This window comes from Chitinophagaceae bacterium, from assembly GCA_016717285.1.
Classification (GTDB): domain Bacteria; phylum Bacteroidota; class Bacteroidia; order Chitinophagales; family UBA10324; genus JACCZZ01.
The window spans coordinates 1-57,671 of the sequence record JADKFU010000001.1 but is presented as its reverse complement, the minus strand read 5'-3'; the positions used below and the strand labels follow the sequence as shown (position 1 = coordinate 57,671).

Sequence of the window (57,671 nt, the reverse complement as noted above, 5' to 3'; positions counted from 1 at the left end):
GTTGATATTCCGGGTGCAGATTTTTCTAACGGGATCTACATCTGTAAACTCACACAAAACGGATTGGTGAAGACGGTGAAGATGCAGGTGGGAAAGTGAGGAGATCGATCCTATAGCGATGTAAAATTTATTGCCGTAGTTACATAAGAGATGATGTGTGAATACTAGTCCTGTGAATTTTATTTTCACGGTGCGGTTCATTTTATGGTAGTACTCATATTTTCAAATCAACCATAAAAAATTGGCAGGTTTTATTTAAATGAACGTCCTTATTGGACGTAAAAAAACTCCGCAATTTTAATTGCTACCAAAAGGAAGTCTCGAACGAGACTTAACTCTTAACTAAACAACAATGTCCTGGCGGGACCTGGCTCTTATATTAAATAACCTTGCATACATGGCTTTCTGAGAGAAAAAACCGTAAGGGTGACAGGGCAATGAAGCATTCAATTTTACCCGCAACAATGATATTTTTATAGACAGGTTTCATTTTGGCAAAAGCAGCTTACCACATAAGCTCAAGTTTATTAGCTTCGTGTAACTTAATACTGTTATATGTACAGTTCATCAAAGTACAGTCGTATTTCCGTGATCGCTTTAATGATTATTTTTTATCTCAGCTCAAGTCTTATTGCACAGCAGCCAATTTTTAAGCATTATACTACAGGCGAAGGACTTCCCAGCCAGGTTGTTTATTGTACAACTCAGGATTCCAAAGGTTACTTATGGTTTGGAACCGATGCAGGTGCCAGCAGATATGATGGCCATACTTTTGAAAATTTCAATATTCAGGATGGGCTCTCTGACAATGAGATTCTAAACATTCATAAAGATTCAAAAGGCCGGTTGTGGTTCTTTACATTAAATGGAAAACTAAGTTATTTTTTGAATGATACTTTCTTCAATGCAGAGAAGGATAGTCGCCTTGAACTTTCTGCAAACAAATTTGAAGCAGTTTCATTCATGGAAGATGCTGACAGCAATATCTGGATAGGTTCCAGAAGAAGTCAACTATTATATTTTGGTAACAATGGAAAATCGCAACTATTCAATCTTGATACCCTGCTTTTTCATCCTGCAAATAGTCTAAATAATTGGGTCTTTACCTATACGCCTTCCAAAGATAAAGTCTGGATCATGATTGGCTTTCACACTTCTATATTATTTGAATACAAAAACAACATTTTCGAAGCATATCCTGATCAATCGGTAATTGAGCCGTTATCCAACCAATTCTATATGCAAAATACAAATCTCAACACAGCATTTTTTAATGGTAGTTCAGGAATCTGCATTATTGAGAACGGCAAAAGCAAGACTATTATTCCTCGTTTATCTATTCCACACTACGAGAAGGATAATAGATTTTTTGTCGACCGCAACATGGATATCTGGACAACAAGTTCCGATAACATGATTTACCATTTCAAGCATGTCGATAGTCGTTTTGTATTTGATCACTCTTATTTTTTGGACGCTAATATTGGAGGCGTGTTTGTTGATTCAGAAAACAATACATGGTTCAGCACTACTACAAATGCAGTTTACAAATTATCACCCAACAGCAATTATTTAAAAATATTTCCAGGCAATTTTAATAATACTGACAACAGTATAGAATGCGTCAAACTTGATAATACAGGACGCGTATGGTTCAGCAGCAGCAAAGGGAATTTATATCAGTTGAATAAGGATTCATTGAAAAAATATACTATCACTCCAGAAGGTAATGGACCAGGAATAAGAAATTTTGTAACAGACATAAACGGAAATGTTTTTTGCATAACCGCAGAAGGCCTGTTTTCATTAAATAAAAATTCTACAGCCCGATATCAATTTATTAGTGTTCCTGCCAGAAACAATGGAAAATCCTATGATTTCCGGGCGGCTAAATATCTTAAAATAGATCGCAAGGGTCGCTTATTCTTCACTTCTTCGTCAGGTTTATTACAATTAAATTCAGAAAACAATTATAACTATGTTAATTACGTTGCCTTCAATTCGTTATTAGCGCATCGAATATATAGCCTTTATTTTGACGCATTAAACAATATGTGGTTTGAAAATTTTGAAGAGCTATGTTGTTATAATAATAAAGAAGTGATTTCATATCCTTTGCTCGATAAAGAGTTTTTGAGTCAAATCACAAGCATTGAAGGTGTTTCAGATTCAGTTTTAGCTATTGCAACTTACGGCAGTGGAATAAAATTTTTCAAGAACGGGAAAGTGATCAACAGATTTTCTCAAAAACAAGGTTTAGCCGGCAACCTCTGCAGACAAATTTTTGTTGAACAGGATACAGTATACGCAGCCACAAATCAGGGATTTACTTACTTCATATATAGCAACAACACTATCTCAGACGTGCACACTTTCTCCATTAATGAAGGAATGCCAAGCAATGATGTCAGATATATAGCTGCTGGTGATGGCAGAATTTATATTGCAACATCATCTGGACTATGCGTGATGAATAAGCGTATTCTCACTCATCAAAAAACCATTAAGGCTCCTCAAACTTATTTTAAGTCGATCAATGTAAATGGCAATAATCAAAATGATACATCTGTATTAGCTTCGTATTATGATGATATAATTGTGAATTTTACAGCTATCACATTTGATCAACCTGATAAAATAGTTTATCAGTATAATTTAACCGGCAAAGAAAACGGATGGATAGAGACTAAAAACACGACCGCTATTCTTTCTTCATTAACACCCGGAAATTACATCTTCAGCCTGCGCGCTAAGAAATATGATTCTGACTGGAGCAATCCGATACATTTTCAACTGAATATAGAACCACCCTATTGGCAACGATGGTGGTTCAGAGCAATATTCATTTCTATTTTAGCCACAGCAGCCTACTACCTCATTAAGTACATTACGGGCAGGAACTATCGCATTAAATTGAGAGAAGTAAAAGCACAGCAAGCGCTAGCTGAAGAAAGGAACAGGATTTCATCAGATATGCACGATGATCTTGGAGCTGATCTCAGCAATATTCTCATGCTTACACGCATCAGTAGTGAAAGTAATAAAAAAGATCCCTTGAAAACCAAACAGCTTTCCGAGATAGAACAATTCACAACACGTGTAATCGGCAAAGTGGATGAAATTATCTGGGCATTAAATCCAAATCAGGATTCATTGCAAGACCTGGTGGCTTACATCAAAGATTATTGCGGACAGTTTTTAGATCACCAATTCTTAAAAGGAAAAATTACTATCCCACATCCTGTACCCGATAAAAATATTACGGCTGCTTTTAGAAGAAATATTTTTTTGGTGATTAAAGAGGGCATGAACAATATCATTAAACATTCCGGTGCTACAACATTCAGTCTCGAACTCAAATTTAAAGACACGCAAGCCGAAATTACGCTTCAGGATGATGGAAAAGGATTTTTGGATAATGATAAATTAGAGCGGGGAAATGGATTGATGAATATGCAAAAACGCATCAGGCAACTGAATGGCGAAATAGATGTTCGCTCTGTTCCGGGAAATGGGACGGTGCTTAAGTTAAGAGTTCCTATAAATTGAGATAAACCAATCACTTGATCCACTCTAACTTTGCTACCTGGCTTTTTCTGAATCAGGACTTAAGAAAAAATATTTATAATTGAAGATCCTGCTGATTTCATTTGAAAACCTAGCTCCTTTAAACATCTCATTACGGGAGTATTGCATAATAACCATCGCCTGGTTACATTTGTATTCAATTCATTTTTTATACTTTAATAAACCTCAGTTCATTTAAAATCTATCTGCAATGAAAACCAAAATGCTTACCGCCGTTCTGCTGATGACCTTCAATGCTTTTGTTCAGCCAGCCATTGGACAAATAACCGGAATTGTTGCTTCCTACACTTTCAATGGAAATGCTAATGATGAAAGTGGGAATGGAAACAATGCTCAATTAATCGGGAATGCAACTGCTAATGGCGTTCTAAAGCTTGCAAACAATAACACCAACTACCTGCTTCTACCGGCTTCAATCATCAATGGGAAAACAGATTTCAGCATTTCCATGAAAATCAAGTTCAAAGGTTTTCACAAATCAGGCAGCTCTCCCACCAATCATATTGTAACCGGTTCTACCTCTTCTCTCGACAGAATTGGATTTTCCTATGAACGGATCAATCAAACCTGGAGATTGGCATTGAATGGTGTAACGTATAGCTTTCCCGATCTATTGGTAACAGATGTCTGGTATTGCGTGATCGTTACCCGCGAGGGCAATCAGGCAAGGTTATATGTTGATGGAGTGCTTGTTGGAAGTGTTACTGTCAATACAACAGCTATTCCCTGCACATCATTGCTCATTGGTCAGGAAGAGGATTGCAGCGGTGGATGCTTTGCAAAAAACCAATGTACAAATGGTCAAATTGATAAGCTCGTATTTTATAATCAAGCTTTGACACTGATAGATGTGCAAACAATTTGCAACAATTCATCAGCGAAAAATGATCTTTTACCACCGTCAGAACCGACCTCTGCATTCTATCCTAATCCTGCTCATGATTTTCTCATTATTTCACACGACGATGCAACTATTGAAACAGTTGAAATCTATAATCTGATGGGTGAAAAAGTAGCAGGCTTTGCGCATTCAAACAGGATAAGCATAGCCGGCCTCCAGCCAGGAATGTACCTCATCAAAGTAACAAGCACAGAAGGAATGATTTTATCAACCGGTAAGTTTATGAAAGAATAAAGTCCATTACATTTTGAATCACATCTAAGACTAAAATTCAAGCCCGGAGAACTTCAAATATTCTCCGGGCTTTTTATTTGGTTATTACTTTGTAAATCCGGATTGCGAATCATAAGTCTTCGAAACCTTGAACTGCTGAATAAATGCAGATGAATAATTGGCTACTGTGGCGAGAATCAAAAAAAATTGTCATCTGTGGAATCGAAAAACGACAATTTTTTTGAGGAATGCTTAAACAAAAACAATGTCGCGATTCGACTACGCTCACGGTGACATTATTTTTGTTCCACTATCATACCTGTTCGGCCGAATAAATCACGAACCTGATCTGCTTTTAATTTTTCAGTAAACCTGAAGGCCAACAAGGTTTAGAAAACCTGTGATTTCAAAGCGAGTCCTTCATGTATGCATTTGTCCCTTGCATGAGGATTCTGACGAATGAATAAGTTGACAAATGAAATCAGGCGGACGCTCCTTTTCATGTTTCCTGATCAACTCTGGTCATTTCGTTGCCAACACTGTATTTGAAAAGTTGAATTTTTATAACCCTTCCTTTTCCTTACTTCGGATAAGCTAAATGCATTGCAACCGATAAAAACATCATCGTTGAAGCAATAAAGAATCAGAAAAATATTTCGATTCCGGGCAATTTATTACACATCCGATATTCCTTTGTTAAATTTGTTTTCTAAACAAATATGATGGGCTCCTCCGCAAACTACCCTGCCTTTAATAAAGAAATGAGTCCGGAAAAGGAAGTTTTTCCGGCTTCAGGATCTGAACTGGAACGGCAACGCTTTCATGAGTTGCAGCTACAATTGCGTCAGCAGTTTGAAAGAGTGTTTCCCGACATGGCTGCGAAGAAAACAGTGATCGTGATTCCTTCCCTCACCATTGATCAGGAGCTGCAATCCCGCGTAACCGGAGCGCTGCATTATGAAGAACGATTACTTTCACTTCTGATGTTGTTGCGAATGCCACGCACGCAAGTGGTGTATGTAACAAGCATGCCTATCGATCATGTGATCATAGACTATTACCTTCATCTTTTGCCCGGTATCACGGGTGACCATGCACGCCAGCGGCTCACCTTGCTCAGTTGCTATGATGCCTCCGCCCGATCATTATCGGAAAAAATTCTGGAGCGAAGCAGATTGATGCAACGTATTAAGGATGCTGTTCCAAATCCGGAAACGGCTCACTTCACCGTCTATAACTCTACCGATCTCGAACGCACATTGTCAGTGCGTCTTAATATCCCGTTGTTTGCATGCGATCCTGATCTTCTTTTTCACGGATCAAAAAGTGGCAGCCGTAAAATTTTCAGAGCATGCGGCATTGACATGGCGCCGGGTTTTGAAGACCTTAAGGATGAAATTGATATTGCGGATGCTTTAACCACGCTTAAAGCAAATAATCCTGCTCTTAAAAAAGCTGTAGTCAAAGTGAATGAGGGATTTTCCGGAGAGGGCAATGCCATCTTCTCTTATGCGGGTTGTCCGGAAAAAGACGGTATCAAAAATTGGGTGCTGAACCATTTAAAGGATCGCCTTACCATTATTGCAAGCGCTTTTACCTATGAAATATTCATGAGTAAATTCAGGGAAATGCAAGGTATTGTGGAAGAATTTATTCCGGGAGAAATTAAAACCTCTCCATCTGTACAATGCCTTATTGATCCCCTGGGCCATGCTGAAGTAATATCAACACATGACCAGGTGCTTGGCGGAGACGATGGCCAGATATTTATCGGTGCCAATTTCCCGGCCAATGAAGCTTATGCGGGCGATATCGGAAAGTACGGACAACGCATTGCCGAAGAAATGAAAAAGTATGGCGTGCTCGGGCGTTTCAGCATTGATTTCATTTCAGTGAAAGAGAATAATGTTTGGAAACACTATGCGGTAGAAATTAATTTACGTAAAGGTGGTACCACGCATCCCAACCTCCTCCTTCAAGGACTTACCGTTGGCAAATACGACGTGGAAAAAGGAATATACCTCACCGCAAACGGGCAACGACGTTATTATTTTAGTTCTGATAATGTGAAGAACGACAATTATAAAGTCCTCACACCGCCAGACCTGATAGACCTCGCGATTTTTAACCGGCTCCAATATGATGGTTCCACGCAACAGGGTGTGATGTTTCATTTAATTGGTGCGCTTTCTCAGTTTGGAAAACTTGGAGTGGTTTGTATCGGTGATTCCCCTTCACGGGCAAATGCCTTTTACAGAAAAACCATCCAGGTTCTCAACAGGGAAACAAAAAATTAACTTTCGGTTTTCTACAAAATGATTGAGTTGCGATTATAAAACTGAATTAAGATGTTGAATCGTGAATTTGCGGTGGGAATATATTGAGCACCCCGATTCTTTACGTATTTTCACTCTATGAAACGCCAGAACGACCAGCCCTTAAAAGAAGTGATTGCGGAGCTTCTTCATTCTTATCATTTAAAGGAAAAAATGAATGAGGTGCGTTTGGTACAGCATTGGGAGCAATTATTCGGTAAAACCATTTCGAAGTACACGGAAAAAATGTTTGTGAACAATAAAAAATTGTATGTCACCGTCAGTTCGGCTCCATTACGCCAGGAAATGATGTACTCCCGCGATAAAATGGTGGAACGAATCAATGAAACCATTGAAAAAGATTTTATCAGGGAAGTGGTGATCCGGTAAGGCACCATCACCATGCAAATCAACAGGAGATTATATGCGCTCTCAAGTCAACCGTTTCCTGCAAATTATTTTGATGACACAACTTCTGAATCTTGCATGTAACAAACCATCAGAAAGATTTATTTCGGAAGAGCAGTTAAGAAACCAACTTGCACAACAGGTTTTAAGCAATGAAAGTAAAGTGCAGCAACTCAGCCAATTCGGTGTGGATGAAAGAAGCGGTATCAGTATTGATTTTTTCTTCATTACTAACGATTCATCCAAAGCAAAGGAGCTGAGCGGGGAACTGGCTTCTATGCAATATCATCTCAATAAAATTCACCCTTCAGCCAATAATCAGGAACTGTGGGTGGTCTCCGGCAGCAGCTCAAGAATGAATATGAAACTCCGGGAACTCAATGATTGGACAAACTCACTAAGCAAGATAGCATTCAGATATGATTGCGCATTCAATGGATGGAATCCTGTAACAGAATAATTCAGGACGCCTGAATTTTATCTTTAAAGAACCTCGATTTTTGCAATAGCCATGCAAGCAGCATGACCGTTATACAGCCAATCAGATTCAGCCAAAGGAATGCAACGGCATCTTGCGAATAAAGCATAATAACCACCAACTCGGTAATAAGCGCTGCAATGAATACAGGAGTGCCTGCCACCTTTTTGAGAAAAAATGCGATCAGAAAGATACCGAGGATGTTTCCATAAAACAACGAGCCCAATACATTCACCGCTTCTATCAGGCTTCCGAGCTTATTGGCAAGTTGTGCTACACAAATAGCGAAAATTCCCCAGCCCAAAGTAGCCCACTTAGACACCCACACATACTGCATCTGAGTGGCAGTAGTGTTAATGGATCTCCGGTAAATATCTATCACCGTGGTAGTTGCCAATGCATTTAATTCTGCGGCTGTTGAATTCCATGATGCACAAAACACCATCGCTATCAGCAATCCGATCAGCCCTTTCGGTAAATAGGTTAACACGAATGTTAAAAAGATATAATTGGTATCGTTGGTGTCTGCGGCAGGATCCACTTCTTTAATCAATGCAATGGCCTCACCACGCACCATTTTACTTTCAGCATCCAATGATTGCAAGGAGCTTTGCGCCGCTTTTATTTTCAATGCATCATTACTTTTTATTCCCGCCACCAATTCAGTTGCAAGCTGCTGCTTGTGTTCACCGATTTCACGGTAGTGCTGATCAACAATGCGGAATGCATCTGACTTTTCTGATTGCATCACCTTGTCTAATTGCTTGGTATTAAAAAAAACAGGCGCCGGATGAAACTGGTAAAAAGAAAATACCAATGCTCCAATCATTAAAATCAGGAATTGCATCGGAATTTTTAAAATTCCGTTCATCAGTAAACCAAGACGGCTTTGTCCGATTGATTTTCCCGAAAGGTAACGCCCAACTTGCGATTGATCGGTACCGAAATAAGAAAGTGAGAGAAAAAATCCACCGATTAATCCGCTCCATATATTATACCGGTCATTCCAACTGAAGTTCGTAGTGATCACATTGGTCTTTCCCATTTTTCCCGCTACCTGCAAGGCATCTATAAAACCAACACCTTCCGGCATGAGTCTCACCACCATTACAGCCGCCAGAAACATTCCCGCAAAAATCACCATCAACTGTTGTAATTGTGTAATGGAAACAGCCCTCGTACCACCCATCATGGTATAAGTAATCACAAGGCCACCCATAAAAATATTGGTCCAGTAAATATTCCAGCCCAGCAAGGAGGAGAGCACGATAGAAGGCGCATAAATGGTAAGTCCTGCTGCAAGTCCGCGTTGCGTAAGAAACAGCATCGCGGTTAATGTGCGCGTTTTTAAATCAAACCGCTGCTCCAGAAATTCATACGCCGTAAATATTTTCAGCTTATGAAAAATGGGCAGGAAGAAGATGCATAAAAAAATCATGGCAAGTGGCAAACCAAAGTAAAACTGCACGAAGCGCATACCATCAGTGTAAGCCTGCCCCGGAGCTGATAAAAAAGTGATGGCGCTTGCTTGTGTAGCCATGATAGAGAAACCTACCTGGTACCATTTGAGTGACTTATTTCCTAATAAATAACCATGTAGATCATCATGGCGCCTGCTCCGATAAATACCATAAGCAAGAATCAGCAACAACGTTCCGCATAAAACAATCCAGTCGGGAGCGCTCATGAAAAATAGCTGGTGAATAAATAAAATGCAACAATCAGAAACACCAGCCATCCGGCCACGAAAAAGTAAAACTGTTTCCAGCTTTTAAAAAAAGGAGGTTGGTCGTTCTTCTCTTTAGACAAAGTGATTGATTTACTTTCTGCAATATAAAAGAGTTTCGAAATAAAGAAGCAAATAGAGGCACTACAGTTGGCACATCAGGAACAAAAAACAATTTTAACCCTGGTTAAACAGTTCGCATCAAGGCCTGTTTATCATTGATTTTTGAAGACGGAATTGCTATCTTCAAGCAAATATTAATCAGAGATTAACCCGTGAAACGCAAACTAATTATCAAAATTTTGGGGGCCATCGTAGGCTTAGTTGTGTTACTTATTATAGTTGCCTATATTCTTGCCATTACGCACAGGAAGGAAATTTTAAACACCATTACCACTGCCTATCATGATAAACTCAATGGCGATTTGACGATCGGTGATCTTGACTTCACGGTGTTCGACGAATTTCCGAGTTTAACGGTACGGCTTGAAAATATTTCTGTCACCGATTCTTCTTCAGCTGTTCTTGGTGATACACTATTGAGGGCCGAAAAGGTTTCGTTCCGGCTTCACCTGATTGAATTGATTACAGGAAACATTCATTTGAATACAGTAACCATCACCAATGCTTCCATTTTAGTAATGAAATACAAAAATGGCGAGATGAATACACCAAAGGCACGCGTGGTAAACACTTCCGCTCCAGCTAAATCAGGGGCACTCCCGAAACTCAATAAGATCTTTTTAAAAAATGTCTCTTTCAAAATGATTGATTCTGTGAAGATGAAATTTTTTGGACTGACGATGAAAGACGTGAAGCTTAAATCCACAGATGGTAATGCACCAATGAATTATGACATGGATGCTGCCATTCATTTTGATGGCCTGATCTTTAATTACCTGAAAGGCGGATACCTCACCAATCAGGATGTACAACTGAATGCCTTTGTTACTTTCGATCCTGATACCAAGCTACTGACGTTGTCAAACGGCGACCTCGTCATTCAGAAACAGAAACTTATGCTGGCCATTAAAATGAACTTCAGCGAAAAGACCATGAGCATGAAGTTCGATACCAAATCCATGATTCCCTCTGTGGCATACAGCATTCTTACGCCGGCTATTTCGAATAAAATCAATATTATTCAACTGGAAAAACCGGTAATAGCAAGTGTGGTCATCAACGGTTCCATCGCTCCGGGCAGCAAACCGGCAGTGGACGTATACTTTAAAACAACCGGCAACACCCTGAATTACAATAATGCTTCCTTCGACAGTTTGCGGATACTCGGTCAGTTTACAAACCACATCGACAGCACAAAAATAAATGATGACCACAATACAAAAGTGATGATACCGGTTTTCAGCGGATCCATTTATGGAATTCCTGTTACGCTGAAAGCAGTGCTTACGGATTTTATTACACCCGACCTGGCACTGAAAGCACAGATAACTTATGACGGGCAGCAACAGGGAGAGATAACGACTGAACGATTCAAATTTTTGAACGGGCTTATCAAAATTGATTTATCATTCCACGGACCATTGACGAATTTTGTGGATACCGTTCATCAACAAATGATTGGCGATGGAAGCGGTGAAATAAGCATTCAAAATGCTTCTTTCAATCAGCTTTCTACAGGTTATGAATTCAGAAACGTAACCGGACATCTCTCTTTCAAGAAGCCGGATGTAATAATTGATTCAATTCAATTATCATTGAATGGGAATAATTTAAAGATGTCGGGTAATGCGCAAAATGTTATTTCATTCATTTTCGTACCAACGATGAAAGCAGTAGTCAATCTTGACATAAAAGCCGGCATAGTAGACTTCAATAAATTCAGCCGGCCGGAAGCCAGTGCAGCTAAGAAAAAAGCAGCAACCAAAAAATCGGATAAGAAATCCCTTTCTTCAACCATGGACTGGCTGGCTCAGAAGTTTGATCTCAATATAAATCTTGTGGCAGATAAACTTATCACTGGAAATTTTGTCGCCACAAACATTCAGAGCAATATCGTCATCGATGATGACTTTATTAAAATTGGCAACGCCGGTATGAGCACCTGCGGCGGCAGCATGACATTGAACGCAGATATAACCGGGACAAATTCTCCCAAGCATTTCTTAAATACCAGCATTTCAGTAAAGAATGTCAGGATTGACGACCTGATGTACTCTTTTAATAATTTCAATCAAAAATCCATCACTAATAAAAATGTTTCCGGAACGGTAAGCGCAACAGCAAGTCTGTCCGCCGCGCTCAATAACAAGTATGGCATTATCGGTTCATCCATGAAGGGAAAAATAAACACTACCGTAAAGAATGGTGAACTTAAAAACATCGAGGGATTGGAGAAGGTCAGTAATTATGTTTTTAAGAATCGCGATTTCAGCAACATTCAGTTTGCCAATCTGTATAACCGCGCCAGCATCACCGGCACGATGATCGATATCGATACCCTGCATATTTTTTCCTCCGTCATCACACTTTTTATCAACGGTGTTTTTGATTTTAACAATGCCAATACCAATTTGCTCATAAGCATTCCAATGAGCAATTTAAAAAAGATGGAAGATGAAGAACGGATGGCACAAAGTGATTCGTCCGCCAGCAAAGGAGGAAAAGTAGTTTTACGGGCAACCAATGGAAAGGATGGTAAATTAAATATTGCCCCTGTAATGTTTGGTAAAAAGGATGGTAAGAAAGAAGACAAAAAGGACGTAAAAAATGAAGTAAAAAAGGATGAAAAGAAGGACAAAGAGAAAAATCCAAAAAAATAGTGTGGCAATCAGTAAAGCGCTTTGATCAATGTTAGCACCTGATCCTTCGACTCCTGGCAGATTTTGCAGAATTTTTTAGATATCGAATATCGATTAACGATTGTGATGGAAGAGTTTTTTCAATCCAAATTCTGACTTTCGTTACATACTTCATGAATGAACAAATGAGAAAGAGCTCCGGGCTAAAAAAATATAAACTGATAACCTATAGATGCCAGGTTGAAATTGTTTCCTGAATTGTGGTGGTCATTAATAAGTTATTTAGTTATTCATCAAAGAGAAATTTTATACAGCAATGTTCTGTCGTCTTCATGCCGCCTTCACTTTTAATTTTTTCTGAACGAGAATTTACGATGATGGGACAGGTTTTTACAATCCTTTCCATAATCAGGAAATCTTATGACAAAAAAAACCGCCCTTTTCCGGGCGGTTTTTTTACCTTCTATCTATTGTAACCGAAACATGAATTAACGATCATGATTCGTTGCGACACCGCATTTATTCTTTGCAGCATGGTGATCATTTGCCTGAAACAAATGGAATATTGTGCAACAACTCATACTGAAGAGCAGCATCAAGATATGCTTCAAATTGCAGCCATTGCAAAGTTGTTTTTGCACCTACTGCCTTTTTAAATTGTCCGGCATATTTCTTCTCGATAGCCGACTCCTTTGCACCAGCTTCAAAGAAGTTGGAAATGAATGTTTCAGCCTGTTCATTGGTGATGGTGGCATACTGCTCGGCATAGCTTTTAATGTTGTTGAAACGTCTGTCCGCCAATTGTGCTCTTTCTGATTCGTACTCACGGTAGATGGGCCAGAATTTAGCTGCGTCAGCTTCGCTGAGTTTCAGATAATTCATCAACAGGGTTTTGCGGTCATTCTTATACTGCGATTTAATATACTCAAATTCATTTTGTTGCGCCATGCTGATGGTGACAAAAGAAATAAGTAGGGTAAGTACTAAAAGTGATTTTTTCATGTTGATTTTGTTTGTTTTTTATTGTTTTAAATTATTTATGATAAAGAAATTAATTACTAAAAGCAAAGCCTACATTGAAAAGAATATGGCTGTCTGAAGGCAGATCATCGGTTTTAAATCCGTACATGTACCTGATGCCAAGATTTATTGCGGGACCCGTGATAGAAGGGTGTATCAGTACTCCAATTTCAGGACTGAGCACAAAAGGCCAGGAATCTTTCTGCGCACTGAAAACTCCAAAATTGACAGTGGCAGAAGCATATTCCACACCTAATCCACCGCCTATGTAAGGGTTAATTTTTTCGTTTACACCCGGTTTAAAAAAATAATCCGCCATTACCAGTATTGGTATACTGTTAAAATAGCGCCACTGATCACCGGTTAAGGTTGCTGTTTCATAAGTAAAACTCGCATCAGGCAAATGCTGATAAAAAACATTCCAGCCTGTATTAAATCCAACTCCTATATTCAACGTTTGCATGTGACGGTATTGAACATCAAACCCGCGGAAGCTATACTGGGAAATAAAATCTCCGGTATTACCCATCCCTAAACTCATGGAATAATTGACCATCGTAATGTTTTGTTGTTGTGCGGAAGCTTTGTTATTCATAAACACACTGCTGACAATCAGCAGGGCAATCAGGAAATTTTTGACACCGGTGAAAGGTGATTTCACGTGAGTGCTTATATTATTATTTGAGTTCGTCATTTTTTCTAACTATTAGTAAATAGGTGAGTGAATTATTTAGCCAAATATGGAGACTGTTCGAATGCCTGGTCGATCGTATTACCAATACGTATGGTAGTAGCAGAATAGTCTCCGGTAAGAAGACCATTTACTAAAAACATCCACCTGACAGGCAACTCATTCGCCGGGGTTACGGCATTCGGATCAACCATCGTTACAAACAGGGTACCTGTAGTATAGCTTGTGTAATAGACAGGATAATATCCCGGATAATACCAGCCGTAGTAGCCACCATAATAACCTCCCCAATAATAGTAATAGTCGTAATAATAAGAGATTGTTGTGTTTTGGAATGCTGAAGGCAGGAGCATCATGTCCGGATCATCATTGGCGCCAACCTCTGTCCATCCCTTAGCACTAAGGTTTTGGGAAATGCTATTCAGAATCTGAGTGTTATAAGGTTCAGATACATAGGTCAAAGGTTTCGTACTGTCGGGTTTATCACCCGTTATTACCACTACCTGGTCAGGTAGTGAAAATGTTTTGCTGTTTGTAAAGTTGAAGCTTGAATCATAGTTTGTTAAAACCAGGTCATATTGCTCTACGTTGGTTGGATCATTCGGATAGCAACCAGCCAGCAATGCCATAGATGCAACTAACAATGCCATTTCCTTAAACTTAAAAATCTTGTGGGAAAACCGGACTCTCATGGATTTGGACAGCTTTTTTGGAAAATTAAATCTATTTAACATACAAAATTATGGATTTAGTAGGTGCAAAATTAAGTCTTTGTTCAATATCTTCCTAAACATTAATGATAAATGAGCATGTGATCCGGTTTATCAAAGCCGCAAGATGATAGAGGAAATAAAATCCAATCATTATAAAAATGCAAAATTGGTTTGGTTATAATTATTTTTTCTTGAATACACATTAACAATTAAATCTGTGATTGTTTCATTTCTAAAACAGATTTATCCACCTTTCTGTTTCTTCAAAACCGGAATCCTACATTCACTGAATATCTGAACCCGGCCGAAAACAAATCGATCCTTCCATTGGTGTTCACCTGTTGCTCATCAGCCAATTCAGCCAGGACAGGAAAACCACTGATTAATTTATCATAAAGTGCCTGCACATATTTGTTTTCTTCGTTCAGATCAAAATCACCGTCAATCTTTGCTCCAAAGCTATATAACGACAATGCAGGTCCAAACAAAACCAGGTCAATGCTCAATCGCTTTTTAACTACAAACTGATAACCCAGGTTAATTCCAACCTGGACTATTCGAAATCTGGTTTCAAAATTAACTGTACCATTGCCAATACTGGTATCATTAATGGAGATGGCTCCTTTCTTGTCAAAATTATAGAAGTCCGAGAAAGGTCCCCAATATAATCCGCGAGGTGCTTCATACTTGTTTTCCTTTTTAAAATAGAAACGATAGTCAGCGCCTAACTTAAATCCGAATTGACTTTTAGAATTAATCAAACTAAGACTATCAAAAATTGCAAGGCTGTCACCCAAGCCACTGAAAAGTTTAGGAGAAGTAATGTAACCAGCCTGCACGGAAAAAGTCTGATGGGGTTTTACAGTTCTTTCATAAGTAAAAATAAATGCGGGTGAATAGAGGATGTTAGCACTTATATTCAGCTTGATATTGTTTGGTAACGGCAATTTTTTCTTTGTTGAATCAGATGATGCAGTTTGCGTTGTTATATTGTCCAGTTTCGCAGTGGAATCAGCCAATTGAGCCATGGATGTAAAACTGAAGAAAAACAGAAATACCAGACAATATTTAAAGTGAAAGTAACGTCGCATACGAGCAGTAATTTGGATAAATGTAAGCAATGGTTCGGCTATATAATAGCCCGTTTGTCAGTTTTATAAATTATCCGCGATCCTGCTTATGATACTAAATGAATCCGCCAGAAAATAAATTTACTGCTGTCTGCAATCACATAAAATGGAAAGCATGGAGCATGACATCAAGCTAACAGAAAGAATTATTTAAAGTAAATTATAATTACACTGCATCATTTGCCAGGGATTATTGCTCAAACATTTCACGTAATTCCACGATGGCATTTTGCCCGATGTCTGAAGTGATCAGTCCCCGCATTGGTCTCCCGATATCAAGCGTCACATAAATAACAGAAGCTGTAAGCAATGCAAATCCGATAATAATAATCCAATCTTTTCTCCTGATAATTTCACTGCCGAATCCGGCAACAAAAGTACAGGTGATTGCAAGAACAAAGAGCAACGCAATAATGATATCCGGAATTCTTGCCCGAAGGTTTGCTTCACGCGTTGTGGTGATATCAATCATGGCATTCAAAGCGGGAATCATTTGGTTCGATGGTATCAGCATTCCCGGTTTCACTGACATATCAGTTGCACGTTTCCAGATCTTCGAGGAATAATAAGCTGAGGTGTCCTTTGCGTCAAAATATCTGGCAGTGTCTGTTCCTACTTCAAAAACAGAGATACGAGCTTCCACATACTGCTTGAAATCTTTTCTGAATTCAGTGCGGATAGAATCCGGATACAAGTCTGACCGCAAAATCGCTGTACCAATGTCATTTGCTTCTTCTACCAGAATATTGCGGTGTGAATCATACTTATTACCCGACATACCAAAAGTAATAGCAAGTATAAACCCGAACAATCCAAACAATCCTGCTTCAAGACTGCCGAATCCTCCTTTGGTTTCCGTTTCTTTTGCGGTATCCTTTGACTTCCTTTTTCGCCAAAAGTTGCCCAGCCGGTTTCCCAACCATGCCAGGAATAACATCACAACAAACAATAGTAATGATAAAAGCCAGGCCTCTGTTTTTATGATGAGGGTTGTAAACATTGTTTTTTTAATTGAATAAGTTGGAAAGGTAATTATTTCAATGGTAGTTAGAAGACGATCCTTTTAAGAAATTCCGGACAGGTTTCGAAACGGCATAAAATAAAATTACCATTCGCTGTAACTTTTTATTCTTATTGAACGACCTATCAGCATTGTTCAAACGGGAAAGGTCAGCCATCTTCCACTTTCCGCTTCCCGCCAAATAAATTCAAACCATGAAAAAACTCTTCTTACTCTTTGGAAGCCTGTGCTTTGCCGGACTACAGCTTATACAAGCCGGAACCATTACGGGCAAAGTGATCGATCAGGAAAGACAACCTGTCGAATTTGCCACCATTACCTTATTAAAAGCCGCTGACAGCTCGCTGGTAAAAGGAGAATTCTCTGATGGCACCGGCACATTCTTCTTTGACCAGATCAGCCAGGGAAGTTACACAGTGGCGATTTCCAATTTAGGATATGAAAAAATTTCGCTCGAAAAAATAACTATCAGCGATGCAAATGCTTCCGTTGACCTTGGGAATATTTCATTGCTTCCCGCATCAAAAGAACTCAGTGGCATTACAGTGACCGCGCAAAAACCAATGATTCAGCATGAACATGACAAGATGATTCTTAATGTGGAAGGCAGTCCAATCGCGTCCGGAGGAAGTGTAATGGATGCATTGGAAAAAGCACCGGGCGTAATAGTTAACCAGGACGGAAAGATCAGTCTTCGTGGTAAACAAGGTGTGCTGGTAATGATTGACGACAAACCTACTTACCTGTCGGAAGAACAATTGGCCAATCAACTGAAAGCAATGCCTGCGGAAAGTGTTTCTAAAATTGAAGTGATCACCAATCCATCTGCGCGTTACGATGCGGAAGGCAATGCAGGTATCATCAATATCATTACCAGGAAAAATAAAAATCTTGGCTTCAATGGTTCAGTAACTGCTGGTATTGAAAGATCGCATGAGTGGAGTCCTGAAGCCGGTATCAACCTTAACTACAGGCTGAAAAAAGTAAATCTTTTTGGCAGTTACAACTATTCTGATTACCGGCAGTACCGGACGCTTGACGTGCTGCGAAACTTTGAAACAGACAGCACCAGTTCGTCTGTTTCTGAACAAATAGCTATGCACAATTCATACCTTGATAACAGCTATAAAGGAGGTATGGATTATTTCATCAACGATCGTAATACCATTGGATTTGTGGCCAGCGGTTATTTTGATTCCTATTCAAGCGACAACAATACTGCTGCGACCATTTATAATAGCAACGGTGTTTATGAACCGTCTTCCAACACGCATGGTGATATTTACAATTCATCAGATAATTTTTCCTTCAATCTGAATTACGACGGAAAACTGGATACTAGCGGAACTACCCTTTCCGCAGATGCCGATTACTCCCACTTCAACAGCAAAGGTGACGATCATTACGAAACCATATACTTTAATCAGGATGGTTCAGAAACAGACAGTCCGCTTTTGTACTATACACAAAGTCCCGGCATCATCGACATTCGTTCAGCAAAAATTGATTTTTCGCACCCGTTCAGTCATGGTTGGAATTTTGAAGCCGGCGCGAAAGTAAGCGCGGTGAAGAATGATAATGAAGAAATATTTTCAGTGGAGCAAAACAGTGAATGGGTGATTGACAGCACCAAAACAAACCATTTTATTTATGAGGAAAATATTTATGCCGGGTATGTGCAGTTAGCCAAAGAATTCAAAAATATCAGCGTGCAGGCCGGATTAAGAAGTGAGCTGACAGCATCAAATGGACATTCAGAAACGTTGAATGAAAGCTTTAAACGAAATTACTTTCAGCTATTCCCATCGTTGAATATAAGCGATAAGATAAATGAAAATCATACTGTTTCTGTTTCTTATAGCCGGAGAATTGACCGTCCGAACTATGATCAGCTCAACCCTTTCCTGTTCTTTCTTGATCCTTACTTATACGAACAGGGAAATCCAAAGCTTAAACCCCAATTGACGAATTCGCTGGAACTTCAGTACCTTTTTAAAGAAAACTACAACCTGACTTTAAGCTATAGTCGTACAACTGATGAGATTCAGGAGCAGTTTTATCAGATAGATTCTACAAAAACCATTGTGCTGTTTTCTGAAAATTTCGGATCGAACACTACCTATGCTGCCACTACCTATGCCCAGTTACAACCGGTAAAATGGTGGAGCCTCACACCTGTAATTACATTATTCTACCAGGATCTTGAAACAAAATATCTTGAAACTGATTTTCACAATACTCAATTCGGTTACCAGGTGAATATTCAAAACAGCTTCTCTTTACCGAAAGGTTTTTCACTTGAATTATCGCTTCAATATCAGTCGCCGGTCATCTTCAGCATTGCATCCATCGAAGCCAATGGGGATGTTTCCATGGGACTTAAAAAATCTTTCTGGGATGGAAAAGCAAGTGTGAAAATCAATGCCCGTGATATCTTCAACACAAATTATAATTCCGGAACTATAATCTACGCCAACATCAATTCTTCATTTACTCAAAACAACGACCGTCAGCGATTCGGTATCAACTTCTCCTATCGTTTTGGTAATTCGCAGGCATCGCAACGGCAAAGACAAAATGCCATTGATGAGGAAGTAAACCGTGTGAAGCGTGGTGGATAATTAAGATGGATGAGCATCAGGATATTAAGTGCGAAAAGGATTATTTATGATAACTGAAATCCTTAAGCTCTGAAGGTGAAATCTCTTTATCCAGATCATCTTCCCAAATAAAAATCTTTGTACTGTTATCACTGAAATAATCAACTCTGAAAAAACCGGTCGCATTGAATTCGCCGTGCATTTCATTGATCGGCGCATTTTTCTCCACCTTGATATTTTTAAATTCCGAACAATCTTTTTCGTTTGTGCATTTACAACCGGCACCACTAACAATTTCAACATAGTTGGGCAATCTGAAATACTGAAGATTGTGATCGTGGCCGGCAGCAAATATTAATTTGTCAATAGCATATTTATTGCAAATGGAATCTAACCTGATTCTAAGATAATGATAAGGCTTACTGTCAATATTTTGGAATTTCCATCTGGCAATAGGTATTATCAGCTTCGTACTGTGCTTTCCAAAAGTATAGATTGGATGATGCTCGGCAATCACTACAAATTCATGGTCGTGCTTTGCTTGTAAGACCATCGAATCAAGCTTGTTCAGAAAGCCGTTTAACTCTTGCTGCTTCCCTTTCCAATTTTTAGATGTCAATCCGTTAATATGGTGGTTGTGTGCATGAAGCCACCATTGGGAATCGATAAATATCAGGCGAATACTGATACCCTTTTCAGCCTTGATTAAAGTATCATTTGGTCCGAATGACGACTTCGGATAAAATCCACCGTGCTTTAATTTTCCTGCACTGAAATATTCATCCACTATTCTTTTCTCATTGATCACAAATTCCTGCCCTCTTCTCTCACCTCTTTGCCAATCATGGTTGCCGGGTACCATAAATACGCTTCCATCATAACCTTCCAGACCTTCCAATTGACTCGATAATTTCCCAGTGTTGGAAAGAGAAGTCATCTCATTCACACTGCCGCAACAAACTTGTGGTGCGATCTGATATTTTACTTTACCATTTTTAAAATTATCCGGCGCCATGCCACATGGATAAACGTTATCACCCAGATATATGACTGCGCTTTTTTCCTGGTACTGACTGGCTGTTAATTCTGATTTAAGTTTTCTAAGAGTTTTTGTATGACTCGTATCTGAAATAGCATGTTCACCTGCATCTCCAATCAAAAAAAGAGAAAAGACCGGCTGATCTGCCTGTGCGAAAAGCAGATGATAACAAAGCATCACCACAGCTAATAGAAAGAGTTTAGACCACTTCATTACTAATTTGTTTAACAACTGTTGAACCGTCAGCTACCATTATCATCAGCACCGTTACATAAAAACAGTCCAAGTTATTCCATTTATTAAATCCAAAATTGTCCATCAAAAAAATGTCGTAATCAATTACTGAAATTGTATGGTGGTGGTTGCCAGGAAAATGAATAGTGGTATAACACATCAAACATGATTGTCGTTGAAATTTAGCTATAAGTCGAAAAAACCATCGTTTTCATCTTGCTTGTTTCGTACATTTCCGATTCCAAAACCAAATCCCCATGTATAAATGTTGTTTGCTTTTTTTAATTGTTGTCACCGCTAATTTAAGATTAACAGTCGCCCAGGATGCTGCTGCGGAAAAAATCTTTCGTTTTCCAACGGTTCATGATAACAGGATTACCTTTTCCTACGCCGGAGATCTTTACACTGTTTTAAAATCCGGAGGTGTAGCAAGAAAAATTACCAGTGACATCGGTTATGAAATGTTTGCCCGTTATTCACCGGATGGAACACACATCGCTTTCACAGGTCAATTTGATGGCAATACTGAAGTCTATGTAATTCCCTCGAATGGAGGTGTTCCGCAGCGCCTGACATACACCGCCACACTTGGTCGTGATGATCTTTCAGACCGAATGGGTCCGAATAACATTGTGATGACCTGGAAAGACAATGAGCACATTGTCTATCGTTCCCGCAAGCAATCGTTCAATGCATTTAAAGGGCAACTCTTCATGGCAAATATGAAGGGTGGCCTTTCTGAAGAGCTTCCTTTTTCCGTAGCCGGTTTCTGTTCCTATTCACCTGATGGAAAAAAGATGGCAATGAATCGCGTATTCCGTGAGTTCAGAACCTGGAAATATTACCAGGGCGGCATGGCAGACGATGTCTGGATCTATAATTTGGAAAACAAAGCATGGGAAAACATTACCAACAATGTTGCACAGGACATGCAACCAATGTGGGCCGGTGATAAAATCTATTTTCTCAGCGACCGCGATCGCACGATGAATCTCTTTACGTATGATGTAACTACTAAACAAACACGCAAAGTCACAAACTACACGGACTACGACATTAAGTTTCCGTCACTGGGCGATAGAGACATCGTTTTTGAAAAAGGCGGATTGTTGTATTTGCTGAATCTTCAGAATGAACAAGTGACACCTGTGAATATCGAAATTGATAACGATCAGAACTGGAGTCGCAATGAATTGGTAGATGCATCAAAATTTATTGAAGGCTGGGACCTTGCGCCTGATGGAAACAGGATGCTCTTTATTGCACGTGGCGATGTATTTACCGTTCCGGCTGAATCAGGCATCACACGTAACCTCACACAATCATCAACTGCACACGATCGTGATGCAGTATGGAGTCCGGATGCAAAATGGATTGCCTATATAAGTGATGCAAGTGGTGAAGATGAGATTTATATCCGTTCACAAAATGGAACAGGAGATCCGGTTCTTGTCACCACAACTGGCGACGTTTACAAGTATCATCTTATGTGGAGCCCTGACAGCAAGAAAATATTGTGGAGCGATAGAAAGCAACAGTTGCAATACGTAGATATTGATTCCAAAATTATTACGCAACTGGAATCGTCCAATACAGGCGAATACAACTTCTACGACTGGTCACCTGATAGCAAATGGATTTGTTTCGTTCGACCGGAATGGCAAACCAACAACAGGGTTTTTCTATATAATCTTTCTACGAAAATTGCTACACCCGTTACTGACAACTGGTATAACTCATACGAACCTACTTTCACCAAAGACGGAAAATATCTGGTGCTGATTTCAGATCGTGATTTCAATCCCACATTCAGCAATATTGAATTTCAGATTTCTTACCAGAACATGAGCAAACTGTACCTCGTTACACTTTCAAAAGAAACTCCTTCTCCCTTTGCTCCTGAAAACAACGAGGTAATAGCGGCAGAAAAACCAAAAGATGAAAATACCGCAACTTCAAAATCTAAATCAGATAAATCTAAAAAAGAACCCGAAGCAAGCACTTCAACTGATGTTAAGATTGATCTTGATGGCATCAGTAACCGGTTGATTGCATTTCCTGTTGAACCTGCACAGTATTTTAATATTCAGTCGGCGGAAGGAAATATCTATTACCTGCATTCAAAATCAGGAGAAGAGGGATCTACACTTTCCATCTTTAAGTTCAAGGATAAGAAAGAAGACGCATTAGGCTCTTATGATATGTACCAGATTTCAGCAGATAAAAAGAAAATGGTAGTTGTTAAAGGACATACTTACTCCATCATCGATTTGCCTATGGGAAAAATACAACCGGATAAAAATGTGAATTTGTCTGGCATGAAAGTCATGGTAAATCACCGGGAAGAATACCAGGAAATTTTTAACGAAACCTGGCGGCAGATGCGTGACTTCTTTTACGTTTCCAACATGCACGGCCTCGACTGGAACGCGATTAAAACAAAATACGGATCGCTGGTTCCTTATGTAAATCATCGCGCTGATCTCACGTATCTTCTTGGTGAAATGGTAGGCGAACTTAGCATCGGTCACTCCTACGTGGGTGGTGGTGATAAACCGGAACCTGAACGCATCAGAACCGGATTGCTTGGAGCAACGCTGGTAAGAGATGCATCCGGATACTATAAGATTTTAAAAATCCTGCAAGGTGCAAACTGGAGTGATGGCCTGCGTTCACCACTTACCGAAGTGGGCGTGAATGTAAAAGCCGGAGATTTTATCGTTGCTGTAAATGGCGCTCCTACCAATGCAATGAATGATATTTATGCATCGCTCATTGATGCGGCAGACAAGCAAGTGGAACTTACCATAAATAGTAAAGCGTCAATGGATGGCAGCAGAAAAGTAATTGTGGTTCCGATTGGCGATGAGAGTCAGCTCTATTATTATAACTGGGTGGAAAAAAATATCCGGTATGTTGATTCTGTTTCTAAAGGAAAAGTCGGGTATCTCCACATTCCAAATATGGGCGCTGATGGATTGAATGAATTCATCAAACATTATTATCCGCAATTGAATAAGAAGGCATTGATTGTCGATGATCGTGGAAACGGTGGAGGCTTTGTATCTTCTTTGGTTGCGCAACGTTTGTCGCTCGACCTGGTTTATTACAATATGTCAAGAAATCAAATCGGTAATCCGGATCCTACAATGCTTTATGGTCCCAAGGTGTTGCTGACAGATGAGTATTCAGCATCTGACGGAGATATTATTTCTTACCGATTCAAAAAATTGAAGATCGGTCCTGTGATTGGAAAGAGAACCTGGGGCGGTGTGGTTGGTATCCGCGGAACATTACCCATCATGGATGGAGGATTTCTCGACCGTCCTGAATTTGCACCTTATGATTCATCAGGTTGGCTGATTGAAGGTCATGGTGTTGATCCGGATATTATTGTTGATCAGGATCCTGCATTGGCTTATGTTGGCATTGATCAACAACTGAATAAAGGTTTGGAAGTGATCATGGAATTGTTGAAGACAGAGGAGAAAACAATCCCTGCTGTGCCTGCGGCGAAGGATAAAACGAAGTAGTGTTGGAAATTGAAAGCAAGGTGAGTTGATGGTTAAATGGTTGAATGGCTAAATGGTTTCGGCAATGCCGGAGCGCAGGCTGATTCCGTAAATCAATAACGTCATTGCCCAAAGGACTCTTCGAGCGATCCCGACATGCACACACTATGATTTGTTGCAATGTTGATGGCGGGAGAAGCAATCTCCAACGGTTAGTAATTATTATTTTAATAGAAATAATTGCAAAGGCCTGATAGTTCGAAGAATCCTTATGGCAAGGACGCTTTAATTGGAACGACTTACTCGCGAAAAGAAAGAAACTCGTGAGCGTTTGTATTACTTTTTCTGACCCTTTTGCATCACCATAGCTTCAGTAACGCCGGAACCATACTTAGTTTTCTTAACAGTGATGGTTGATCTTTCTTCTGTTTAAATCCTGCATTTACCAGGTAAACTCCTGCAATGGTAATCACCATCGCCAGCAGAGTCAGGATTCCGAATTTTTCATGCAACAATAAAAAACCAAGCAGCACTGCCACCACAGGATTTACATAAGCATACAATGAAACAATAGTGGATGGAAGATGGGTTAATGCATAGAGATATGCACCATAACTCACGATTGATCCAATCAAGGCAAGATAGAGCAATGCCATCCAACCATTTACTGTTGGATGGAATGATGCGGCTTCACCGGAAAATAATCCGGCTATAGAAAGCAAGATGCCTGCAATCAACATCTGCAGACCTGCAGCAAACATAAATGGCGTATTCCATTTTATCTTTTTAGAATATACCGTTCCGTAAGACCATGCAATATTTCCAAACAATAAATAAGCAAGACTAAATAACAAAGCAGGATTTGAAAGATCTCCCAGGTTGTCGTAGAAGATCATCACTAATCCGCCAAAGCCAATCACCAAACCGGTTACAATCAAAGAATTCACTTTTTCAGATTTACTCAACAGCAGGTTAATCAGCACCACCCAAATTGGTATGGCTGAACAAATCAATGCTGCCAGTCCGCTGGAGATATGTTGCTCAGCATGCACCACACTGCTGTTTCCTATCACAAAAAACAAGAGACTGATGAGTAAGATATTCTTCCATTCCTGCAGAGAAGGCAATGGTGTTTTTTTCAGCATAAAATATAAGCTCACCAATCCTCCTGCTATCAGAAACCGCACACCGGCAAACAGGAATGGCGGCATGCTGTCCACACCTATCCGGATGGCCAGGTAAGTAGTTCCCCAAAAAAAGCAAACAGAGGCAAGGGCTGCGTATGCTTTTACTAATGTAGCTGAATGCATGTAGTTAAGATTAGTGGATTTAAGAAGGTTAAAACTGCAATGCAAAGGTAACCGGTTGCTTACCCGTCTGTTTACTATTGAACCGGTAAACGATTGTTCAAAGTGCTTTGCAGTTGTTTTACGTTGGTGGTAAGCAACGAAGCATTCAGCATTTCAGTTTCCAACTGCATCAGGTCAAGCATGTGCTTTTCCTTTCCGAGTTTCAAAGTAACATTGGTTCCCAGAGAAGGAATATTTACGCCCACCAACAAAGATTGACATTGCAAGTAGTCCAATTGTTGTTGTGAATTCAATACCGATAACTGAACACTTGTTGTGTCAGGATGGCAGCCTTCATTTCCTGCGCCGTAAGTTAATTGTGTGGTTAACAGGATCACTAAGAACAGAATTGATTTCAGGGTTTTCATAACTAATGATTTAAATTACGATGCAAAGCTATATCTTTGTTGGACTACCTGAGTATACCAGTTTTCATAAACCAAATGGTCCAGTTATGTTTTCATTAAAAGCAGTGATCGACCTGGATAAAGAGTGCAGCACACCTGTTTACCTGCAAATCGCCAATAAGATGATTGTGCAGATTAAGAAAGGTATTCTTAAGCCGGGTTCTAAATTACCGGGCACACGGGAGCTCGCAAAAACGTTGGAGGTTCATAGGCAAACCATCGTCGCGGCACTGGATGAACTGGATGCGCAGGGCTGGATTGAAATTATTCCCTACAGCGGCACCTATGTTAAGGAATCCATGCCTGAAGTACGTGGAAAAAAACTGGTAAGCCGTGATGGTCTGCCGATTGGTTTTCCGAAGCACACCGGATTTCCGGTAGGGAAAAATAAATTTCTTCCGGCACCGCATTTTGTAAAACCTTATTACCTCGAAATCAATGAGGGGTATCCGGATGTGCGTATTGCTCCTGTAGAAGCATTATCCAGAACGTATCGTAACTTATTGCAAAAAGAACATTACAAGAAATACCTGAGCTATGCAGGCACCCATGGCAATAGTGATTTGCGAAAGGCATTGTCAGAACACCTCCGTGAAACAAGAGGCATTCAGGCAGCAGAAGAGAATATACTGCTTACGCGTGGCAGCATGATGGCGTTGTATCTCGCCAGTCAATCAATACTTAAACAAGGTGATGTGGTGGTAGTGGGAGAAACAAGTTATTATTCAGCTACCGCGATGTTCCAAAATATCGGTGCGAAGTTAATTAGAGTGCCCGTTGATGAAAATGGAATGGTGGTGGATGCGCTTGAGAAAGTATGTAATAAAACAAAAATCAGAGCAGTCTTTATTACACCCCACCATCACAATCCAACTACGGTTTCATTAAAGGCAGAACGGCGCATGCAATTACTTTGCCTTGCTGAAGAACACAAATTTGCAGTGCTGGAAGATGATTACGATTTCGATTATCACTACGACAGCGGACCCGTGTTACCGCTCGCCAGCGCGGATACACATGGTATGGTGGTGTATATAGGATCATTGAGTAAAAGTCTTGCACCCGCATTTCGTGTTGGCTTTGTAGTGGCGCCTGAAAACCTGATAGAAGAAATGGCACGTCTCCGGCGGGTGATTGATTTGCAGGGAGATACCGTGTTGGAAAAGGCGATTGCAGAATTATTTGCGGAAGGTGAAATTCAACGCCACCAGAAAAAAGCAACAAAAATTTATCATGCACGTCGTGACTACTTTGCAGCACTGCTGAAAGACCGTTTTGCCGACGTCATCAACTTTCACATGCCGTCTGGAGGCATGGCTATCTGGGCCCGTTTTAATCCTGAATATAACTTACAGGAAATTTCCAAAAAGGTGCGCGAGAAAGAATTGTTCCTTTCTTCAGGCCGGCTTTTTAATCCGGAGCATAAAAATCTGAACGCGACGCGAATGGGTTTTGCATCCCTCACTTTTGATGAAATGGAAGAAGCGCTCGATATCCTGGATAAAGTAATTCGCAATAAAAAATAAGACGGGGAACGTTCTTTGCCATTCTTAGCACAGCGAAGAATATATCCCATCATATTCCTTTTTCATTCTTGGCAGAAAAAGCAGCTTCCCAGCGACGCTGCCATTCTGATCCCGCGAGTCGGGAGAAGAATCCAGCTTCACAATGCCTTCATCCCATTAGACTTTTCCTACCCATTTTGCGATAAATGGCTATCTTTCGCACCTTGACCAATTGAATTATTGCGCTTCATTTTGCAATAATGCATTTCATAAAAAAAACAACCCATTTCAAAATGGATCTAAAAGAAATACAGGAACTCATTAAGCTCCTCAACAAGTCAAACATCTCGGAAATCCGGATCGAGCGCGATAACTTCAAAATCATGCTTCGCACACAGGATCAAAACGGACCTGTGCAGTATGTAAGACAGGAAACGGTTAACCTTCCTCCTGCCACAACAGTTACTGCTCCGCCTGCTACTTCCAATGCACAGGAAACACCGGCTATTTCAAAAACTGAAACAGCAGCAGATACTTCAAACCTTGTCACCATCAAATCGCCGATGATTGGTACGTTTTACCGTTCTTCTACGCCGGATAAACCTGCCTTCGTAAATGTTGGCGACGAAATAAAACCCGGAATGGTGCTCTGCATTGTGGAAGCGATGAAACTGTTCAATGAAATTGAATCGGAATATTCAGGTCGTATCGTGAAGGTTTTGATGGAAAATGCAAAACCGGTGGAATATGATCAACCTTTATTCCTGATTGAACCACTCTGATCTGAAAACCGCGGAATCATTTTTAAACCGGATTTTCATTTCATCAACCTCTCAAAAAAATAGTTTGTGGCCAAAAACAGACCATTAAATAAAGTACTGATAGCAAACCGCGGCGAAATTGCTTTGCGTATTATTCGCACTTGCCGCGAAATGGGAATAAAAACAGTCAGCGTCTATTCTACTGCGGATCGTGAATCATTGCACGTAAAATTTGCAGATGAAGCCGTTTGCATCGGCCCGCCTCCGGGAAAAGAATCGTACCTGAGCATGGCCAAGATCATGGCCGCCGCGGAAATCACCGGCGCCGATGCCATTCATCCCGGCTACGGATTTTTATCAGAAAATGAAAAATTTGCAGAGATCTGCGGTCATTACGGAATTAAATTTATTGGCCCTACACCACATCAGATTGCGATGATGGGTGATAAGATTACGGCCAAGGATACGATGAAGAAAGCCGGTGTTCCTGTAATTCCGGGCTCCGAAGGACTCATTGCAGATGTTAAAGAAGGAAAGAAGACCGCAAAAAAAATTGGTTACCCTGTCATTCTTAAAGCTACTGCAGGTGGTGGTGGAAAAGGAATGCGCATTGTGTGGAACGAAGAAGAATATGAGAATGCATTCAACATGGCGCGGACCGAAGCAGGTGCTTCGTTTGGCAACGATGGTGTTTACCTTGAAAAATATGTGGAAGAACCGCGTCACATAGAAATACAGGTAGCAGGTGATCAGTATGGAAAGGCCTGTCATTTATCTGAACGTGATTGCTCCATTCAGCGCCGTCATCAAAAATTATTGGAGGAAAGTCCTTCACCCTTTGTAACTCAGCAACTGCGTGAAAAAATGGGCGCTGCTGCTATTAAGGCCTGCAAAGCTATCCGTTATGAAGGCGTTGGTACTGTAGAATTTCTGGTAGATAAACACCGCAACTTCTACTTTATGGAAATGAATACACGTATTCAGGTGGAACATCCGGTTACGGAAGAAGTGATCAATTATGATCTGATTAAAGAACAAATAAAAATTGCTGCCGGAGAACCTATTTCCGGGAAAAATTATTTTCCAACGATGCATGCTATCGAGTGCCGCATCAATGCCGAAGATCCGCACAACGATTTTCGTCCGAGCCCTGGAAAAATCACTACGCTGCACACTCCGGGCGGTCATGGAGTTCGAATTGATTCCCACATTTATGACGGCTATACCATCACACCTTACTACGATTCACTGATTGCGAAGATTATTACGGTGGCTCAAACACGTATTGAAGCCATTGCTACTATGGAACGCGCACTGAGTGAATATGTAATTGAAGGTGTTAAAACAACCATTCCATTTCATCTTGCATTGATGAAGGATAAGAATTTCCGTGATGGAAATTTCAATACTTCCTTTTTGCAGAGTTTTAAATTCTGATTGACGAATCTTTTTTTAGTATTGAAAGAATGCTGTTGCTCTTTTTACCCGTTCTTATTTCGCCGGATATAAGACGAACTTCGCAATATCAGCACCTTCAAAATAAGTGTTGGCCAATCGCTTAAATTCACCTGAGGTAAAACTTTCCACCTGAGTTTGAAAGTTTTTCAATTCAAGGATACTTTCTCCATTCATATCGCCTTGAACCAATGCACTCAGCCAAAAATTATTCTGTTTCAGATTCAGTTCTCTTTCTTTAATCAGTTGCTCTTTCACCTTCAACAGATCTACATCATTGCAGCCATTTTTCTTTACTGAATCTATTACGGCCATTGCAGCTTTTACTAATTCGTCAACATGTTCTGGCGCACAGCCGAATGAAAGCGAAAACTGATACCTGCTCTCCGGATAATGTTTTAAGGAAGGCGAAATGCTTACGCCATATACTCCGCTCATATCTTCACGCATCATTTCTCGAAGTTTCATATTCACAAGACGCAGTAAAGCGGTCACTTCATTCCGATGTTCACGTGTGTAATCGAACTTACCACCAAAAATAATCCGCACCGCGCTTTTAGGCTCACTGCCTATCATCACTTTCTTTTCCAGTTTGCCTGCTGGCGGTCTGATGTGAAGATCACGATAGGTTTGTATTTTTTCAGTTTTCGCAATTCCACCCAAATACTTTTCTATAAGTGGACGGATTTTTTCCAATTCAAAATTTCCAACGAATACGAAAGTCCAGCCGGTGGCATTTGCAAACCGTTCTTTATAAATTTCAAAAGCACGGTTAAGATTCACCTGTTGCAATTTTGATGCATCCATAGGTTGAAAACGAAAGTTGTGTTGATTCATCACCAACTGAATGGTATCTCTGAAGGTAGCTTCCGGACTTGCATGTTGATTTTGCAGGAATGCAAGGTCCTGCGCAATGGTGGACTGAAATGCAACACTATCCTTTCGGGGCGAAGTGAAATAAAGATAAACGAGTTGCAACATCGTTTCAAGATCAGCAACCGAGGCACTTCCGCCAATAGCTTGCTGCAATTCGCTGATAGATGGTGAAACAGAAACTACTTTATCGCTCAGGAATTTCTCCAACATTATCGCATCATAATTTCCGATGCCGGAACTGCTGATGATTCCCGGCGCGTAAACAGCAGACAGATAATCCTTGTCATCATACAAAGAGGTGCCTCCCCAACTGTATCCATTCATGGAAACCTCATCATTCTTAAAATCCGTTGGTTTCAAAATTACCTTAACACCATTTCCGAGCATCCATTCAGTGATGTTATATAGCGGTATTTTACTTTCTTTAATTACGATGGAAGATACAGGCTGCACTTCAATCAATGGCTGATCAATTGTTTTATCTACATATGCGGTTACCTGCCGTGAATGACTTGCATCGAAAATTTCGCGGATACGATTTTCTGTAGGAATAATAACACCTTCTTTTTCAGGAGCGGAAATACCAATCACACAATTATCGCCATTGCTGATCCATTTTGCTGCGAGCACATTCACTTCATTCAACTTTACATCAGCAAGCAACTGTTGTTGATTTTTATATTCCCATTCAATACCAGGTGAGGGAATTTGATAAAGATATAACCGGATATATTCAGAAGCGAAATTGCGCGATTCCGTTTTATTTCTTTCATTAAATGCACGTTCTGTATTTCGAAGCATTTCATTTTTTGCACGTTGCAATTCTGTTTCAGTAAATCCGTAGCGAAGGATGCGTTCATTCTCTTCGAGCAGCGCCTGCAACCCGCGCTCCACGCCGCCATCCTTCACGATTGCAAAATTGCTGAAGTCAGCTTTCGTGCGCGCGAGCGAACCGTATCCGGAAGAGCCGTAAGTAAATGGCGGATCCGCTTGTTGCACAAGTTCACTGTAACGGTGGTCACTCATGATGCCGTACAATTCTGACAAAAGGCTGGCACGATAGTCTTTAATCGTTTTTAACTCTTCGCGCGGAAGTTTATACTCAACCGAAACAGAAGTGTAAGTGGCTTCTTTATCTGTCGCTATACTCACCAACAGGTTTTGATGATCGGGAACAGGATACAGTATTCGAGATTTTTCCGGTTTCGGATTCCGGAGTGATGAAAATTTTTCTTTGATCACAGCTTCCACTTTGGCAGGATCAAAATCACCTACAGCAACCACAGCCATCAGATCAGGGCGGTACCATGTTTTATAAAAATTCCGCAGCGTATCATACGGAGCATTTTCTATGACTTCCTTTTTCCCGATAGGAAGCCGCTCTGCATATCTGGAATCATGGAATAGTATGGGATAATATTTCCGGTTCATTCGCTCATTGGCGCCTTGTCCAAGTCTCCACTCTTCTACTACAACACCACGTTCTTTGTCAATTTCCTCTTCATCAAAGGAAACTGCCTGCGCCCAATCCTGCAAGACCTGCATACCTTTCAAAAATATTTTTTCTGTATCTGTCGGAATTTGCAACATATACACTGTTTCATCAAAACTGGTGTATGCATTTAAGTCGGCACCAAACCGCATTCCTGTCCGTTCAAGAAAATCAACCAATTCGCTCTTTTGAAAATTGGCAGTTCCATTAAAGGCCATGTGTTCACAAAAATGCGCCAGTCCCTGTTGCTGATCAGATTCCAAAATAGATCCTGCATTTACCACAAGTCGCAATTCTGCCCGATGCTCGGGTTTTACATTCCTGCGCACATAGTATGTCAATCCATTACTTAACACGCCCATTCTAACATTTGAATCTAAAGGCACCTGGCTTTTCAGATCAGGTTTTTGCGCCTGCAATACACTACACAATAACATTGCAAGGAGGAGCAAACAATTTTTTTTCATGGAAAGGTATTTGGGCCGAAGCTACATAGTAAGTTGCAAATTCATATCTTTAGTCAACAGCCTTCAGCAATCATCCATTAAAAGTTAAGCCTGGCAAAAATGAAATTTCACTTACCTGCATCCTGTTGTTTTTTAATTTTCTTATTGCTGGCTTCCACAATATCCATTGCACAAACTCATTTCAACCCCGACGATATAAGGGCAGGTGAAACGCAGGAACCGGTTTACATTCCACCTCCGGCAAGTTTTAGTGAAGGTATACGCTCGGCATCTTTTTCAATTACCTACAACGGATATACAACTGAAGCACAAACAGCCTTTCAGTTTGCAGCTGACATCTGGTCATCATTGCTCAATTCAACCGTGAGTATTAAAGTGAATACGTACTTCGTGCCATTGGTGCCTGGCTTGTTAGGTATTACGTTGCCCAATGGAAGAAAAGATTTTACAGATGCGCCGCAACCTAATACCTGGTATGCTACATCACTTGCCAATTCAATTGCGGGAATAGAATTGAATCCGGGCGAATTTGATTTTGATCTTTATCTGAACAGTACGACCAGTTGGTATTATGGTGTTGATGGAAATTGTCCCGGTGGTAAATATGATCTGGTATCTATCGTGCTTCATGAAATATGTCACGGATTAGGCTTTGTTGGATTGGGAAAAGTAGTGGGCACCAATGGCTCATTTGGACTATTACAGGCTGCCGATTTCGCACCTATTGTTACTTCATTTCCATGGCCGGATCTCGACACATTGCCAGGCATTTTTGATGCTAAGCTTGAAGATGCAAGTGGTAATTTTCTAATCACCTTTCCGAATCCTTCTACTGAATTGAAAAGCCAATTCACTGGCAATCAAATTTATTTTGATGGTGAAAATGCTTTGCTGATGAATGGCGGTGTGAAGCCAAGAATGTATGCACCAACTACTTTTTCACTGGGTTCCAGCTTGCTCCACCTGAATGAATCCACTTATCCCGCAGGCAACATCAATGAACTGATGACGCCTTTTGCCGGTGCTTCCAATGCAGTGCATGATCCCGGACCCATTGTAATGGGGATTTTAAAAGACATTGGATGGAATGTGAATTACAATGTGGGAATTGAAAATATTTCTGCAACAGAAACATCGCTTACAGTCTTCCCTAACCCTGCACAAAATCAATTGCAACTTTCCTATGCAACACAATTTACTGAACAACCAGTACAGCTTGAAATTTTTGATGTATACGGCAGAAGTATATTGAAAGTGGATAAAATACCGCCCTTTATAAACATTGCAGCTTTGCTTACAGGTATCTATTTTTTAGAAATGAAAACCCAAAATAAAAGCATAAGAGTGAAATTTATAAAAAGCTAAAAAACCGCAACTCCGTTCCCTTCATTACTTCATAATTTCCTATTTTACACTTATAACATTTAACCTATGCTTTATAAGGACTTTACTCATGACCCAAAAAATGACACCAACAATGATCCATTAATTCACTATTCACTGAATGATAATTATGTATTACAATCCAATCAGGTTGTTTATATTTTCAATACCGATCAACAGCAATTTGATACTCTTTATAACTTTAATGCTCAAGTTTAAGTGAGTTTTTTTTTTTTTCCGCGTCTCCCCCCTTTTTTTTTTTCCCTTTTTTTTTTTTTTTTTTTTTTCTTTTTTTTTCTTTGCGAAAACTTAAAACATACAACACGCTCCCCCCACAGAACCCACCACTAAACGCTACCCCAGCAAAACTTTCCACCCTTCCAGTAACTTTCCTTCATCCAAATATTCTTTCGCGAGCAGATGACGATGGTATTCCAGGGATTCTGCATCATTGTTAAATCGTTCCATCAATTCATTCATAGCTTCGAATACATTCACTGTCGCTAACTCTTCTTTGGATGGAAGATGTTCAGCATTTCCTAATTGTCCGAGATTATTACCAGTTAGTACCTTGCTGTTTCTGATAAGAGCAGGAAGCTGATCAATGCCAATAGCAGGTTTGGTATTGGGTTTATGTACTTCAAACAATGAAGAACCGGAAGCACGTACGTAGTAATCACCTCCCAAACGCGCAACCAGATCCATTTTATGCTGATCAATGCGCGACTGATCATTAAGTACCGATTCGCTGATGTGCATCAATATTATTTCACAAATAATCAGGTTAGCTGCTCCGCCCTGATCTCCCATTGGTTTTACTTCGATCACCTTGCATTCAAATTGCACGGGAGATTCCTTCACCCGAAATGGTTTTATTCTTTCTGATGGAACCGGACTGAATCCTGCCTTCTCAAATTCATTCACGTCTTTTGCAAACTCCACGCTTGAAAGAGAAGTCTGATGCACCATATTATAATTCACTGTATTGATCACCACTTCAGGAACTTCCAGAATATTATCGAGCGTATGTTTAGTGGTGTTATCACGAACACGTCTTGCCGGGGAAAAAATAAGTGTGGGAGGATTGCTCCCGAAAGCATTAAAAAAACTGAATGGTGAAAGATTTGGTCTGCCTTCTTTATCTACAGTGCTTGCAAATGCAATTGGTCGCGGTGCGATGGATGACAACATGTATCCATGAAGGTGCGCAACTGAAATTTCTTTTGGATCGATAGTTAACATGCAATGTAAATTGTGAGTATTAATATTTGGTGAAGAATACAATTATGAAAACCAAAGTAAATCAACATTTTTTCTCAATGATATGTGAAGAATTATTTGGTTGAAAATAAAAGATAATCATCAAATCATTCTCCGTGCCTTAACGCGTCTCCCTGGTAACCATCACTCCAGAAATCTGTAAATTTTCCCACCTTCTCCGCACAAATATCCTCCATCTTCCGTCAAAGAGATTCCATGCAGGTTAATTAAAGGTGCATTTTCTACCTCTTCCCACGATTCGCCTGCGTTTGTTGTTTTCAAAAAAAGTCCTTTCTCCCCAATGATATAACCCTCAGTAGAATTCCGAAATACAATTTGTTCCAGGTGCCATGTTTCCTGAAGCAGGTTATTTCCGTTGCGAAGGTGTTTCCAATTTGTTCCACCATCGGTTGTTTTCAAAATTGTGCCTTCACTACCCACTACATAACCTGTCTGCCCATTTGTAAAATAAACAGATTGAAAAAAATCACCACTGGCAGTTGTGAATTGCCAGTTTACACCGCCATCAATTGTTTTGAAGATGGCACCATATCCTGCCACAAAACCGGTTTCTTCGTCAGTAAAAAAAAGACTTCTGAATTCCTGCGGAAAGGTATCAATGCTCCAACTATCTCCTCCATCATTTGTAGTGTAAATATATCCGGTCTTATAACCATCACCTCCGCAACAAAATCCTTTATGCGCATTTAACATCCAAACATCATGGAGTGGTTGATACCTTCCCGATTGATACAGAATATAAGTATTTCCTCCATCAAGCGTTTTGTACATTTTACCGTCAATGCCAACAATAAATCCGGTATCGGAACTAATAAAATTTATACGGTTCAGCGCCTTTTCAAGGTTTTCACCCTGCGGCATCCAGGTTGCGCCTCCGTCAGTTGTTTTTAAAATATTTCCTTCGATGTAACGGTCACCTCCGCAGGTATAACCTGTTGAGTCATTTACAAAATAAATATCATTCAGGTCATGACTGATCCCTGAATTAAGTTCAGCAAAAACAAAAGTTGTCTTTTCCTTCTTACAGGAAGAAACGAGGATGCACAATGAAATAAAAGGAGCTAATGACAAACAACTACACAGCCTGAATTGAAAGTAAAAGTTGTCCACTGATGCTTTCATGATTGATTGCTTGTCTTTTCTATTGCCTGAAGGATCAATTCACAAGCGCATACTATTTCTATTTCAGTTATTAACAACGGCGGAGCAATTCGCAGGCAGCTTCCGTTAAATAAAAACCAATCTGTAATTACTCCCGACGCGATGCAATTCGCAATCACTTTTTTGCAGAATACTTCTTCTTCAAATTGAAGTGCTATCAGCAATCCAATACTTCTGAATGATTTGATTGCAGGATGTACAAGATATTTTTGGAATAGACTGCGACGGTATTCAACACCGGACATCAAATTTTCTTTCAATAAAACTTCCAGTGCAGCATGACCGGCCGCGCACGATACCGGATGACCGCCAAATGTAGTTAAGTGTCCGAGAACAGGATCATGGGTTAATGATTGCATATTTTCTGATGAAGAAATAAAAGCACCTAAAGGCATTCCACCTCCAAATGCTTTTGCAGTTAAAAGAATATCAGGAACGATTCCGTATTGCTCAAAACAAAACAATGTGCCTGTGCGGCCCATACCCGTTTGAATCTCATCAAGAATCAATAATGTTCCTGTTTCAGTGCAGCGCGACCTTATCAGCTTAAGAAAATCATGTGAAGGAAGAACGATACCCGCTTCCGCCTGCACAGGCTCCATTATAACCGCTGCCGTTTCAGTGGTGATTTTCTCCAATCCAAATTGATCGTTAAAATTCAACAATTGATTACCTGGCAATAATGGACGAAAGGCCTGCTTCCAGTATTCATTGCCCATAATGCTTAAAGCACCCTGCGTATGACCATGATAAGAATTATGAAACGAAACAAAGGAAGTTCTGCCTGTCAGCCGTTTTGCAAGTTTCATCGCGCCTTCCGTAGCTTCTGTTCCCGAATTGGTAAAATAGACCGTGTTTAATTTTTCGGGCAGAAAAGCTGTAAGCAATGCAGCATACTTAACTTGCGGCGATTGCACAAATTCACCATATACCATCAAGTGTAAATACTTTTTCAGCTGGGCTCCGATAGCGTTAATCACATCCGGATGCAGGTGACCAATACTGCTTACGCTTATACCGGAGATAAGGTCAATGTATGCTTTGCCATTTACATCGTATAAATAGATACCTTCCGCCCGTTCAATCTCCAGCATCATAGGTGCATCGGAAGTTTGGGCAACATGCCTTAGAAATAACTGACGTTCGGAAAGCATTATTGGGAAAGGTATTATTTAAGCGTCGACAAAATACGTCGATTAAAATTTTACATTCATTTTTGTTCCTTCAAAATCAAACGGTTTGAAAAAAACAATACGGTGGTTGAATTATGTAAATGCTCCGATAATCAAAGAAAATGCGGAGCAACACCTGATGATGGTAAGTATTCGCAATAAAGTGTGGAACCCGGTTTTTATAGTAGGTACTATTACTTTCGTTTGCTCCATGCTCTTCAGAGGATTTCTCGATGCCACTTTTGCTGTAATACCCCTGGCACTATCAACCATCATATTATTTGCCGGAGTATGGATTTTATCAGCCAACGGAATGGTGGTCTTCGATAAGCGTGATTCCAACTGCTACTGCATTTATAAGCACCTCGGATATCTGCAAAAGATTTATTCGTATCCCCTTACTTCCATTGACAGCATCTTAATGAAAAAACATCAAGCTGAGTATTTCAGTCTTTACCTCCTGAAGGATGATGGCATCTTGGTGAAAATTGCGGAATCGAAAAACAAAGAAACTTTGTCAATCTTATCTACTGAAATCTCTCTTTTTTTAAAGATTCCCTTAGAAATCTAGCCATATTATTTCGATTTCATGGAATATTCCGGTTTAACGATTTTTCTTTTTTACTAAAACGATTACTTTTGCAGTCCTTTCGAAAATGGCTGTTTCAAACAAGCTGTTTAATTCGAAGGGTTTCGGTGGGATAGCTCAGTTGGTAGAGCAACGGACTGAAAATCCGTGTGTCGCCAGTTCAACTCTGGCTCTCACCACATTCTATAAGAAAGGCGCCTCAAAATGAAGCGCCTTTCTTTTTGTATTCCAATTATTCCGGTAGTGAACTATTTTGTGCAGTAGAAGCTTTGACAGTTCTATTTTGCCTCAGAAAATTCTTCTTTTCGAGCTTTTCATAATAACTACAAAACTGCCTGATTGCACATTCACTGCACTTCGGGCTTCTTGCCAGGCAAACATATCTTCCATGTAAAATCAGCCAGTGATGAGCGAGATAAATTTTATCTTCGGGAATATGCCTGATTAATTGCAGTTCCGTCTGAAGCGGATTCTTTGCTCCTTTTGTCAATCCCAACCTTGCCGATACCCGGAAAACATGGGTATCTACCGCCATTTTGGGCTGGTTAAAAACGCAAGAGGCGATTACATTGGCTGTTTTCCGTCCGACTCCGGGAAGCAATTGCAACTGGTCTATATCAGAAGGCACTTCACCGTTGAATTTTTCAATCAGCATCTTTGCCATGGCTACTAAAAATTTTGCCTTGTTGTTTGGATAACTGATACTTTTCACCAGCGGAAATACTTCTTCAGCAGTTGCCTTTGACAGGGTTTCGGGATCAGGGAATCTTGCAAATAAAGCAGGTGTCGTTAAATTCACCCGCTTGTCGGTGCACTGAGCAGAAAGGATAACCGACACCAATAATTGAAAAGGTGATTCATAGTCGAGTTCAGTCGCTGCATTTGGTTGATGCTGTTCAAAGTAAGCAAGAATGCCTTCATATCGCTCCTTCCGGGTCATGAACAAAGATAACACTGCTCAGACCAACTCCTATCGAAAATGAAAAGGAATGAATTGATCTCTATTTGAACGTGAAATTTACGGAGTGGATTTAGTTCTGAGCCTGCAGCATGTTTTATGCATGGCTCTCCTCATGAGCAGTTTCCTTGCTGAAATCCAGGATAATATTTATGGAAGACTCGCTGGGCTCCATTTCTGCCATATCAAGAGCATTGCTGGTGTCTGCAAGTTTCTGAAACAGCTGGGCCGCTGCGGCATCTTCAGTAATCCACTTTTTAATGGAGGAATCTTCGGCAGGACTTGTTTCCCTGTAAAGGAAACGGAGGAGATCGTTCGGTGTAAAGTTGTGTGTCATAGGCATCTGAAAGGTTAAGTTCTGTTTTAAAAAGAACTCCCTTACAACGCCATTCTCAACACATATTGTATAAGCCAAACTAATTTTTTGGCACGCGGCCACCTTTCACCATTCTAATAATTCTGAATAATTACTGCCGGATTCCCGGCTACAATGCAATTTGCTTCTCCTGTTGCATCTTTCTCAGATTGATTAAAGCATACCTCATGCGCCCCAGCGCTGTATTGATGCTGACATTGGTAATTTCTGAGATTTCTTTAAAACTGAGATCCGCATAATGACGCAGTATTACAACTTCTTTCTGCTCCACAGGCAGATGATCTACCATTTCTCTTACTTTTTGATGTGATTGCTTACGAATCAGCATTTTTTCAGGGTTACCATCTGCAAACTGCAGGACATTGAAAATGTCAAAACCTTCAGGTGTGGTAATCTGTGGAGTTCGTTTTGTTTTCCGGTAAAAATCAATACAAAGGTTGTGTGCAATACGCATTACCCAAGGCAAAAACTTGCCTTCCTCCTGGTACTGTTGCGCACGTAGTTTTTTCACTACTTTAATAAATGTGTCCTGAAAGAGATCTTCTGCCAGGTATTGATCACGCACAAACATGAAAATGGAGGTGAATACTTTACTTTTGTGCCTCCTGATTAAAATTTCAAGGGCTTGTTCATTACCATGCATGTACTGAAGCACAAGGGCTTCATCATTGAGAACCTGAGTTTCCATTTCTACGGCGTTTGATCCCCGACAAGTCGGAGGGGTTAAAAATGACTGCTTCCAAACAGATGAAAGCAGTTTGAAAAATCAAAACGTGTAGATGTCAGGCCAGCGGCAAGAATGTTTTAGTGAAGAAATACTATTCTATTTGGGAGAATAGTTAATGATCAGTTTAAAAAAACGACTCCAATTATCCGGATTCTTAAATTTCAGCAATTACCTTAAGATGTGAAAAACAGGTAAATCGCTGCACAAAAACATTACTGAAAATGAAATTACATTTCAATAATTGCACTAATTAAGATTGACTGAATGAATTAGCGTAGCATTGCAACTTATAAGAAAAGTACTTGTTTTAATGGAGTAAAACGTGTTGCGATAATAGATGGAGTTTTAAATTAAAAGGTTGCTTTAAATCAACGATGAGTCAAATATCAAATATAAGTTCCGAAAAACCAAATGTTAAGGGAATTGAAAAGTTAATTTTTATCAAGGGAGCACGTACGCACAACCTGAAAAACATTGATGTTGCTATTCCCAGGAACAAATTAGTGGTGATAACCGGTGTTTCCGGATCAGGTAAATCTTCACTCACCATCGACACTTTATACGCCGAAGGTCAACGCCGTTATGTTGAATCATTGTCGGCATATGCCCGCCAGTTTCTGATGCGGATGAACAAACCGGATGTCGATTACATCAAAGGCATTTGTCCTGCCATTGCTATTGAACAACGGGTTGGCACACGCACTTCCCGTTCTACTGTAGGTTCGCTCACTGAGATTTTTGAATACCTGCGCATTTTATATGCACGTGTAGGAAAAACCATTTCTCCTGTCTCCGGGAAGGAAGTTATCAAGCATGATGTAAGCGACGTGGTGAATTATGTAAACACTTTGAATAATGGTAGCACTGTGTATGTAATGATTCCATTTAAAAAAATTCATCACAGGAGTGTGAAGGAAGAATTAAATGTATTGCTTCAAAAAGGTTTTACCCGCATCCGTTTTGGCCAAGAGATTCTGAAAGTGGAAGATTTTCTTTTCACCTTAAAAGCAAAAGATGAAGCTACTGTCGCGGAAAAAATAAGTGTAGTTATAGACCGGATTGCCTGGAAGAAAGAGGATAAGGACAACCAGACACGTCTTGCTGACTCTGTGCAAACAGCCTTTTTTGAGAGCGAAGGTGATTGCATTATCTTCACCCTGGAACAAGGAGCTGTTCCATTCTCAAATCGTTTTGAATTGGATGGGATATTATTTGAAGAACCCACACCACAATTTTTCAGTTTCAACAATCCATTTGGTGCCTGCAAAACATGCGAAGGTTTCGGATCAGTGATTGGCATTGATGAGGACCTTGTGATTCCGAATAAAAATCTTTCCGTATTTGAAGGTGCAATCGCTTGCTGGAAAGGCGAAAAAATGAGTGAATGGAATGAAGAGCTGATTAAATATGCACATAAATCTGATTTTCCAATTCATCGTGCTTATAAGGACCTGACAGATAAACAACATCAATTGTTGTGGGAAGGCAATCAGTATTTTCATGGCCTCCATGAATTTTTTAAATACCTCGAATCACAAACCTATAAGATTCAATATCGGGTAATGCTTTCGCGCTTTCGCGGAAAAACAACATGTCCGGACTGCAAAGGAACCCGACTCAGAAAGGATGCCTCTTATGTGAAGGTCGGCGGAGTTTCTATTATTGACATCGTACTTATGCCGATCTCCCAGGTGTTTGAACTTTTTCGTCAACTGAAGTTATCACCAAAAGATACTGAGATTTCTAAAAGGATCTTGCTTGAAATCAATAACCGTTTGTTGCTGATGATGGAAGTAGGTTTGGGATATCTTACTTTGAACCGCCTTTCTTCCACACTATCCGGCGGAGAAACACAACGCATTCATCTTACCCGAACATTGGGAAGCAACCTTACCAGTTCATTATACATCCTCGACGAACCTAGTGTGGGACTTCATCCACGCGACACTGCGCAATTAGTTAAAGTACTGCACAAATTACGTGATCTTGGAAACACTGTGATTGTAGTAGAACACGAAGAAGAAATCATGCGCAATAGCGATCACATAATAGATATCGGTCCGCTTGCCGGCGTTCATGGTGGTGAAGTGATCTACAATGGCAATTTTGAGGATATCATCAATGATACTGAAAGTCTTACGGGAAAATACCTGTCCGGCGAATTGGAAATTCCTGTGCCGCGTCAAAGACGCAAGTGGATCAACTCTCTTCAACTTTCCGGTGCTTCAGAACACAATCTTAAAAATATTGATGTCACGTTTCCTTTGAATGTAGTGACTGTTGTAACCGGTGTAAGCGGATCAGGAAAGACTACGCTGGTGAAAAAAATTCTTTATCCGGCATTACAAAAACTCATTGGAGGATTTGGAGAGAAAGCAGGATTATTCAAAGAACTGAAAGGTGATTATAAAATGATTTCCCAGATTGAACTGGTGGATCAGAATCCACTAGGAAAATCTTCACGTTCCAATCCTGTTACCTATATCAAAGCGTATGATGCCATTCGTGATTTATATTCCGAACAACGCGCTTCTAAAATCAAGGGGTTTAAACCCAAACATTTTTCTTTTAACGTGGAAGGCGGTCGTTGTGAAACATGCAAGGGTGAAGGGGAAATTATTGTTGAAATGCAATTCCTTGCGGATGTTCATTTGTTGTGCGAAGATTGTGGTGGAAAAAGATTTAAAGAAGATGTGCTGGAGGTAAATTACAAGGAGAAGAATATCGCTGATGTGCTTGCAATGAGTGTAGATGAAGCGGTTGAGTTTTTCTGGGAAGAAAATGACATTGCCACACGATTACAACCTTTGGCTGATGTTGGATTAGGTTATGTAAAACTCGGACAATCATCCAGCACACTCAGTGGTGGAGAAGCACAACGTGTTAAGCTCGCGTCTTTTCTTGGCAAGGGAAATTCCGGCAAACCTGTGCTTTTTATTTTCGATGAACCAACAACAGGATTGCACTTTCACGACATCGGTAAATTGCTGCGTTCCTTTGAAATGCTGATAGAAAACAATCACTCTGTTATTATTATTGAACACAATGTAGAAGTGATAAAATGCGCTGATCATGTAATTGACCTTGGACCTGAAGGTGGTAATGAAGGCGGTCATTTAATCTACCAGGGAACGCCTGAAGGTCTTGTTGAAATAAAGGAATCATGGACGGGTCACTTCCTGAAAAAACACCTCGTAAATTGATCTTCCGGTTCACTGGAATTCAATAGAATTGCCGGCAAAATGTTTTGCAGCTTTCAGAATATATGTGCGCCTTTTTATTTATGCCTCTGAAATGGAACTTTAAGTTTCAACTATTTTCCTTTAAATACTGCAGGCCGCTTTTCCAAAAATGCAGCCGTACCTTCTTTGAAATCTTCCGTATTGATACACTTTGAAAATTCGTCTATTTCAAGTTCGAACCCGTCTTCCTGCTTATCGAAATAAGAATTTGCACAAGCAATCAACCGGGCCACCACCAATGGAGATTTGGATTTTATTTTATTCAGTATCGTATTGCACTTTGGTAATAGTTCTTCAGGCGCAACCACATAGTTTACCAATCCAAATTGCAGCGCATCTGCTGCTGTGATCATATCAGCAGTCAGCAGTAACTCTATGCCTTTAGCTTTTCCAACATAACGCAGTAATCTTTGTGTGCCTCCGTATCCGGGAATCAATCCCAGGTTTATTTCCGGCTGACCAAATTTTGCATTATCACTTGCCATACGGATATGACAGGACATTGCCAGTTCACAACCACCTCCCAAAGCAAACCCATTTATGGCAGCTATTACCGGTTTAGGCGCTGCTTCAATCTTATTAAAAACCCTGTGACCATTCGCCGACATTTCTTTTGCCTGTTCTGTTGTGAAGGACGTGAATTCTGTTATGTCAGCTCCGGCTACAAATGCTTTTGCCCCTGAACCTGTGATTATTACTCCACGAATCTCATCATTCTCATAAACATCATTAAAGGCAATATCCAATTCTTCAATCACTTCACGATTGAGCGCATTTAATTTTTCAGGGCGGTTGATTGTGAGGGTTAACACTCCTTCATTCAAGTCAACTAATAAATGTTTGAATTCCATTGTTGATTTTTTTTAAGAATTGAGCCGTGATTTCCCGGCAAGATTTGAGTCCTTATTTTGTGAGCGATTTACAAATACGTGCAGATTATAAAAATCAAAAATTACGGTGCAACTTCACCCATTCTTGTATATAGCCGGAGATTTCATGCGTGGAAGTACCCGGCGCGAACAATTTACCTACTCCCATTTCATGAAGCGCAGACATGTCTTCTTCAGGAATAATGCCGCCGCCGGTTAACAGCACATCTCCGAGTTCCTTTTCTTTCATCAGGTTGATTATTTTTGGAAACACCGTCATGTGCGCGCCTGATAAAATCGAAATACCTATCACATCCACATCTTCCTGCAAAGCGGCATTCACCACCATTTCAGGCGTTTGACGAAGTCCTGTGTAAATTACTTCCATACCTGCATCACGCAAGGAAGAAGCAATCACTTTCGCGCCACGGTCATGGCCATCAAGACCTACTTTGGCAACCAGCACACGTACCGGACGATTCGTTTGATTGGAAGACATGAGGTGTTAAATTTCAATGGTTTGCATTTATTTCTTCAGTTGACCGGGTTTTTTCTGCTCTTTTTCTTTTTTCTCAACCAGCTTTTTGTCAACTACTTTACGGTCGAGAAAATCATTCAGCTTATCTGGTGAAATATTGGAAATGATTTCGCCGAATTCATTCACCCTTATATCCAATCCCTTAAGTTCAGGATCCACCTGCGCTTCATCAATTTTATCTTTCTTCTTTTTCATTTTTTCAATTTCTGCTTTTGGGAAAGCCTATCAATAAAATTAACAATTAAGTGGCTGTCATTCCATCAAACTTTACAGCAGCCACTTTCATCCTGTTAAGGGTTTCTTCTTTGCCAAGCAATGAAACGATTTCAAAAACTGCGGGGCCGTTCTTTGTTCCAATCAACATCACTCTCAGCACTGGTAAAATATCTCCTGCTTTAAAATTATGCTGGTTCAAAAAGTCGTGCAAAAAAGTATCTGCCGAATGCATTGAAAAATCATCATGCGCCTGCAATTCACTGGCTAACATTTCAAAATTTTTTCCTGCCTGATTGTTCCATTTACTTTTTACAACAGTCGTGTCAAATTCAACAGGTGCAATAAAAAAAACAGCAGCGTTCTGCCAGAGCTCATTGATAAACGTGCACCGCAATTTGATTACTTCGCAAACGCGTTCGATATAATCCTGCGATGCTTCCCTCCCGATTTCCATTAATTCCAACTTGATAAAAGCAGATAGTTCATTCCCTGATTTCTGCTTCATGTATTCATGATTGAACCATTTCGCCTTTTCAAAATCAAACTTTGCGCCTGCCTTGTGAATACGTTCGATATTGAAATCCTTTATCAATGCCGACATTGGAAGCACCTCCTTACTTTCTGACGGCGCCCATCCAATGAGTGCCAGCATGTTTGCAAATGCTTCCGGAAAAAATCCACGTTCGCGAAATCCCAACGATTGTTCGCCGGTTGCCGGATCTTTCCAGTTAAGTGGAAATACCGGAAATCCCAATCTGTCGCCATCCCGCTTGCTGAGCTTTCCATTTCCATCGGGACGAAGGATCAGCGGTAAGTGAGCAAACTTCGGGCGTTCTTCTTCCCATCCGAAAAACCGGTACAGCAAATAATGAAGCGGTGCAGATGGCAGCCATTCTTCTCCACGAATTACATGCGTAATCTTCATCAGATGGTCATCCACGACATTTGCAAGGTGATAGGTGGGCATTCCATCGCTTTTAAAAAGCACCTTGTCGTCCAGTTGACTCGAATTCACCAACACTTCACCCCGAATCAAATCAGTAAATTTTATTTCTTCATCTGCCGGTATCTTTGCCCGGATCACATAGTGATCTCCCCGGTCAATTCGCAGCTTAACTTCATCCGCAGGCAACGTTAATGAGTTGCTCATGGCATCCCGTGTAAGAGAATCATATTGTAATGATGAGCTGCCTGATGACTTCAGTCGCTCGCGCATAGTATTCAGTTCTTCTGCAGTATCAAAAGCATAATACGCATTACCGGCAGTTACCAGTTGTAATGCGAAGGGATAATACAATTGCTTACGTTCCGATTGTTTGTAAGGTCCATATGGTCCGCCTGATCCAGGACCTTCGTCGGCAACAATGCCACACCATTCCAACCCTTGCAACATGTATTCTTCGGCTCCATTCACTAACCGGTTCTGATCGGTATCTTCCACTCTTATGATAAATGTGCCGTTGTGTTGCTTCGCGAAGAGGTAATTGTACAAAGCAGTGCGAACGCCACCAATATGCAGGGGGCCTGTTGGACTTGGAGCAAACCTTACTCTGACGGACATTTCATGAAGTTGATTCGGACAAAAATAGTTGAATTATGATAAAATTAGCCTGTATAAAATGGCTCTTCGAAGGACTAATCTTCAGTTCTGCCGAACATTCATCAGTTCATTCTTATGCTCCAACTCAGATCAGAAGTTTCTCCAGTACCCGACCAAAGATTGCAGATGGCTTGCCGTGTCAATATTAATTCTAGTCCGTCTGCAACCAATACAATCCACAAACCATCTTGAATTAAGTTTTTCTGAAATAAAATAAGATGCTTCACCGTTCGTCAGAACGCATATTAAACAACCGAATCCAAATTGGGAATGTATTTTATAAAAACCCCTGAAATTTTAAAACGCCTTTATCCGCGTCAGGTATGGAGTTTTCCTGAAGTACAAAAAAAGCTTTATCTCACCTTCGATGACGGACCTACTCCTTCTATTACAGAATGGACATTAAAGGAATTGAAAAAATTTAGTGCCAAGGCCACCTTTTTCCTGGTAGGACAAAATGCGGAGCGATACCCGGAAATTATTTCTACGATTAAGAAAGAGGGTCATTCTATAGGCAACCATACCTACAAACATTTAAATGGCTGGTCTACCAGTACAAATGCTTATATTAAAGACATATTAAAATGCGATGAGATTGTATCGAGCAAACTTTTCCGTCCACCATATGGACGTATTACGAAATCGCAAACCAGCATCATGCTCAACCGCTATAAAGTGGTAATGTGGGATGTGCTGAGCGGTGACTTCGACCGTACCATCACTAAAGAACGCTGCCTTAAAAACGTTTTGGAAAATACACAACCCGGCTCCATCATTGTTTTTCACGATAGTGTGAAAGCTGCCGACCGCATGCAATATGCATTGCCACGTGTTCTGGAATATTATTCAGAAAGGAATTTCTCTTTTGCACCGCTAACCGTAAACTAATTACTTAAGCAGTATTCCAATATCAAAACCTGCAGAAAAAGTCAAAGGAACTTCAGGCACTTCAAAATGACTGTATTTGTAACTTTCGTCAAATGAATCAGGATATCCATAACCAGGTGCTGTAGAATTGTAGTGGAAAAAAGAGGTTCCATATCCAATTCCGCCGTGCAAATCAAGCGAAATAATCTTTGCCAATACCCACTGTTTTCCAAAATTCAGCATGAGTGCAATAGAATTATTTGTTCCTCTTTCAGTAGTGTAAATACCATTAGTGGAATTGTAAGATTCATAATCAAATCCGAATCCGCTGTAAATAAATTCTGGCTTAAAATATCCTCCCTGAAAATCATTATACCTTTTCATTCCGTCCAGTAAATAATCAGGCGTAAAATAGAGTTTCGGACCTGCCTTTATAAAGATACCCTTTCCATTATAGCCGTCATCAATAAAGCTCAGTCCAATAATGCCAATATTGCCTTCCAATGTAATATTGTTGGTAAGAACCTGCTCATATCCAAACGTAAGATTTCCGGTGAGCGGAGAGAAGAAATCCATTTTAATAATCCTGTTTTTCATCATAGGCGCGGGAGCCATTTCATTTTGTGAAAGTGCCATTTGAGTGCTGCACAACAGGGCAAAGAAAAATAAGAGATTTATCGTTTTCATAGTTTTCAATTGAACATTAAAGATAATAAATAATGTATGGCCGTTGCTTTTTGCAGCTAACACAATCTCAACAAATCCACCGTACATGAATACCTTTGCACAATAATAAGTCTGCCGTGAAGCTGATTGATACCCATTGCCATCTTTACCTGCCGGAATTTGATGCGGATCGTGATGCCATGATGCAAAGGGCGATGCATACCGGAGTTGATGGCTTTTTCCTGCCAAACGTTGAATCAGGAACTATTGAAAGGATGCTGGATTTAAGAGCAACCTACCGGGAAAAATGCTTTCCAATGATGGGTTTGCATCCCTGTTCGGTGAAAGAAGACTGGAAGGAGGAGCTTAAAATTATTGAAGACTATTTATTCAGAAAACCTGAGCTACAATTCCGGGGCATTGGTGAAACAGGACTGGATTTCTATTGGGATAAAACTTTTATGCCCCAACAGAAAGAAAACTTTCAATTGCATATTGATTGGGCTAAGGAATTGGAGCTACCGATTATCATTCACAGCCGCGACGCAACTGATGCTTGCATTGAAATGATCCGGGAAAACAAATCAGAAAAACTCAGTGGCATCTTCCATTGTTTTTCCGGTGATCTAAACCAGGCACAACAAATAATTGAATTGGGTTTTTATTTAGGCATTGGTGGGGTGGTAACTTTCAAAAACGGCGGCCTTGACAAAGTGCTGGAGCAATTGGATCTGAGTCACCTTGTACTGGAAACTGATGCGCCTTACCTCGCACCCGTTCCACACCGTGGAAAGCGAAATGAAAGCAGTTATCTTCCGTTGATTGCTGAGAAAATCGGCATTATTAAAAACCTTTCCACTGAAGAGGTCGCTTCAATTACCACTTCCAATGCGAAACAGGTATTTGCGTATTGATTTTGATTGGCAAGCAAATTTTATGACCTTTGCGTCCCGCTCAAAAAAAGGAGAGGTGTCCGAGTGGTTGAAGGAGCACGCCTGGAAAGTGTGTGTACTCCTAAAGGGTACCGCGGGTTCGAATCCCGCCCTCTCCGCATTTTACTGAAATGCTTATTACGTAAGGGTTTCAGGTCTTTGGATTCTGTCTCCGGAGACAATCATTAAGAAGACTGGTTTTGGCGTCAAATCAAAATTTGACAATGGAATCAGAAAAAAACTTTTGCCTGAGCCGATCTCTAATAAAAGTATAGAGAGAGTAAGCATCTATTCCGCTGGCGGTGATCTTTCAAAAGGATGGTTTGTCCATTATTACCGTGACGTAGGATCCGGAATAATGCAGCGTGTCCGGATCTATGATAACATCAATAAATTCGCTACAGTTGAGCGTCGAATGGATCGCGCTCTCGAGATCGTTCAATTGGCCTTTAACGGTGAGAATGCCGTTACCGGCTATGACGGAAAGAAGTTTTCCAATGATTTATTCAAAGTCGTAAAGAAAGTGCTCCTCCAGAAACAATATATTCTCAGAAAAAAATCATTTCAGACTGGAGTTGTAAAGGAAAATCTGTTTGATAAAATCAAACGGTGTCCAGAAGAGCGCAAGGGATCTCTGTATTTCCAACCTGAGCAAGTAAGTAGATTGAAACTCATCATTTCAGAAAAAGAACCCGCCTTATGGTTGGCTTGCCAATTCATCTATTACTGCTTTATAAGGCCTGGCGAGCTGCGAAATTTAAAAGTGAGTGATGTTATGCAGATGATAGCCAAATCCTCCTGAGGTCAACAATCAGCAAGAATAAGAAGTCTGATTTTGTTTCAATGCCAACAGCGTTTGCGCCGGTGATTGCCGGTATGCACTTACACAGGTATCCGTAATGGTATTCCATCAGAATACTAGGTATCAACTTCCTTTTTTGGGAAGCGAAACCTGACAGTATTGCGTGAACATGGATTCAGGAGCGAATATAATTTATATTCATGGAAGCATACTGGTGTAGTGATGGCCCCATAACAATGGTATTAATGCAAAGGAGTTAAAAGATCAATTGCGACATTACAGTTTGGACATGGTAGCAATTTATTTGAAGAGCATGGGATTGGATGACTTTGGAAATTTGCGAAAAAAATTCCCATCGATCTAATCTATTAAATTTTATTGCTATTTTCAAACATGAATCAGCTTCAAATTGCAGAGAGATCAAAAGTACTAAGTGCTTTAACTAACGAGGCGTTGGCAGAACTCGGTACCAGAAAAGTTGAAAAAAACCATAATGTTGAAAAATACCTATTAGGTGTTTTGGAACGAGTGTATGTATTTACAAGCGACATTTCAACAATTCTGAATCATCAACCAGAACGTTTAACCTTATCGGCCTTTGTAATTTCTCGAGTTATACTTGATGATTTCCTCCATGTCTGCTATCTCTTTTCAAAAGGCTTTGCTGAAGATGTAATTGACAAATTCGATGTTGAACCACTTAAATATTTCTTCGCAATGGGAAAGGAAAATCTTGATTATAATATTAAGTATTTTGAAGGTAAACACGAGAGCTTTATCAACGAAGAAATATTTATTGACTACAGCTATAATTTTTTGAAAAATCAAGATAATCTGAAATATATTTCCCATGTAGATTTGAATGGAGATATTCCCATAATTAAATTTCAATTAGGGATTTCCACAGCTGCGATTTATAAAGATATTTCTAGCAGTCAACATGGATCAGAAAATTGCTATGCTTACAATATATGGCGTCGCTATTCAGCATACGTTCATCATTCGACCCAAACTTTCTTTTCTGAAAGGAATAGTTCAATTCGTACCGCCGACGTTGAAGGCATTAGATTAGTTCTTTTTTATGCTTGTAAAACACTAGTTCTATCTAGAGGATATTTTATTCCAGATCACCCCGAAACAGATCCGATTTTTATGAAAGCGGCTCAGCTTACAAAAGAATTAGGAAGTAAATAGAAACTATTCCATCTTTTCAATCATAGCTTGAATGATAATTCAAACTCATCAGGCTTAAAAATGGATTGAAGTCCTCCTTCATCTTCGGTTGCACTGAAGAAACATGATAAAGACCTGCCAAATGGCCATTGTGCTTTCTCATGTAATATACTGGTACCAGATGGTTGCCTTAAATTGGTTATTCTTCCATAATGTGATTTCGGTGATTAATTTACTGTCCATGATTTGCGAGAGTGGGTTTGAATGGTTACATGAAGAGAACGGCGTTCAATTGCTTGTCTTAAATTTCGACGCTGGCTGAGCGGACATTTATCCAGGAGTAAATTGTATTTCTCCGGATCTACCCACCAGCTGCGAGAAAGATTGCGGAAGGGTTACTCAAAAAGGGTGATTTTGGTGAGATGCTAGTCAAAATCTAAAAAGCAATCGAATCACATATTTCAGCTACAAGTTTTTTTAACATTGATGGTGCGTACATTAAAGAAATGGGTTTCTCGCTAGTGAGAATCTCACTAACTATTTCTTGTTGGGAAGGCATTTTTGAACTTGTTTTAACAGCATTTTGAATTATACTTTTAACTTCCTCGACTAGCATCTTTTCTCCTGTAGTTTTGCCCCTAAAAAGAATGTTGCTTTCATTTATATAGAATTGATCGTTTGCGTGTCTAGTTTGATTCTTAAGAATGTTAAGATCCTTTGCAATTGCCTCTATTTGGCCAAGTAAATAATTATCAACACTTACATTCTTTTGATCTAAATGTTGGACCTTATACTCACCAAAGTTCTTAAGGAAAGATACATAATCTGCATCTTTGGATTTCTCATAAGTGCTCTTTAATTTACTTCCCAATGCAGTTTTAAATTTATTAATAGCATTGAACCTCAAATCTCTGGGATATACAATATGCTCAATTATGCCTGTATCAAATGAATAATCTGTAAGATTGTCTTTCATGATAATTGCAGGTTTGTTAAAAGCCAGTCTCATTCCTAACTCAAACATTACATTAGGGTTTTTAGCACTTACATCACAAATGACCATGTCATTTGAATATAAATTTTGAATTATTCTTCCCTGAATAACGCTACTTTCCTGGGCTTCACTAACTAGTTTTCCCTCAAATCCATTGTCATTGCATACATCCTTAATTATTCCAAGTATCTCAGCCCAATGATCAGAATGCAAACCATCAATGCTACTGATAGGCATTACAATCCCACAAACAGGACTTTCTTCTTTACCATTTTGGGGTTTAATTGTGGTAGCTGTGTCTTCTTTTTTCATGGCAAATTGAAATAAAGTCCGAGATGAAAACTTGAAAAATACAGGCGAGGGTTAAGAGAATAAACCTGCGCCTGTGATCATCAGAGTGCGGATTTACGCACAATTACAGAATGACTTGTCAACTTTAACATCAATCGCTAGGGCTTTCCCATTGATAGGAAGAATTTTCTCCCCGGTCTTTGGGTGCTTTCGCGACTTTCTGATAAATCTCTGGTAACAGAAGCCATTCTTTAGGATAAAGATTAACTTTTCCATGGTTATATACGGGCTGGGTTAAAAAGCCCTGTATTACAACTCTTCTACCAACCTTCCTTACTCCGACAAGTACAAAAGTAAGAACTATCATTAAAGATTATATAATGCCTTAAGTGATAGGTTTTGGACATCATTTTTTGTGGACAATTGGACGGATTTAAATTAATGTATTCATGACAAAAATCATGTGGATCAATAATTCTGGTCAGTATCAGCAACAATTATGGCAACTACTTTCGCGGAAACTTTTTAATCAAAAGTTTCCACAAGGAATCGTAATGATCAATTCTTCCTGATAATATAATTACCATGACAAAAACTATTATCGAGCCTTTTAGGATCAAAACAGTCGAACCCATTTCACTCACTACCAAATCGCAGCGGCAGCGCTTGCTCAAGAGTGCCTGTTACAATCCGTTTTTGCTGCATTCAAAAGATATAATCATCGACCTGCTTACCGACAGCGGCACTTCAGCTATGAGCATCCATCAATGGGCGGGAATTATGCTGGGCGATGAATCTTATGCCGGTGCAGGCAGTTGGCTGAAGCTGGAAAAAACATCCACGAACTGACAGGCATGCCACACATTCTTCCTACACATCAGGGAAGGGCGGCAGAACGGATTTTGTACGGTCAGCTTGGCGGCAAAGGAAAAATCTTTATTGCCAATACCCACTTTGATACCACACGCGCCAACATTGAGTTTACCGGAGCAACAGCTATTGATTGTCTCACCTCCGAAGCTATGGATCTCAATTCCGAATTTCATTTTAAAGGTGATATGGATACCGATGAACTGAAAAAGCTGATCAAAAGCATGGAAGAAAAATATAGCTGCCATTATTCTCACCGTCACCAACAATACAGGCGGTGGGCAACCCGTATCGATGCGCAATGCAATTGAGGTGAGAAAGATTTGTGACGAACATGGGTTGATGCTTGTACTCGACATGTGCCGTATTGCAGAAAACAGCTATTTCATTCATCATTTTGAAAAAGGATTTTCTTCCAAGAGCTACTATGAAATCGCTCAGCAAATGTGCCGTCTGGCAGATGCCTGTGTTATGAGCGCGAAGAAAGACGGGCTTGCAAACATGGGCGGTTTTCTATCGCTAAAAGATGATGCAGTAGCTATGGCCTGTACGAACCTGCTGATCATTACGGAAGGTTTTACTACTTATGGCGGACTTGCCGGCCGCGATATGGAAGCAATAGCAGTTGGTCTGAAAGAAGTTTTTGAACCTGATTACCTTAAGTATCGGATTGAAAGCACAAAATATTTCGGAAATCATTTGTACGAAAAGGGAATCCCGCTCATGCATCCAATCGGAGGTCATGCTGTATACATTGATGCCAAAGAGTTTTATCATCACATTCCTGTTGAGCAATATCCCGGACAAGCACTTGTTTGTGAATTGTACCTCGCCGGTGGAATTCGTTGCGTTGAAATTGGCAGCGTAATGTTTGGGAAGTATAACGCGAAAGGAAAATTAATTCCGGCAGCACAGGAATTAGTCCGGCTCGCTATTCCAAGAAGGGTGTACACACAAAGTCATATTGATTATGTAATCGAAGTATTTGATGAAGTCTACAAAAACAGGAATCGGGCGAAGGGGCTTCGCATTATCTACGAACCAAAATTTCTCCGCCACTTTACTGCGAAGTTTGAAAGAATGTAAAGACAGTAATGCAACTCACAAAATGAACGTGGAAATCTAAATTTCCCCGAAGCCGCAACTTGGATTTATTTTCGCCAGTGAAAATCTTTTCATGAAAAAAATACTTTTGCATTTATCATTTTGTGTGCTGCCTTCCCGGATTTCATTTGCCCAGGATATTATTAAAGGCGCGACCAATACCGTTTCACTCGTAAAGAAAAAGCGCGAAGCTTCCTTCCATAAAAAACAAAGACGGTTCAACCATCGTGCTCTCTTACAAAGAACCGGATGGCTTAAAAGTAATGATGGGCAAGAACGGAAAGAATTTTCCAGTGTGCGATCCTTACCCCAATGCGCTGATGGTGCAGGTAGCTGAAGCGGATATTGATAAAGACGGCAAGTTAGAAATCTTAGTGGGTGCGCGTACATCAACGGAATCAGTAGAAATAAAAATTTATAAAAAGCCGGAATTTGAAACACTGTATAAACTCTGGACGTCATTCACCGGTGTGCAGTCCTTTGAATTTCCCGGAGATGGAAGCGTGAAATTGTATGATATGAATGGCAAATTCGGTTTGTTTAAACTGACGGATGACGGGAAGTTGAATGAATTGTAACAGGTATTTGCTAAATCATCAACTTATTGTATTTGAATTTTTATCCTAACAACCACCCGGCAGCTAAAGGAATTATTTGATACTTTCGCCCCCGGAGAGATGCCAGAGTGGTTGAATGGGACTGTCTCGAAAACCGTTTACCGACTTGTCGGTACGAGGGTTCGAATCCCTCTCTCCGCCTGATCATTCGCCAAAACGGTAATGTTATCATTCCGTAAGCATGAGCACTTTATCACGATTATGAAAGTCTCTCCCGAAAAAAATTCCACAACTCGCTTTATTGCATAATGGCAAGCCGGTAAATTTTTTATGTAAAACCATGCAGAAGGTAGAAGCGGAAGAAAATAATCTGCTTCAATTTCCGCATCGCCATCGGTATTACACCATCATCTGGATCGAAAAAGCAACCGGTACATCAGATTGATTTCAAGTCGTATGCTGTAAGCAGTCAAACCATTTTTTTCATCGGGCCCGAACAAGTGCATCACCTTCTGTTGAAGGGGAAACCAAAAGGAAGGGTATTTCTTTTCACCAATGATTTTCTCGAAGCCAATGGTATTCCGCAACAGTTTTATCTGGACTGGAATTGTTTTTTGCCTGCGATGAAATCAAGCCAATCCGTTTAAAAAGCTCGCAAATTCCTGAAATGAAAAGCTACGCAGATCACATCTTCAAAGAATTTGCAAATGATCAATACCTGAAACAGGAATCCATTGCTGCCTGGCTCAAATTATTTTTAATTGCCTGCAAGCGCCTAAAAGAAAAATGCTGATCTGAATTCGCCATTGCAAAATCCAAGGTCAAGGACAGTTAAAGGAATTCAAGAACCTGTTGGAAAAAAACTATGCACGACAGCATAAAGTAAGTGACTATGCAAAAGCATTGCACCTTTCCGCCAATTATCTTAATGAAGTGATTAAAGAAGAAACCGGTCAGTCCATCAAAGACCTGATTCAAAACCGCATCATTTTAGAAGCTAAGCGGCTGGCCACTTATTCAGATTATTCAATGAAGGAAACGTCCTTTCAATTAGGCTTCGATGATCCTTCTCATTTCAGCAAATTTTTCAGGAATTGCACCGCTACTGATTACACCACTTTCAGAAATGAAATCCGTAAAATGTACCTGTAAGTCGATGTTTTTTAGGCAAGGCCATTAAAATTAACTGGCTGATCTTTGCCTCGTTGGAATTTTCCAGCAGCAAAAAAGATCGAATATGTCAGTAACCATTTTTCACAAAGCCGATAGCCGTGGTCACGCTAATCATGGCTGGCTCGATTCCACCACAGTTTCAGTTTTGCGGGTTATGACAATCCGGAAAGAGTTCACTTTGGCGCCTTGCGCGTGCTGAACGATGATAGCGTAACCGGCGGCATGGGTTTTGGAAAACATCCACACGACAACATGGAGATTGTTTCCATTCCGCTGAAAGGTGCTTTAGAACACAACGACACAACAGGCAGGAAAGCTATTATTAAAACAGGTGATGTACAAATTATGAGTGCCGGCTCAGGCATCTCACATTCAGAAGTTAATGCATCAAAAACAGATGCCGTGAACTTCTTGCAGATTTGGGTGTTTCCTAAACTTCGTAACATTCCACCGTGGTATGAACAAAAAGACATTTGAAACAGCAGACCGGAAAAATAAGTGGCAGTTAGTGGTTTCACCGGAAAAGGAAACTGCAGCATTGTGGATCAACCAGGATGCGTGGTTTTCAATGGGAGATTTTAATGAAGAAATTGAAACCACATATACTATTCATCAAAAAGGAAATGGCATCTATGCTTTTATAATTGAAGGCCGCGCAACAATTAATGGCCAGGAGATGAATGAAAGGGATGGTGCCGGCATCACCGGCGTGGAATCAATAATCATTAAAACTACCAACGATTCTAAAATACTTTTGATTGAAGTTCCGATGGACATTTAGATTCATAATGGCAGCGGCACATTCAATCACGCCTGATATTTATTCATCACTAAACCAAAAACAAATTAAAAATGTCAACTGTAAAATGGACGCTGGATACTGCACATTCGCAGATGCAGTTTAAAGTAAGACACATGATGCTCACCACTGTAACGGGTGAGTTTAAAGAATTTGAAGTGAACGCGGAACAGAAGGAATTGATTTTTCTACCGCAAAAATCACTGCATCGGCAAATATTGCTTCCGTTATTTCCGGCAGCGAACAGCGCGATACCCACCTGAAATCAGATGATTTTTTTAATGCTGAAAAATTCCCCAAGCTCTCTTTTGAAAGCACATCTCTGTGCATGCAGGTGATGACCATTGGATTCTGCAAGGCGATCTTACGATCCGCGATATTACCAAACCGGTTTCTTTCGATGTGCTCTACATGGGAATGATTGATGATCCATGGGGAAATAAGAAAGTGGGATTTGAAGTGAACGGAAAAGTAAAACGCAAAGAATTCGGATTGATGTGGGATGTGGTTACGGCCGGTGGTAGTGGTAAGTGAAGATGTTCGCATCCATTGCAATATGCAGTTACTAAACCGAAGTAGTAATATTATTTGCTGCATTGTTAGATTGTTGAATTGTTATTGCACCTTACACTGAAATATCAATTCAACAATTTGATAACGTAGCAGTA

43 protein-coding genes, 3 tRNA genes and 3 pseudogenes (1 of these 49 running past the window's edge) are annotated in these 57,671 nt (G+C 40.1%); 27 read left to right on the top strand and 22 right to left on the bottom strand.

Annotated elements, in window-relative coordinates; translation table 11 throughout:
- The 6 genes from IPO83_00245 to IPO83_00220 all read left to right on the top strand — a co-directional run.
- Positions 1-99 carry the end of a T9SS type A sorting domain-containing protein gene (locus IPO83_00245; GenBank protein ID MBK9729721.1) on the top strand. It extends 2,763 nt beyond the left edge of the window, so the window shows 99 of its 2,862 coding nt (coding positions 2,764-2,862); its start codon lies off the left edge, out of view; it ends in the stop codon at positions 97-99.
- A 456-nt stretch (positions 100-555) separates the two neighbouring features.
- Complete coding sequence (locus tag IPO83_00240) at positions 556-3,549, top strand: hypothetical protein (GenBank protein MBK9729720.1); 2,994 nt, start codon at positions 556-558, stop codon at positions 3,547-3,549.
- Between the two features lie 229 nt (positions 3,550-3,778).
- Complete coding sequence (locus IPO83_00235) at positions 3,779-4,723, top strand: T9SS type A sorting domain-containing protein (protein ID MBK9729719.1); 945 nt, start codon at positions 3,779-3,781, stop codon at positions 4,721-4,723.
- Between the two features lie 698 nt (positions 4,724-5,421).
- A complete protein-coding gene (locus tag IPO83_00230; GenBank protein MBK9729718.1) occupies positions 5,422-6,999 on the top strand; it encodes a carboxylate-amine ligase in 1,578 nt (525 codons plus the stop codon).
- Between the two features lie 117 nt (positions 7,000-7,116).
- On the top strand, positions 7,117-7,407 hold the full coding sequence (locus tag IPO83_00225) for a DUF721 domain-containing protein (GenBank protein MBK9729717.1): 291 nt from the start codon (positions 7,117-7,119) through the stop codon (positions 7,405-7,407).
- Between the two features lie 73 nt (positions 7,408-7,480).
- Positions 7,481-7,885, top strand: a complete 405-nt coding sequence (locus tag IPO83_00220; protein MBK9729716.1) for a ribonuclease E inhibitor RraB — start codon at positions 7,481-7,483, stop codon at positions 7,883-7,885.
- Between the two features lies 1 nt (position 7,886).
- On the opposite strand, the gene IPO83_00215 is transcribed toward IPO83_00220, so the two are convergent.
- Positions 7,887-9,590 (bottom strand): sodium:solute symporter, encoded by a 1,704-nt coding sequence (locus IPO83_00215; protein MBK9729715.1) that lies wholly within the window; start codon positions 9,588-9,590, stop codon positions 7,887-7,889.
- A gap of 314 nt (positions 9,591-9,904) precedes the next feature.
- Between IPO83_00215 and IPO83_00210 the strand changes: the two genes are divergently transcribed.
- The gene (locus IPO83_00210; protein ID MBK9729714.1) at positions 9,905-12,412 is read left to right on the top strand and encodes a hypothetical protein; all 2,508 of its coding nucleotides are present in this window, start codon (positions 9,905-9,907) and stop codon (positions 12,410-12,412) included.
- Between the two features lie 519 nt (positions 12,413-12,931).
- Here the strand turns inward: IPO83_00210 and IPO83_00205 are convergent.
- From IPO83_00205 to IPO83_00185, 5 genes are all read right to left on the bottom strand, one after another.
- A complete protein-coding gene (locus tag IPO83_00205) occupies positions 12,932-13,393 on the bottom strand; it encodes a hypothetical protein (GenBank protein MBK9729713.1) in 462 nt (153 codons plus the stop codon).
- 49 nt (positions 13,394-13,442) lie between these two features.
- Positions 13,443-14,072 (bottom strand): hypothetical protein, encoded by a 630-nt coding sequence (locus IPO83_00200; protein ID MBK9729712.1) that lies wholly within the window; start codon positions 14,070-14,072, stop codon positions 13,443-13,445.
- Between the two features lie 65 nt (positions 14,073-14,137).
- A complete protein-coding gene (locus IPO83_00195) occupies positions 14,138-14,752 on the bottom strand; it encodes a DUF4136 domain-containing protein (protein ID MBK9729711.1) in 615 nt (204 codons plus the stop codon).
- A 326-nt stretch (positions 14,753-15,078) separates the two neighbouring features.
- Positions 15,079-15,906 carry a hypothetical protein gene (locus tag IPO83_00190; protein MBK9729710.1) on the bottom strand — a complete coding sequence of 276 codons (828 nt, stop codon included), beginning with the start codon at positions 15,904-15,906 and terminating at the stop codon, positions 15,079-15,081.
- 229 nt (positions 15,907-16,135) lie between these two features.
- Positions 16,136-16,945 (bottom strand): hypothetical protein, encoded by an 810-nt coding sequence (locus IPO83_00185; GenBank protein ID MBK9729709.1) that lies wholly within the window; start codon positions 16,943-16,945, stop codon positions 16,136-16,138.
- 215 nt (positions 16,946-17,160) lie between these two features.
- Here IPO83_00185 and IPO83_00180 point away from each other — a divergent pair, with 215 nt between their 5' ends.
- A complete protein-coding gene (locus tag IPO83_00180; GenBank protein MBK9729708.1) occupies positions 17,161-19,587 on the top strand; it encodes a TonB-dependent receptor in 2,427 nt (808 codons plus the stop codon).
- A 40-nt stretch (positions 19,588-19,627) separates the two neighbouring features.
- Here IPO83_00180 and IPO83_00175 read toward each other — a convergent pair whose 3' ends face one another.
- A complete protein-coding gene (locus IPO83_00175) occupies positions 19,628-20,818 on the bottom strand; it encodes a metallophosphoesterase (protein MBK9729707.1) in 1,191 nt (396 codons plus the stop codon).
- A gap of 278 nt (positions 20,819-21,096) precedes the next feature.
- Between IPO83_00175 and IPO83_00170 the strand changes: the two genes are divergently transcribed.
- Positions 21,097-24,372 (top strand): PD40 domain-containing protein, encoded by a 3,276-nt coding sequence (locus IPO83_00170; GenBank protein ID MBK9729706.1) that lies wholly within the window; start codon positions 21,097-21,099, stop codon positions 24,370-24,372.
- A 338-nt stretch (positions 24,373-24,710) separates the two neighbouring features.
- Here IPO83_00170 and IPO83_00165 read toward each other — a convergent pair whose 3' ends face one another.
- Positions 24,711-25,661 carry an EamA family transporter gene (locus IPO83_00165; protein MBK9729705.1) on the bottom strand — a complete coding sequence of 317 codons (951 nt, stop codon included), beginning with the start codon at positions 25,659-25,661 and terminating at the stop codon, positions 24,711-24,713.
- Between the two features lie 74 nt (positions 25,662-25,735).
- A complete protein-coding gene (locus IPO83_00160) occupies positions 25,736-26,068 on the bottom strand; it encodes a hypothetical protein (GenBank protein MBK9729704.1) in 333 nt (110 codons plus the stop codon).
- Positions 26,069-26,154: 86 nt separating this feature from the next.
- On the opposite strand from IPO83_00160, the gene IPO83_00155 reads away from it, so the two are divergent.
- The 3 genes from IPO83_00155 to accC all read left to right on the top strand — a co-directional run bounded on the left by IPO83_00155 (position 26,155) and on the right by accC (position 29,810).
- The gene (locus IPO83_00155) at positions 26,155-27,633 is read left to right on the top strand and encodes a PLP-dependent aminotransferase family protein (protein ID MBK9729703.1); all 1,479 of its coding nucleotides are present in this window, start codon (positions 26,155-26,157) and stop codon (positions 27,631-27,633) included.
- 272 nt (positions 27,634-27,905) lie between these two features.
- Positions 27,906-28,394 (top strand): acetyl-CoA carboxylase biotin carboxyl carrier protein, encoded by a 489-nt coding sequence (gene accB / locus IPO83_00150; protein ID MBK9729702.1) that lies wholly within the window; start codon positions 27,906-27,908, stop codon positions 28,392-28,394.
- A 66-nt stretch (positions 28,395-28,460) separates the two neighbouring features.
- Positions 28,461-29,810: an acetyl-CoA carboxylase biotin carboxylase subunit gene (gene accC / locus IPO83_00145; protein MBK9729701.1), complete on the top strand. Its 1,350-nt coding sequence runs from the start codon at positions 28,461-28,463 to the stop codon at positions 29,808-29,810.
- Positions 29,811-29,864: 54 nt separating this feature from the next.
- Here accC and IPO83_00140 read toward each other — a convergent pair whose 3' ends face one another.
- Positions 29,865-32,663, bottom strand: a complete 2,799-nt coding sequence (locus tag IPO83_00140) for an insulinase family protein (GenBank protein MBK9729700.1) — start codon at positions 32,661-32,663, stop codon at positions 29,865-29,867.
- A gap of 99 nt (positions 32,664-32,762) precedes the next feature.
- Here IPO83_00140 and IPO83_00135 point away from each other — a divergent pair, with 99 nt between their 5' ends.
- A complete protein-coding gene (locus tag IPO83_00135; GenBank protein ID MBK9729699.1) occupies positions 32,763-34,028 on the top strand; it encodes a T9SS type A sorting domain-containing protein in 1,266 nt (421 codons plus the stop codon).
- Between the two features lie 372 nt (positions 34,029-34,400).
- Here IPO83_00135 and IPO83_00130 read toward each other — a convergent pair whose 3' ends face one another.
- From IPO83_00130 to IPO83_00120, 3 genes are all read right to left on the bottom strand, one after another.
- A complete protein-coding gene (locus tag IPO83_00130) occupies positions 34,401-35,288 on the bottom strand; it encodes a flavin reductase family protein (GenBank protein ID MBK9729698.1) in 888 nt (295 codons plus the stop codon).
- A 162-nt stretch (positions 35,289-35,450) separates the two neighbouring features.
- Positions 35,451-36,449 (bottom strand): hypothetical protein, encoded by a 999-nt coding sequence (locus tag IPO83_00125; GenBank protein MBK9729697.1) that lies wholly within the window; start codon positions 36,447-36,449, stop codon positions 35,451-35,453.
- Positions 36,446-37,642 (bottom strand): aspartate aminotransferase family protein, encoded by a 1,197-nt coding sequence (locus tag IPO83_00120; GenBank protein ID MBK9729696.1) that lies wholly within the window; start codon positions 37,640-37,642, stop codon positions 36,446-36,448. Before IPO83_00120 ends, IPO83_00125 begins: the two co-directional genes overlap by 4 nt.
- An 85-nt stretch (positions 37,643-37,727) precedes the next feature.
- On the opposite strand from IPO83_00120, the gene IPO83_00115 reads away from it, so the two are divergent.
- Together IPO83_00115 and IPO83_00110 are read left to right on the top strand one after the other, a co-directional pair.
- Positions 37,728-38,231 (top strand): hypothetical protein, encoded by a 504-nt coding sequence (locus IPO83_00115; protein MBK9729695.1) that lies wholly within the window; start codon positions 37,728-37,730, stop codon positions 38,229-38,231.
- Between the two features lie 124 nt (positions 38,232-38,355).
- Positions 38,356-38,428, top strand: a tRNA-Phe gene (locus IPO83_00110).
- Between the two features lie 53 nt (positions 38,429-38,481).
- Here IPO83_00110 and nth read toward each other — a convergent pair.
- The 3 genes from nth to IPO83_00095 form a co-directional block, all read right to left on the bottom strand.
- Positions 38,482-39,189, bottom strand: coding sequence for an endonuclease III (nth, locus tag IPO83_00105; protein ID MBK9729694.1), 708 nt, complete (start codon positions 39,187-39,189; stop codon positions 38,482-38,484).
- Between the two features lie 115 nt (positions 39,190-39,304).
- On the bottom strand, positions 39,305-39,544 hold the full coding sequence (locus IPO83_00100) for a hypothetical protein (GenBank protein MBK9729693.1): 240 nt from the start codon (positions 39,542-39,544) through the stop codon (positions 39,305-39,307).
- A 148-nt stretch (positions 39,545-39,692) separates the two neighbouring features.
- The gene (locus IPO83_00095) at positions 39,693-40,271 is read right to left on the bottom strand and encodes a sigma-70 family RNA polymerase sigma factor (protein MBK9729692.1); all 579 of its coding nucleotides are present in this window, start codon (positions 40,269-40,271) and stop codon (positions 39,693-39,695) included.
- Between the two features lie 413 nt (positions 40,272-40,684).
- Here IPO83_00095 and uvrA point away from each other — a divergent pair, with 413 nt between their 5' ends.
- Positions 40,685-43,513, top strand: a complete 2,829-nt coding sequence (gene uvrA, locus IPO83_00090) for an excinuclease ABC subunit UvrA (GenBank protein ID MBK9729691.1) — start codon at positions 40,685-40,687, stop codon at positions 43,511-43,513.
- A gap of 110 nt (positions 43,514-43,623) precedes the next feature.
- On the opposite strand, the gene IPO83_00085 is transcribed toward uvrA, so the two are convergent.
- The 4 genes from IPO83_00085 to IPO83_00070 form a co-directional block, all read right to left on the bottom strand.
- On the bottom strand, positions 43,624-44,403 hold the full coding sequence (locus IPO83_00085; protein MBK9729690.1) for an enoyl-CoA hydratase/isomerase family protein: 780 nt from the start codon (positions 44,401-44,403) through the stop codon (positions 43,624-43,626).
- Between the two features lie 94 nt (positions 44,404-44,497).
- Positions 44,498-44,920, bottom strand: a complete 423-nt coding sequence (locus IPO83_00080; protein ID MBK9729689.1) for a cobalamin B12-binding domain-containing protein — start codon at positions 44,918-44,920, stop codon at positions 44,498-44,500.
- Between the two features lie 27 nt (positions 44,921-44,947).
- Positions 44,948-45,154 (bottom strand): hypothetical protein, encoded by a 207-nt coding sequence (locus IPO83_00075; protein ID MBK9729688.1) that lies wholly within the window; start codon positions 45,152-45,154, stop codon positions 44,948-44,950.
- Between the two features lie 46 nt (positions 45,155-45,200).
- Positions 45,201-46,736 (bottom strand): glutamate--tRNA ligase, encoded by a 1,536-nt coding sequence (locus IPO83_00070; protein ID MBK9729687.1) that lies wholly within the window; start codon positions 46,734-46,736, stop codon positions 45,201-45,203.
- A 309-nt stretch (positions 46,737-47,045) separates the two neighbouring features.
- Between IPO83_00070 and IPO83_00065 the strand changes: the two genes are divergently transcribed.
- Positions 47,046-47,663, top strand: coding sequence for a polysaccharide deacetylase family protein (locus IPO83_00065; GenBank protein ID MBK9729686.1), 618 nt, complete (start codon positions 47,046-47,048; stop codon positions 47,661-47,663).
- Here IPO83_00065 and IPO83_00060 read toward each other — a convergent pair whose 3' ends face one another.
- Positions 47,664-48,329: a DUF3575 domain-containing protein gene (locus IPO83_00060; protein ID MBK9729685.1), complete on the bottom strand. Its 666-nt coding sequence runs from the start codon at positions 48,327-48,329 to the stop codon at positions 47,664-47,666.
- 116 nt (positions 48,330-48,445) lie between these two features.
- Here IPO83_00060 and IPO83_00055 point away from each other — a divergent pair, with 116 nt between their 5' ends.
- The 4 genes from IPO83_00055 to IPO83_00040 all read left to right on the top strand — a co-directional run bounded on the left by IPO83_00055 (position 48,446) and on the right by IPO83_00040 (position 51,236).
- Complete coding sequence (locus tag IPO83_00055) at positions 48,446-49,222, top strand: TatD family hydrolase (protein ID MBK9729684.1); 777 nt, start codon at positions 48,446-48,448, stop codon at positions 49,220-49,222.
- A gap of 49 nt (positions 49,223-49,271) precedes the next feature.
- A tRNA-Ser gene (locus IPO83_00050) sits at positions 49,272-49,359 on the top strand.
- Between the two features lie 125 nt (positions 49,360-49,484).
- Positions 49,485-50,042, top strand: coding sequence for a hypothetical protein (locus tag IPO83_00045; protein ID MBK9729683.1), 558 nt, complete (start codon positions 49,485-49,487; stop codon positions 50,040-50,042).
- 393 nt (positions 50,043-50,435) lie between these two features.
- Complete coding sequence (locus IPO83_00040) at positions 50,436-51,236, top strand: hypothetical protein (protein ID MBK9729682.1); 801 nt, start codon at positions 50,436-50,438, stop codon at positions 51,234-51,236.
- A gap of 415 nt (positions 51,237-51,651) precedes the next feature.
- On the opposite strand, the gene IPO83_00035 is transcribed toward IPO83_00040, so the two are convergent.
- The gene (locus tag IPO83_00035; protein MBK9729681.1) at positions 51,652-52,521 is read right to left on the bottom strand and encodes a hypothetical protein; all 870 of its coding nucleotides are present in this window, start codon (positions 52,519-52,521) and stop codon (positions 51,652-51,654) included.
- Positions 52,522-53,085: 564 nt separating this feature from the next.
- On the opposite strand from IPO83_00035, the pseudogene IPO83_00030 reads away from it, so the two are divergent.
- From IPO83_00030 to IPO83_00005, 6 genes and pseudogenes are all read left to right on the top strand, one after another.
- A pseudogene (locus tag IPO83_00030) lies at positions 53,086-54,456 on the top strand (tryptophanase).
- A 245-nt stretch (positions 54,457-54,701) separates the two neighbouring features.
- Entirely contained in the window at positions 54,702-55,052 is a 351-nt protein-coding gene (locus IPO83_00025) for a hypothetical protein (GenBank protein ID MBK9729680.1), read from the top strand.
- 93 nt (positions 55,053-55,145) lie between these two features.
- Positions 55,146-55,230 (top strand) — tRNA-Ser (locus tag IPO83_00020).
- 653 nt (positions 55,231-55,883) lie between these two features.
- Positions 55,884-56,183 (top strand): AraC family transcriptional regulator, encoded by a 300-nt coding sequence (locus tag IPO83_00015; protein ID MBK9729679.1) that lies wholly within the window; start codon positions 55,884-55,886, stop codon positions 56,181-56,183.
- 85 nt (positions 56,184-56,268) lie between these two features.
- Positions 56,269-56,985: pseudogene (locus IPO83_00010) on the top strand (pirin family protein).
- A 71-nt stretch (positions 56,986-57,056) separates the two neighbouring features.
- A pseudogene (locus tag IPO83_00005) lies at positions 57,057-57,637 on the top strand (YceI family protein).
- Positions 57,638-57,671: the final 34 nt, after the last annotated feature.

Bases quoted from the DNA above. Each gene is read 5' to 3' on its own strand.
- IPO83_00240 (MBK9729720.1), top strand. From the start codon at position 556: ATGTACAGTTCATCAAAGTACAGTCGTATTTCCGTGATCGCTTTAATG.
- IPO83_00235 (MBK9729719.1), top strand. From the start codon at position 3,779: ATGAAAACCAAAATGCTTACCGCCGTTCTGCTGATGACCTTCAATGCT.
- IPO83_00230 (MBK9729718.1), top strand. From the start codon at position 5,422: ATGATGGGCTCCTCCGCAAACTACCCTGCCTTTAATAAAGAAATGAGT.
- IPO83_00225 (MBK9729717.1), top strand. From the start codon at position 7,117: ATGAAACGCCAGAACGACCAGCCCTTAAAAGAAGTGATTGCGGAGCTT.
- IPO83_00220 (MBK9729716.1), top strand. From the start codon at position 7,481: ATGACACAACTTCTGAATCTTGCATGTAACAAACCATCAGAAAGATTT.
- IPO83_00215 (MBK9729715.1), bottom strand. From the start codon at position 9,590: ATGAGCGCTCCCGACTGGATTGTTTTATGCGGAACGTTGTTGCTGATT.
- IPO83_00205 (MBK9729713.1), bottom strand. From the start codon at position 13,393: ATGAAAAAATCACTTTTAGTACTTACCCTACTTATTTCTTTTGTCACC.
- IPO83_00195 (MBK9729711.1), bottom strand. From the start codon at position 14,752: ATGGCATTGTTAGTTGCATCTATGGCATTGCTGGCTGGTTGCTATCCG.
- IPO83_00190 (MBK9729710.1), bottom strand. From the start codon at position 15,906: ATGCGACGTTACTTTCACTTTAAATATTGTCTGGTATTTCTGTTTTTC.
- IPO83_00185 (MBK9729709.1), bottom strand. From the start codon at position 16,945: ATGTTTACAACCCTCATCATAAAAACAGAGGCCTGGCTTTTATCATTA.
- IPO83_00180 (MBK9729708.1), top strand. From the start codon at position 17,161: ATGAAAAAACTCTTCTTACTCTTTGGAAGCCTGTGCTTTGCCGGACTA.
- IPO83_00175 (MBK9729707.1), bottom strand. From the start codon at position 20,818: ATGAAGTGGTCTAAACTCTTTCTATTAGCTGTGGTGATGCTTTGTTAT.
- IPO83_00170 (MBK9729706.1), top strand. From the start codon at position 21,097: ATGTATAAATGTTGTTTGCTTTTTTTAATTGTTGTCACCGCTAATTTA.
- IPO83_00165 (MBK9729705.1), bottom strand. From the start codon at position 25,661: ATGCATTCAGCTACATTAGTAAAAGCATACGCAGCCCTTGCCTCTGTT.
- IPO83_00160 (MBK9729704.1), bottom strand. From the start codon at position 26,068: ATGAAAACCCTGAAATCAATTCTGTTCTTAGTGATCCTGTTAACCACA.
- IPO83_00155 (MBK9729703.1), top strand. From the start codon at position 26,155: ATGTTTTCATTAAAAGCAGTGATCGACCTGGATAAAGAGTGCAGCACA.
- accB (MBK9729702.1), top strand. From the start codon at position 27,906: ATGGATCTAAAAGAAATACAGGAACTCATTAAGCTCCTCAACAAGTCA.
- IPO83_00140 (MBK9729700.1), bottom strand. From the start codon at position 32,663: ATGAAAAAAAATTGTTTGCTCCTCCTTGCAATGTTATTGTGTAGTGTA.
- IPO83_00135 (MBK9729699.1), top strand. From the start codon at position 32,763: ATGAAATTTCACTTACCTGCATCCTGTTGTTTTTTAATTTTCTTATTG.
- IPO83_00130 (MBK9729698.1), bottom strand. From the start codon at position 35,288: ATGTTAACTATCGATCCAAAAGAAATTTCAGTTGCGCACCTTCATGGA.
- IPO83_00125 (MBK9729697.1), bottom strand. From the start codon at position 36,449: ATGAAAGCATCAGTGGACAACTTTTACTTTCAATTCAGGCTGTGTAGT.
- IPO83_00120 (MBK9729696.1), bottom strand. From the start codon at position 37,642: ATGCTTTCCGAACGTCAGTTATTTCTAAGGCATGTTGCCCAAACTTCC.
- nth (MBK9729694.1), bottom strand. From the start codon at position 39,189: ATGACCCGGAAGGAGCGATATGAAGGCATTCTTGCTTACTTTGAACAG.
- IPO83_00100 (MBK9729693.1), bottom strand. From the start codon at position 39,544: ATGACACACAACTTTACACCGAACGATCTCCTCCGTTTCCTTTACAGG.
- IPO83_00095 (MBK9729692.1), bottom strand. From the start codon at position 40,271: ATGGAAACTCAGGTTCTCAATGATGAAGCCCTTGTGCTTCAGTACATG.
- uvrA (MBK9729691.1), top strand. From the start codon at position 40,685: ATGAGTCAAATATCAAATATAAGTTCCGAAAAACCAAATGTTAAGGGA.
- IPO83_00085 (MBK9729690.1), bottom strand. From the start codon at position 44,403: ATGGAATTCAAACATTTATTAGTTGACTTGAATGAAGGAGTGTTAACC.
- IPO83_00080 (MBK9729689.1), bottom strand. From the start codon at position 44,920: ATGTCTTCCAATCAAACGAATCGTCCGGTACGTGTGCTGGTTGCCAAA.
- IPO83_00075 (MBK9729688.1), bottom strand. From the start codon at position 45,154: ATGAAAAAGAAGAAAGATAAAATTGATGAAGCGCAGGTGGATCCTGAA.
- IPO83_00070 (MBK9729687.1), bottom strand. From the start codon at position 46,736: ATGTCCGTCAGAGTAAGGTTTGCTCCAAGTCCAACAGGCCCCCTGCAT.
- IPO83_00065 (MBK9729686.1), top strand. From the start codon at position 47,046: ATGTATTTTATAAAAACCCCTGAAATTTTAAAACGCCTTTATCCGCGT.
- IPO83_00060 (MBK9729685.1), bottom strand. From the start codon at position 48,329: ATGAAAACGATAAATCTCTTATTTTTCTTTGCCCTGTTGTGCAGCACT.
- IPO83_00040 (MBK9729682.1), top strand. From the start codon at position 50,436: ATGAATCAGCTTCAAATTGCAGAGAGATCAAAAGTACTAAGTGCTTTA.
- IPO83_00035 (MBK9729681.1), bottom strand. From the start codon at position 52,521: ATGAAAAAAGAAGACACAGCTACCACAATTAAACCCCAAAATGGTAAA.